A 57214-nucleotide genomic window follows, 5' to 3' on the forward strand; every position below is an offset into this window, starting at 1 on the left:
CATCAGCTAAAATGCCTGAATGGATTCCGTTATACTCTATTCCATCCCATTTCACGAAGTCAACCCAATCGATGATTGCTTGACCTCCTAATGGATTAGAGCGACAACCCACTAATAAGAATAGCAATAAGATAAACAATACTAAAAACTTATTTAATCGTCTCATCAGCTCCCCCTTACTCAATCAGTTCCATTTAGACTTCAGCTAGTACTACTATTTAACATACTATTCAATTTCGTTTTTGAAATACCTTCCTGCACTAATCTAGTCCATTCTTATTGAACTAACGCAGTCTTTAGTTCAATAAGATTATCTTTGAAAACTACCGATATTAATTAGGATTCCTTCCTTATCAAGCCTTTTATGGTTGTAAGGAACTTGGCTTAATTTATTATATTTCTCGTTCCAAATTATATCTATAAAACCGTATGTATCTTGAAGAAATCGATTAGGTGAAATGTTCTCATAGCGATAACATTCATTAGGACAAGCTTCATCGAATCCAAATAAAGAGATGACATCTTCCTCAATTGCCATTCCACCGATTTTAAATTCATAAACGAAATACAACTCTTTAAGAAAATTTGTAAACTCCGTAATTTCTTCATTTTCTATTCCAATCTGATCCCACTCCTTGGAATCAAAGTATGAACCATAAAACCAGAAGTTAACCATTATTGTATTTGAAGAGACCATTTCAATTTGTAGTGTTGCTTTTCGTTTCCTTGTTAAATAGACATATAATCTTAATCTTAGAGAATGCATGTAAATTGATTGTGTGTCTTCATCATCAAAAGGATAGCCTCTATCAAAAAAATCGATAATTTCTTCAATGTTATTATCATAGATCTCAATTCTATTTCTGACCTTTGATAAATTTAAGATTATTTCTTGTATAGTCTCTTTTTTGCTCTTTTTAAGTTCTAACAAGAAGCTAACCTCAAGGAAAGGACCTCCTTGTAACCATTGAGACCACTGCATGAATTATCCCTCCCAATTGTTGTATAACTATTGCGTTCGTTAGTTCAATAAGAAATATTTTATTAACCTTACATCCATTCTTCAGCAATCTTAATATCTTTTGATAACATTAGATTTGGATATTTCTTATCTAATTTCTTTAGACATTTAATATAATTAATACTACTAACTTTAGCTGAAACGTCTTCAAAAATTTCACTAATCCAATAAATTTCTCCTTCAGAACAACTATTAAGAAAGTTGATTGTTTCACTCACATTAATACTAAGTAATTCTGTTATTCTATCCCAATAGTCATATACTTTAGGATCATTTATATCAAGGTTAGAACGTTCTTCTATTAGTTTCCTAACTTGGTTAGTATCTAACATTATTTCCACCTTATTTCTTTTAATTTTGTTTTATTAAGCTATCGCTCTCATTAGTTGTATTAGAAGATTATTCTTTCTTTTCTAATTTTAACTCATCGATTCTTTGAATACTTAGTCCAGTAATTTTATTTATAATTTCATCAGATAAATTTTCATCGATTGCAGCAATAGCTATTTCTTCATTTCTTTCTTCTACTGCTATTAAACCTCGAATCCATGTATAATCCTCAAACTTATAGTGGTCATCCTCATCCTCGCCAGTTAGTGTAAACACACTAAAATAAGAACCTATGTATGAATCCTTCAAATAAACGCGTAATTCAGCTTTAATAAATTCAGAATAATTATTTATTATGGAAAGCGAGACACTATGGATTTCTAACCATATCCAGCTTTTATTTACACTATTAAAAATGTCATCAAGCTCAATATCATCATTAATTTTTGCATTATTTATATTTAGCCAAAATCCTTCTATCGTACGTTCCTTTATTTTATGTTTAACAATCAATTCTTTAATTCCATCTACTAGAATATTCTCCACCATTTTTCACCTACTTTTTTTATAATCTTAACATATATTTGCGTATTCTTATTTAACTAAACTGCCCGTTAGCACAATAAAAAGAGCCACAAAAGTGACTCGTGATCTTCAACTAATGCTCTCGTTAGTTGTATAAGGATTTAATTTTATCTGCTACTAATTTAGGTCTGACATCGAACGAAGAAAGCTGTTTTATATCCATCCAAATTAGTTTGTACGTTCCTCTATCTCTATCTATATCGGTATATTCTTCACCCTTACCAGTACCAACTTCACCTTCAACTATTTCAGATATGAAAAAATATTGTATCCCATTAAATTCAACCTTTTCTATACATTCTTTAACATTGATCATAACTCCTAATTCTTCAAATGCTTCTCTTTGGGTTGTTCAGGTGTTTCTCCTTCCTCGATACCTCCACCTGGAAATACATAATAAACACAATTGTTTCTATTTCTTTTAATCAAAACAACTTTTTGATTTTCAATTATTATTGCAGAACCTCTATTTCAAATTAGTTAGCTCATTTAGTTTAAAAATAAGTAATGAATCTTATCATATGTAAATATCGCTAGCGTTAGATTATACATTAATCCCATTCTATTATTGTCTTTCTAAACCCATAAAAACTTCTAAACTTATTGCTCTCATAGTAAGTTTGAGATGAACTTGTCGCTAGAAGGTCAATTCGAGTTTTAGGATATATTTTATGAACATGTTTTAACAATTTCGTACCAATTCCCAACCCTCGATAATTTTCATCTATTAATAATTCTGATACAAATAGGGTAATATTACCATCCGTTAATCCTCTGATATATCCAATAATCGATTCATTAAAACACGCCACATATTTAATATTCGAATTCTCCCAAGCTTTTTGTGTATCTTCACTTTTTTCAACGAGATTATTCCATTTTTCCTTTATGTTTAAATTATGAATATGAGAAAAGTCATCTTCAACATAAGGACGAACAGTGATATCCACTTTATTTTTTAAATCTTGTTTCATACTATTTCCTCCACGCAAAATACCTTTTTTCTAGGATTATATATTTCGACATTTTTCAAATAATTACCTTTATCCTTATTGCCAAATACCTAAATAAAAAAACAGCCAATGGCTGCTCTTGATCTTCAACTATCGAATCGTTAGGTTAATCTCATATTTCCATCATTTTATAAAAGCCTTCTAAATCTTAAGACCTTAATCTCATTTATTGGTTTGTTAATTTCAATTGACAACTCAGATTTAATAAGTTTATCCATTTCAGCTTCATTTTCTGTATGAGCAATTTCTATTATAGAGCTTCTATTATAGTTTTCTGCTATGTAGTTACGACCGTTCCAATTAAACAACCTATATTTGACTTCTAGTTTCATATCATCACCTCTTTAATCATTTCGACAAAGAGATATTTTAATCCTTTAATTAAAGAACCACAACTAACGCTCTCTTTAGTTGAAGAGTAGATTGTTTATATAAATAGTTGCATTTCATGATCTTTGTTGGTAAAACCCATTTTTTTATATAGTGGTGCGCCATCCTCGGAAGCGTGTAACCAAATTCGTTTAACACCACATTTTTTGCATTCATCGATACATTGTTCAAGCAATCTTCGTGCAAAACCTTTACCACGATATTTTGGAACTGTGTACATGTTTAGAATATAGGCTTCAATCCCTTGCAAATTCTCTAAATATGGCGGTCTTTTAAACAAAACCATACCACTAATACTTACGGGTAACCCATCCATTTCTACCATATAGGATATAAATTCATTTTTTGAAAGTGCTGTATTTAAATATTCTCTTGTAGAAGTTTCAATAAGATATACCTCTTCAGCAGACTTCAATTCACCCAATTCTTTTAAAAGTGCCAATCGCAAACTTATTATTTTATCAATATGTTCAAGAGAAACTTTAATAAAATTTAACAATACTAGACTTCCTTCCTTTTGGTTTTTTAATTATATTCCTTTTATCGACGACCTTTCCTTCTTTGACTTATCTGCCATATAGCGCAAAAAAATCGACTATACAGTCGATCATGTAGTTAAACTAAAGCGCTCGTTAGTTGAACAAATATGAATTTATATCTTTAATTATATCCCGAACCAACAACACTCCATCTCCCTTTTTTATTATCCCTAATTAGAGTCCAACTCCAGTTAGACTGAGTTGAATTTGGCTCGAAACTACCATCACCACCAGAAGAATTTACATTAAAATTAGATAGTAATACAATTACGTTGTCTTCCTTTATCCCTTTTTCATAACCTCCACCATTTTTCAAATATGCTTTGGTTAACGCCTCAGATTTTTTTTCAGAATACCATATATCTGTAAGCTCGCATCCCTGAAACTTGAAATTTTTTTTCACAATAGTTATTGCTGAATTTATTTCATCTTCAGTAAACTTGTTAGATTTTTCTATTTTTACCTGTACTTTATCCGTTTTATGGTTATATAGATTAATTGAAAATAAAACAACTAACAATGTACAAACATAAAAAAATATTTTCTTATTTTTCATAAAAAGGCTCCTATTTATAAGTGATCCATAATTAATTTAAATACACAATTTAATAGATTCTATTAATATTGATAAAACTCCTTTCTCAATATTACTGACGAATAAAAAGGAGTCGATCATTATCAACTCCTAAGTTTGTACAACTAACGCGCTCGTTAGTTTTATAACAATAAAATTTAATAAGTACATATATATTGTACATATAAATTTCGCTCAAAGTTAAATTGGCAATTTTGATTTTTTCGAAAATCTTTTATAAATAAAGAATGAAAAAACAAACCAAACTAATGGAACTCCTTCGAAATGTAAAAAAGTAGCCAGATTAGTAAAAAACGTCCTACCGTCTGTATCTTCTGTTGGCAAAGTACTAAATAAAAAAGATAATGGAAATAACAATAAGTTTACAATTGCACTTAAAATAAAAGGAAATTCTACAATCATTTTTTTAGAGATAAGGTATAACAAAGTATAAATCATTAATATTGTAATACCTGATATAATAGGAAATAATTCTATTAAGTATTCAAATATGAGCATCATCATTCAACTCCAAAGTTTGTTAAAGTACGTAATACACTAATTTTTAATACAGACCTATCAAATAGTCCACTTTCCTTCATAGTTGTCCATCCTTATTAATTATATATCGGTTTAACAAACCATTTTTTAAAATCTGGCAAGTTCAATTTAGATGGTTTCTTGTATAACTTTCAAATACAAAATAAAAAGACAGCCACCGGCTGCCTAAATATTCAACTAACGCGCTCGTTAGTGGAATAAGTCAGGTAAAACTTGTCCGAGAAGCATTCCGATTATTAATGCAGAGAACAGACCAGAAAGTAGAGATAAAAAGACTCTTACCGTTTTACTGATAAAGTTGAAACGTGTGAATACTTTAAAAATTAGTAAGAAAAAAGGTATCTGTAAAATACCGAGGACTATTCCTATTAAATCTTCTCTGCTAAATGGATTGCTAATATACTTATCAGTATAAAAATTTATATAAAATAGACAACTAATTAATATGAACTGAAAAAAAAAGAATTTGATATATTTCATGATGTATTTCCCTTTATTGATTTTTAGTTTGAACAAAAGGCTATTTAATTTTTTTCTCCTTTTCTCTCAAATATAAATATAGAAGAATACTTGACCAAAAGACTAAATCAATTAGATTAGTTAAAATTCTTAGGATTCGAGTATTGTTAAAATCAAATAAAACATGACATATCATGTACAAACCTGACAGAGCAATACTCCATCGAAGTAATATTTTCCTCATTAGCTATACTCCTTAAAGTTTTCCGTAATTCTACTTTGTTACCTTAATCATTTATGGAAAATTTTTCAAATCCAATTTTTTCTTGTTGAACTGAACTGCCATTTAGTTGAACAAAAAAGAGATGCCTAAGCAACTCATGTTGTGCAACTAACGCGCTTAGTTGCATAAGAAAATACTAATATTTTTATCATTCTGGAAGTGGGCATCCTTCAGTTATCCATTCATAAAAATCAGAAGAAAGTACTATTCCATTTGCAGGATTCATGTCACCAACATCAACAGTTATTAACTGACTCGACTCTTTTCCTTGTAACATAAGAAATACAGTTCCTCCACTGTCATCTCCTATTGCAACATACCCTGTAGCATATTCAGAAACCTCAAAGGTTAGATTGCGTTCTACAAGTTCTTCTGTGCCGTAAATAAGAACTCCTTCATCAGTTAAAAATCCATTCACATGTTGAAGTAAATTTGTATATACCACAGGTAAAGCACAATCCATCTCTTGTTCAACTTCGCAAACCTCTTTTTTACTCGCACCTTTGTTTATAATATCTATGTTTAAGTTTGAAAGATTCATGTTATCCTCCTAAAGCTAAATGTATTTCTATAATACAATTTTTTATTTAATCCGTCTTTCCTTATTGAACTATCCTGCCATTTTGTTCAATAAAAAATGACCGACAGATCGTCGATCATGTTGTTCAACTATTGCGTTCGTTAGTTCTATAAGAAAATCATTTAATTTTTGGATAAAGAGAGAAATCAAATCGACTTTTAATCCTCTACGACCCTTGCATGATACCAGTGATCTGATATTTTCTTTATCTTAAAGGTTCTTTTTGTATACGATTTAGTTAAATATTTAGGTTTATACCTATCTTTTCTGTATACCAATGAATATCGACCATTTTCGATTTCAAATTGCACTTGGTTCTTATAAACTCTTATTAAGGATAACCTCCTACCATCACTTTGACGAAAAGCATTTGCTACAATTTTCTCAAGAGATTCTTGCTCTTTTTGGCTCATCTTTACTTCAACGTAATCTTCAGTGTTCACATCTATATACTTTAAATAGACTGTTCCATCAGGATTCTCATTTACCTTTAAATAAGATTCCATCATTTGACCTTTGTTAAATTCACGATAAGCCACGTTCGCTACAGTCTGGAAATCATCTTTATAAGTATCAAAATCAGCTACTTTGTCCTCCCAAAGTGAAGTGTAGTACATAAAAGTCCCTGGTAAGAAGAGGGAAATTATCGATAATACACTAAATGAAAAGATGACTATCAATACTAATTTTAATGTTTTCACTCAATTTCATTTATCCTTTCTGTATCCAAATGTATAATTAATTCCAATCCCTGTTCAAACAACACGAAATTATACCAACACTTGAATTCCTAATAGTAACATCCTTATTAAATTATATATCGAGTTAATTGTTTTATTTTTTAATTTAAAACATAAAAAATTATCCAGTTTGCATAATAAAAAGGCTGCCTATGCAGCCTATCTGTTGTTGAACTAAAGCTTTCAATAGTTCAATAACGTAACGAGTAACGAATGCGACTCAAGCATAAATTCCCCATTCAAAAACAAAGTAATAGTCTTCAGATTGTCCAAAAAAGTAATCATAAATATATCCTTTTTTCACTTTTATTGTTTCAGCATATTTTAATCTATTTAAAAATTCTCTAATTGCTGTTTTTGGGGCATTAACCGCAACTAATTCATTTTTAAATCTATGTATAAAATCACCTTTGTTTATTGTCTCTATGCAAATAATTTCTTTCGGATAATATGTATTAATCCATAGATTTTTAAGTGTTGTTTTCCATTCTTTATCTGAAGGGCTTGGATCATCATTAATATTCCATTCCTCTGAGTCGAACAATTCTTTTTTAAATAATGCAGAAAATGCAGTTTGAACATTATCAAATTGACCTTTTTCTGTAAAGATTAAGTTTACTTGCATTGCGTTAATTTTAAATTCATATACATCAAACAATAAATTCGTTAAGCTTACATTTGCTATTTGTTCTGCGAATAAATTGAGATCATTAAACAATTCATGAATTTCTTTCTTCATAATTTCCAACCTTTTATTATTTGGTCATTTCTCTATTATTATTTAAATCTCTTTGTTCAAATACGCGCTCATTAGTTGAATAGTAACATGGATTAAATATTAATATGTAAAGTTCCATCTGAGTGAACTGTTACTAATGGATTATCTGGATCGCTTTCTACAGTGAGAATACTTTCCTTTCCAAGTACCTTTGATATTTTTTTCATAAAATCGAAAACTATTTCTACATCAGACACACCCTTAACTTCTTTTGGATCAATATCAAATTCAATTTCTGTGCTCGAAAAGAAATAGCAATTTATAAAAATACCTTTAATATTAATAGTCATCATAATACTGTGGTTCTCTTTTTCTTTAAATAACTTATAAATAGTTGTATCCTCATTCTCAGATTTCTGTCCATTTTTATATAAAATAATATCCCAAGTAGTACTCTGGATTAATTCATATAATCTTTGCCACTCCTCTAAATCTACGTTAAAAACATAAATATCTCTTAGACTTCCATCTACAAAAAATATTTGATTGATAACCTCATTGTTTATGTTTTTATCCATATGTCCATTCTCCATATAAGAATATTTTAATATCCTAATCAACTAACGCGCCAGTTAGTTGAATAAGAAATAATTAAATTTTATAAAGGTTTTCTATTACTGATCATACTTTTTATTTTAAGTATAATACCAATTACAATATAAATAATCCCATTTAACACAATTACCCATCCTAAAGCTGCTGTTGCTAGAGCTCCACCTACTCCGTCGCCTCCGGTACCCTTATCTAAGGCTACAAAAATTAGGCCAATTAAGATGGCAATTACTGGTGCAAGAATGCTAATTAATAAGCCTAATAACATTAAGTTACTCTTTTTCTTTCTATATTGTTTAATGGCTCTACTATTAATAATAAATAATAAGATTAAAAGTATAATATAAAATAAAGAATCTCCAGAATCTCCCATAAAAACCTCCTGTAAAATTTATCTTAATTTGAATATCCATCTTAGAATGTAAACTTTTCCAATATTTTACAATTCTCTGTTATTTTTTTATTCTATATAATAGCTGTTTTTCCTTTTTTCTTGTTCAACTACACAACCCAATAACGAAAAAAATAAGACTACCGAAGTAGTCATTTATTGTTCAACAAACGCTTTCGTTAGTTGCATAAGAAAATATAAATTAATATATTATTTTGTTTTTAATGGTAATTTGTCTTCAACATAGACCAACTCACCGTCAGTACTTATTAATTCGATATAAACTTTATTACTGTCTCCCAATTGCTTTTGATAATCGGACAACTTAAAACTAAATGGAATCGTTATTATTTCATCATTTGGTTGTGTTTTTTTAGAAAATAAATCAGCTATTTTAATAAGTCTTTCTGAAAAATCACCATTATTACCGGCTATTGCAAGGATTAAGCCTTGGTCAAGTGAAGTGTATTTCGCAATAGTTATTATTCCATTTATCTTTTCATCCCAGCTATATTTCGATTTTGTTAAAACGATATTTCTAGGATACGAAACCAAGTAGGATTTGATAAATTGATTTTTCAGTTTTTGACTAATATAAAATGTAGATTGTTTGCCATCATATGGGCTTGTATCGTGCTCGAATGTCCATCCATACTCCATAAAAGTTAGCTTTACTTTGTATGTATTCGGTTTTCTTTCTTCGTAAATTTCTTTCTTATTTTCCAGCAATAATCCTAACATCCATCCGTAATCTGCACTATTTAGATCAACGTGTTTTCCTAACTATTTGTCATTCACATTCACACGTAAAGATTCAATAAAAAAATCTGGATCATTTTCTATTACATACTTTAGATTCAGTCTTTTAATGGAAATTTGATCTCTTTCCCTATCCGGTATATTGCATTTGATAAGTAAAAAACAGGATAAAAGTAATAATGCTATTAATATAATGCTCTTCTTAAATTTTGCTTTCTTTTTCAATAAAAATATACCTCTACTCAATTATTTTACTTCTATTATATCATTCCTTATTTCACTAAACTGCCAATTGGAGCAATAAAAAAATAGACTACCAAAGTAGGCTATTTTGGTTCAACTAAAGCGCTCTTTAGTTGAATAAAAATTATTTTTGGCTAACCATATGTGGAAAAATAACTTTGAAGTACTTACCAACTTTCTCAACCTCAGATGTTATTCGATTAATACCTATTTCAGATAAATACCAATTTTCTTTTGTTATTCCAAACCTATCAATAACTGGCGAAACCATAATCTCAGTTTCTATTGGAAGCTCGGATTGATAACATAATAGTGCACGACGTGAGTGACCAGCTTTACAGACAATTATAACCTTTTTAGGCTTTATTCCTTTATCCTGTAGAACCTCAAATGAAAAACGTGCATTTTCCAAAGTATGTTGTGCTTTATCTTCTTTCAATATGGCATTTGCTGGTACTCCATTTTCAATTCCAATTTTACATAAATAATCCCACTCAGTGGTCCCAATACTATCTTTATATCCACCAGAAGGTAATATATAAGGAGCAAATCCTTGTTTATACAATAAACTGGCTTTTTCCATTAGTTGAGGATGATCAGAACCTGGAATAAGAATTACATCTGCCTTTTCAATCTCGTTTTCTACAAAAATAAAGTCTGTAATACAATCAAAAGGTTTATTCATTTGATTTTTACCGTCCTTCTATTAATTCTGTTAGCAATATAATAACATTTATTATTTATCTAAAAACGAGTGTAAAATAAAAAAAATCGACTAAAAAGTAAGTCGATCAAGTCGTTCAACTAATGCGCTCGTTAGTTGTATTAGAAAAGTATTTATAATGTCGCAGAGAATATATGAACTTCAGGATAGTTTATTAGTACTTCTCCAAATTAATGAAAAAATTAAGATTAATAAGCCCATTGAAAGACCTATAATTTGATCTAATAAAAGTTCTCCCGTTCTAAAATAACGAATAACGAAAGTACCTCCAAAAATAACTATTATCAAAATTGCTAATTGAATGAAGTAATTGTTTATTTTCTTAATGCTCATCTCCATTTACACTTAAATCTGCAAATTGTTCACCTTATAACATTACCATATTTATCCATTATTTAATATAAGTCTTATAAAATCATTATTCTACAATCCTGCCAGTTTGTTCAATAAAAAATGAGCCACACTTCTGTGACTCATGATCTTCAACTAACGCGCTCGATAGTTGAATAAGGAATTAAGAGTTTTTGACCAATGAATCTAAATTAGCTAATTATTCTTCATCAACCCACAAATCTATAATATTACTCCAAAAAGGTATTTTTTTTATATTTTCAAAATCTATATCATCATATTTCTTTATTTTAAATTCAACTAACAAATAAGAAAGTAAGTTTTCACCATAGTAGATAATATCTGTTTGATATACAGACATAATGGGATTTCCGTACTCGTATGGGGTTGAAGGAATGTATCTGTGCGAACATATTGGTATTAATTTTGGTGCTTTATTATAATGAAATGTAGCAATATCGACAGAATCTTTAAAAGTTGATGGCTTTTTACCCCAATCATTCAACCAAAATTCATTATGTTCAATATCAAAAATAATCCCCTCTAATGGCCATTGTAAACGATCAGTTATTTTATTAATATTTCCTTTACTTTTATCGTTCCAGTTTATAAACTCATCTGATATTGGTAATGCATACATAAGGAATTCTTTTAAGTCTGGCGGGAACTTTATTTTATATAACTCCTCTATTTCAACTACCTCTTTTTCCTTTAAACCTTCTGAAAATTTTACACCTTTTTCTTTTAATTTATCTACAATTTGAACAATATTCATTGGTTAGTTCTCCCTTGAAATTACTTTTAGTAATCCTATGATTTACTATAAACATCTACCATAAATAGTATATTAGATTATATAACCTTATTGAACTATCCTGCCATTTACTTAAATAAGAAAAAGACTGCCGGAGCAGCCTTAATGATCTTCAACTAACGCGTTCGTTAGTTGAATAAGAAACAAAACTTCTACCTTAAATAAACTAGTTACAGTCTATCTAAAGTTAAATGATAAATAAATCGCAAAATATGTTATTATTATCTTAAAAATCTGATAATTCGACATTTAATCATTGAATTACCTTAAAATAACATGAGACTGACTACTAGAGGGGATCTAAAAAATGAATAATTCAACTATATTGCTTGTGGATGATGAAAAGGAAATACGGGAGTTAATTAGTATTTACTTAAAAAAAGAAGGTTTTACTATCATTGAAGCTAGTAATGCGATAGAAGCTATAACAAAAGTTAAAAATTCTAATCCTCATCTTATTATTTTAGATGTTTTTTTACCAGATTTAGATGGTATCGAGTTATGTCGCCAAGTAAGAAATATGACGTCCTCCCCCATCCTTTTCCTTAGTTGTAAGGATTCTGAAATTGATAAAGTAACAGGTTTAAGTGTTGGAGCTGATGATTACATCGGAAAACCTTTTAGTATCCATGAATTAATTGCGAGGATTAAGGCGCATTTAAGAAGAAACCTATACTTATATGGGAATGCTCATGTACCAAAGGAAGATAAAGAATTACGTTCACAATCAATTTCTCTTAATATCGAAAAACATGAGTGCTATTTCGAAAGTAATTTAGTTTCATTAACTTCAAAAGAATTTCAACTACTAAGCTTTTTTATGTCTCACCCACAACAAGTGTTTAGCTCAGTACACCTATTAGAGAAAGTTTGGGGTTATGAATCCTTTGCAGATCTTAAAACCGTAATGGTACATATCGGAAAAATAAGGAAAAAACTCGGTGGCGAATCGAGAAATCCTCCAATCATCCAGACCATTCGAGGGGTAGGCTATAAGTTTAATGAAGAAATACAAAAATCCTACTAATCTTTTAAAGAAAATTCTTTCCACATTCAGAGGAAGAATGCTAATTACATTTTTATTAATAACTATTACTCCAATCATTATTATTTTTTATTTTGCGATGAATAGTTCTGAGAAAACACTCTCAAATACTGGTAATAAGATTGAAAATATACTTTTAAATTATTCTATATTTCTTCATCAAGAGAACTTAGTTAAACAAGCTGATATCATAAATGAACAATTACATTCCATTAAAAATCAGGTTCAAATCATTCAAACTGTAGCAGATGATTTGTTTTCAAATCCTATCATTCAAAAAAATTATAAGCTTTCCTTAACAAAAGAAAATGACGGGTATTATTGGGAACAAATAAAAGGCGATTATTCAAACGCAGGTGTAAGCGCTAACATAAATCTTTCTAAGAATGTAATAAATAATTTGATCGTATCCAAGTCACTTGAGGGTGTATTTAGAAGATTTTTAAACCAAGATTCAAGAGTTGCAAGTATCTATTATATTGGGCCGCAATCTTATTGGCGGGCATATCCAAATGCAAATGTGAAATCGGAAGTTAACAACAAGTACTTTAATCCAAAGATTGATATAACGAAATTACCTTTCTATCCTTCTAAAAATTCGAATTTTAAGGATGCAAAATGGACAAGACCATTAATTGATTTAACACATCGAAAAAAAGTATTTTCTCTTTCTTTACCAATCTATAAAAATAATAATGAATTTGCTGGAGCATTAGTTACTGATATTACAATTTCACAAGTAGTTAATCACTTTTTAAATTTTCACTTTAAAGAACCTACTGCTTATGCAATTTTACTTGATTCAAATTATGATTTAATTGCCAGCCAAAAAAAAGCTGATAATGATCTAAAATATCTTACAAATGATCTAAAACAGAAATTATATAACAGTGAAAAACCTATGTTTATTAATATTAATAATGAGAAAAAAATCGTTTTAGTATCTGGTGTAAAAGAGACAAATTGGAAAATTGCATACGTCATACCTAAAAATGAAATTATTAGTCATGTTAGATATGTAATGGAGAGTCAATTACAAGAATATATTAAATCATTTTCTCTTCAATTTATTGGATTAATTTGTCTAGTTATTTCCATATTAGTTTTTGTAACGATAGCAATTTGGAAACATTTTACAAAACCTATTCTTGAATTATTAAAAGGAATTAGCTCTATAAGTGATGAAAAATTTCAAGTTAAAATTAAGGATCAATCATTAGAAGAATTTCAATTACTCAGTCAATCATTTAACTTGATGGCAAATAAAATGAATGATTTAATTTCAAAATACCAAAGTTTAAATATACAACTCGAAGAAAAGGTTTTAGAAAGAACAAAACAATTAAGCATCGTAAATGGCTCTTTGCAAGAAACAAATGAGAAATTAAAATCAATGGAACAGGCAAGAAAAATTATGTTTTCTAACATTGCACATGACATAAAAACTCCCCTTACTATCGTATTAGGGTATATTGATGCGATTGAAGATCGAATGATTGATTCAGAGAAAATTGATGAATATCTTGCAAGAATTCAAAAACATTTACATTCGATTGATCAGCTTGTAAAAAGTGTATCTGAATTAAATAACGTCGAGTTGAATGAACAAGTATTTCATTATGAAATGGTTGATTCTAATGAATATTTCATACAAATTAGTGAGGTATTCGTACATGAAAAGACTATTCATTTTAAAATTGCTGATGATTTACCATTCATCTTTATGGATCATAAATATATTGAACGGGCAATTTTGAATTTGATTGAAAATGCGAAAAAGTATTCATACCAAAACAGTCCAATCGAAATCAATGTGTTTGAGGATAAAGAGTATGTTGTTGTATCTGTTCGGGATTATGGATGGGGTATTGCAGAAGATTATTTACCTTTCATATTTGATCGTTTTTATCGAGTTGATCACGCAAGGAATTCCTCTATTCAAGGAAACGGAGTAGGACTAGCAATTGTTAAAGAAATTGTTAATGCACACGGTGGCTTTATTGAAGTACAAAGTAAACTGAATGTAGGCTCGGAATTTATGATTTATTTACCTGTTAATAAGAATATTCAATTCAAAGAAGTTGTCTTATAAATTGAAAAAGCCGTTTAAAATAATAACGGCTTTTTTCTTATGATTATTTAAATAACATACGTATAATATTAAGAGCACCTCTAGTTGTATGGTAACGTACACTTAAATCAAATTTAGTTGTTTGAGAAAGAACACTTTTTTCATGGGTAAAACACTTAAATGAATGGATACCATGATATGATCCATGTCCACTTGAACCAACTCCTCCAAACGGTAAATGTGGAGTTGCTAAGTGAAACAATGTATCATTTATACTTCCACCACCAAATGGTATATTTTTAATGATCTTCTCTTTTACTGATTTATTTTCTGTAAATAAATAAAGTGCTAAAGGTTTCGGATTTTTATTTATTTCAGCAATTACCTCTTCTATTGAATCAAACGATAATACTGGAAGAATTGGACCAAATATTTCCTCCTTCATTACAGGATGGTCTTTTGAAACATTCGTCAATATCGTCGGCTCAAACGCTAACGTATTTTCGTCTGTTCTACCACCAAAATATACTGATGGTCCATTCAATAAACTTTTTAACCTTGAGAAATGTCTTACATTAATGATATGTGCATAGTCACTAAAATTTAGTGCATTATTTGTATATAATTTTATGATTTCATCTTTTAAAGTACTTAGAAACTCATTTTCAATTGATTTATGTACATATAGATAGTCTGGTGCAACACATGTTTGACCTGCATTAAAAAACTTGCCCCATGCAACCCTTCGAGCAGCTAGCTTTATATTCGCGCTAGAATCGATAATCGTCGGACTCTTTCCTCCAAGCTCTAGTGTAACTGGAGTTAAATTTTTACTTGCTGCTTCCATAACAATCTTTCCAACTGGAACACTACCTGTAAAAAATATGTGATCAAATTGCTTATTCAATAAGGCATTACTTACTTCAATTCCACCTTCGATACAAATAACATATTCATTTGAAAAAGTCTCTTTTATTAATCTAGCGATTAATGCCGAAGAATTTGGTGAAAGCTCTGAAGGCTTTACGACTGCAGTATTCCCCCCAGCAATCGCACCAATTAGTGGGATAAATGATAATTGAAATGGATAATTCCACGGGGAAATAATTAAGTTTACTCCATAAGGTTCGTGAAAAATTTTACAGCTACTTCCAAAGTGAGTAATTGGAGTACGTACAGCTTCTGGTTTCATCCATTTCGATAAATGTTTCTTCACAAATGATATTTCATGCAAAATTAGTGCAACATCTCCAAAAAAACCTTCAAATACACTTTTATTTAAATCTTTTTTAACAGCTTCTAAAATTAGTTTTTCATTTTCTGAGATTACCTTATATAATTTATCTAATTGCCTAATTCTAAACTGATAAGATTTTGTTGCACCACTTTGAAAGAATTTTCTTTGAGCTGAAATCTCAGAACTATAATCTGACTGTTTGATCTCTACATTTAGTAAATCTTCCAATTAACTTCTCTCCTTTGATTGGCAAAAATATTAAAATGTAAATAACTTTAAAGCGTTAGGCGTTCTATTAATTACTTTTTAAATACTTTACAAAATTGTGTTTGAGTTTCCAAACTATTAATTCCATTAGTTTCTAATATGTTACTAAAAGGATATAATCATTTAGTATAACAACATTAAATTTATAAAAAATAACTGTTGGATTATCAACAGTTATTTTTTTATTTATGAATTTATAATAGTGAATTAGATATTAATATTTTCTTCTGTTTTCTCACGTACTGGACGTCGTTTAGGTCTACTTGCTTTTCGAGCTGCTTCTTTTTCTCTTATTTTAGGTAGTACATAGATAGCATAAATTGCAGAAAGTGTAATAACGACGAGTAGGATTATTAATGGTAGTGGATTAATTTCTACACCAACAGTAACACTAGCTATCAAAGCTAAAGTAGAGAATATAATTATTCCATAAGGTGCTAATAAACGAGCTGCAAACATCTTAAACGTTCTTGTTTGACTTGGTTGCTTGCGTCGTAAGCGAATTACACAATAACAAGATACTGCATAAATCATTGCTTCTAAAACAGCACCTAACGCAACAATTACTTGCCAATTTCCCGTAATTCCAACGTAAACTGATATGACTAAAGACAATATTGAAAGTGTCCATACTGCAACATATGGAACAGCTCGATTATTTAGCTTTGAAAATGACGGTGGAAGGACTCCTTCACGTGCAATTGCATACATGAATCTAGACCCTGTAAGAAACCCACCATTAAAAGTGTTAATTGCAGTAAGTGACGTTACTGCAACCATAATGTAAACGCCTACTACACCAAGACATTTTTGTGCAAAATAGATTTGCGGATATGGAGTTTCTAATTGAGCAGGGCTTAGGAAATGTCCCATTCCAACAGTGATTGCTGTAAATACTATAAAACAGACTATGATCGTTAATAACATCCCATTGGGAATATAAGAGGGTTTTCGAACTTCTTCGGCATTTGTAGTTACCCATTCAAATCCTGCATAACCGAAAATCGCAAGCGCGATTGCCTGAAGTAATCCAACAGTACCGTGTTTTTCAAGCGGATTAAAAGGTTGATTTAATTCAAATCCATGTCTTGCAAAACCAATTATGACCACAATCAACGTGACTAGAAGAACGATATATGTACCTACGTCTTGCAAACTAGCAGCCATCTTTATACCTTTTAAGTTGGTATAAGTTGCAAGTCCAAGAATTAGCACGATAAACAAAATCGATAACCATAAACCGCCACCGAAAACAAAATCTAATGTAGTTCCAACAATAAAGGCATCTGCGGCTATAATTAATACAACAGCGAGCATGTAGGTAAACGTAATGGTTACAGAGACACGATCGCTCATCGACTTAGCCATAAATAATCGTATCGCTGCTGCTGTTGGATATAAACCGTTCAATTCACTAAAACTAGCCCAAGCAATTAGCATGATCATTCCAGTTATTAAAATCGGTATCCAAGCTGAATCACCTGAAACATAACCAGCTACTCCCGCAGCGACATTATATTCCAGTGCACAAAATACTAAACCTGCTCCAATACTGACAATTGAACGCAAACTGAGCATTCGTCGAAGTTCTTCTTTCATATCAAGCTCCTCCGAGTTCTAAATAAATAAACAACGCCATCGCATCAAGTCGAAGAACATCTTCCTGTGAGCCACGTGTTTGAATTGCACCCTGCATATAATTTGATACAGGGTTTTCATCTCCCCAGAAAATATTAGCTAAATCTTCACTGTCCCCTTTAACGATTAAGTCAGGTATTTCATGTAGGCCAATTTCAACTGAAATGAATTCACCATTTTTTATGATACAAGTAAAATCTGCAGTTATATCGTTAGCTTGAATATGGAGAACACAATTCCAATTTGCAAGAGTTCGTTTTACTCTTTCACTCGACCTAGAACGCTCAGTATAATCCTCAAGTGCCTCGAATAATTCCATTTGAGTAGCCATATAAAATATCTCCTTAACGTTTAAAAAGTTTTTAATAATTAATTACTTTTGACTTTCAAATACACTAATCACTTCAAGTACTTCACTAGCAGCGCGTTCTCCGGATTCAACGGCACCATCCATGTAACCATACCATTTCGTTGCAGTTTCAGTTCCTGCCCAATGAATACGCCCAACAGGTTGACGAATCACATCGCCAACAGATGTCCAAACTCCTGGAGGCATAAATGCTGCATAACATCCTCGAGAAAATTCCTCATCAGCCCAGTATTGTTCAATATAGTCGTTTGGTGTGAGTACTTCATTTCCAAAATAAACACTTAAACAATCTAAAACACCTTTTTGGCGTTCTTCAAGTGATTTTTCCCACCAAGTTCTAGCGTCTTCACCTTCAATAAAACCTATTAATACGCCAGTGTCTCCGTCTACAGGAGAATTATCAAATGTAATTTGAATTGGCCCTTTGTCACTAAGTACTTGACCCGACAATCCATTCTCTCTCCAAAACGGTTTTGAGAATGTTAGCTGTACTTTTATGACTGACCCCATTGGCATCCGACTCATAAGTTGATCTCTTTTGGCAGGTAATTTTGGTGAATACTGAATTCGATTTGCAAGTGTAGGTGGAATTGCAATAATCGCAGTTTTTGCTTTCACACACAAATGCTCACTTTTAACTACAATATCTTCATCACTTTGAATCACTTGTTGAACTGGTGAATTAAGAATTACTCTTTCACCTAGTTCAGCTGCAACTCGATTTGAAACTACTTGAGCTCCACCTACTAACCGACTTTCTTGAGCACCTTTTGCAACACTGATTATCTTATCTAAATTCCCACCCGAATGAATGTAAAATAAAAAATGTAACAATGAAATTTCTTTAGGTTCACAACATACAATACCGCGAACCATAAGTGTCATCCAATTTCGAACCGGTCCTGCTGGAACGTTTTGTTCTATCCAAGTAGCCGCTGTCATAGAATCCCAAATCTCCGCAAGTGGTGCCTTCCAAGGAGAATCTAATGGAACTTCCTCTGACATAATACTTAGTTTTAAAAGTATTTCGGTTATATCCATTGCAATCTCTTTATCAGCAGTTAGAAATGCACCCGAATATAGCGTAATCTTTCCAGAACGATATTCAAGATGATTTCCCTCGTTGTAAGTTTTAAATGTTTTAACGCCAACTTCATCAGCTAGTGCCATTATTCGATCCTGAGTTGGTCCAACCCATTGACCGCCAAGATCCACGTACGTACCGTCCGAAGTTTGTTTTGTAGATGTACGGCCCCCCACGCGATCTCTTGCTTCAAGTACTACTACATCAACACCTTGAGCTACAAGTTTTCTTGCCGCTGTTAGACCTGCTAGACCAGCGCCAACTATTACGACATCAACTTCTAATTCCTTCATACTAATTCCTCCATTCTAATCTATTAGTTTAGTTTTCGAGAATAATGAAAGTGCTTTCATAAATTAATTTTAGAATTGTTTGGTAAAATCCAATTCCAATTAAGGTAAACTTCAATTCCAATTAAGGTAAAATAAAGTTAAAATTTCAAAAATTCCTCCGCTACTATTTCTAAACAAAATAATTAAAGTAAAAATGTTAATTACCCTATAACGAAAAAAAGATCAACTTTTTAATGTTGATCTTTCATCTTTACGACGACGATAGAGTCGGATAAGGTGTGGAACTATCATTAATTCATCATTTCCACGGATATGAATGTTTCGTCTTTAAGTGCTCAAGTCGAAATCATATAGTCGTAGATACCGATACCGATTTATGTAAAAAAGAAACGTGCATAGAAGTACCCTGCATTTAAATCAGGTAGTCCACTCGGATCACTGTGTACTAATGCAATAATGTAAGCCATATTATGAACATTCACATTAAAATAGGCGGCCAAACCCGCTATATTTATAGCCACCAAATGGCACATCACTTCTTAGCATATGCCAGTCATTGATCCATACTGTGCCAGCTTTTAATTGATTAAAAATTTGAAGAGCTTTATTCACATCTTTAGACCAAACACCAGGAGCTAATCCTGCTCCAACTATAACCACATCAACTTCTATTTCCTTCACACTAATTCCTCCATTCCTACTTGAAACAAAATTAATTAGAACAAAAGTTTGTATCTAATTGGATTCAATAAATTCATGAAAATAAAATGATAATAAAAAGAAAATATAGCTTATCCAATCCCTATTATTAAAATGATCCTTATTAAATACATTTTAAAATTAAAAGTTAAATTCTAGTTCTAATTAAAGTAAAGAAAAGTTAAAATGTTTGGGATTTCCATTCATTAAATCAACTCTTAATAATCAATTCATTGCTCCGGACTGAGGGGCTTGGGTTCAATTAAACATTAGGTGGGATTTTCCAGTAAATTTGTAAAAGGAAATCAATATTGATTTATTAGCTATGCTGTATTGGAATAAATATTATTTTTTCAAAACTCTAATAAAAATGCACAAAAAAACCGCAAACTCTTTTCATAGTGAGATTGCGATTTTTCTAAATATGATTCCAACTTTATTTGAACCACACTATTGGCTAAATATACTATAACCCCAACGGACATAGTTCTCAGAAAACAATTAATATAACTAATCATTTTTAAAGGTGGAAGATACAATGAAATGGATTTTATTTAAATAAGCAATTGCATCAGAAGAAGATTTACTCGGCTCCGATTGGTCATATCGCAAACTAGACAAGGAACGAAACCTACTAATCAAAGGACAAGAATAAGAAATCGAGAGCCTAAAACTTAGGTAAGCACGATGGGAAAGAATTGAAACGAATTGAGTAGTTTGTTTAATGGCATGTATTAGGACTAAAAATTGAGGACCAAGGTTTTATATCATTTAGGTCAAAAATCTGAGTGTAAACACTTAAAATCACAGGTTAATCTTAAAGACATATTTGTACAATTAATTCCTGATATAAATAGCATGTATCATAGATTCCGAAGTAATCATTAATACAGGCTATCTATCTTATTAAATTAACGCATGTTAGTTGAACACATTTTTTAAGATTTTATCAAAAATAGCTACATCCTTACAGAAGTTATACCATTTTTCTTATATAAAATTTCAATAGACTGCACTATTATTATTTCTCCGAATATGGTTGTTTGTCTTATTTGAATATTAACTATGTCTTATTTGAATATTAACTATGTCTTATTGTGATGATTTATCTTTTTCATCATGAGGATATGTATTTGGACTATTGATTAATTTTCGTAAATCACCTCTAAAAAACACATCTTTGAATTCTTTGAAATGAAAAGGAATAATCGGAGCTAAATATGGTACACCTACTGAACGTAAACGAACCATATGGATTATTAGAATAAACAATCCGATACCTATTCCAACAATACCAAATACCCCCCCTAAAAATAAAAATATGTAACGTAAACTATTAATTGTAAAGGACATAGCAATGTTGGAAATCATTGTATTTGAAAGATATGCTATTCCAATTATTATTAGACTTAATGGATGTATTAGTTTTGCTTCAACCGCCGTCGTCCCAATTGTAATTGTTGATATTAATGAAACAAGAATTAACATCTCTTTTGACATTCTATAGGAACTCATACTTATTATTTGTAATAATAAAAGTAGTACGTATATTTCAAGCCAAAAAGGTAGAAACGTATCTGAATGGGTAAAGAAGTGCTTGATTACTTTTTTCGAAAACCAATTTTCATGAAAGTTGGTGATTGACACATATAATCCAGGTAACAAAAATGCTACAAAAAAACAAAAAAACGTGAGCAAACGGGACATACTTCTAAGTCTCGTGTAATAATCGCTTGGATGTTGCATGTATTGAACAAACAAATTCGGAATGATGGTTGCAGATGGCGTCCCATTCACGAAAACTGCAATTCTTCCTTCATATAACGCAGAAGTGACAGCATCAGGTAATTCAGTTTGAAAAGCCAATGGAAAAATGGTTTTTTGTTTCCCTTCAATCGCTTCTTCAATCACTCTTGACTCAAGCACGTAATCAACTTGCAATGTATCAATTCTAAGTCGAACTTCCTTTAAAGCACTTTGATCAACTCTATTATTTAGATATACAATCGCTACATCTGTTTTTTTTATTCTTCCGATTTGTTTTTTCTCAATCATTAAAGTAGGTGATAAAATCATATTATGTAGTAAATTTAAGTTACTTTTTAATTGTTCTGTAAAAGCAATCATCGGACCAAGAATATTACGTTGTCTCGAACTTTGCTCGATTGATCGTTGTTGCCATTCGGCTGTATCAACAATTATTCCACATTCGAACCCATCGATGATTACTAACGTTTTTCCTCTAACGATTTCATCAATTGTAGAAGAAATAGATGTAACTTCCTCAACTGACTCAGAACGAATATGATGTAAAGCTAAAGTGCTCATAAATGTATCTTCATCTATTTTTCTAATATTAAGTAATGGTTCAATAATACTTTCTCGTATTAATTCTGTATTCACAATTCCATTAATATATAAAAGTGCACCAGAATGTTTTCGATTAGTATCAAATTGGATATATCGTATAGATAATTCTGGAGAATTATATAAATGTTCTTTAATCATATTAATATTTTTATGTATATTCTTTGAAAAAAAAGACTCTTCATTGTGCATGAATAAGTATCCCCTAATTTTATTAATATTTAATACTAAAATTAGTATGTACTTTCAGTTTGATAAACATCCATAATACCCCTTACCTTATTTAACTATTCTGCCAGTTAGTACAAAAAAAGACCGAAAATATTGCCGATCGTGTTATTCAACTAAAGCATGCGTTAGTTGAAGTAGAATTTTATTCATCTTCATTTAATATTCCATAATAAAGTACTAATTTGTAATATCCTAAGACCACTACATAAGCAATTAAATAACTTAAGGCTGTCAAATATATCGTCCATCCATTTCGATAAATTACATGTCCTTCACTTAAAGCCCAAAACTCAATTAATGTAGTAGTTACTGTGAACAGAATAATGGCAATAAAAATATTTAACTTCTTAAAATAAATAGTACATATATATATACAGCCTAATATTGGATAAAGTCCAAGATTGAATGGAAATGCTGACAAGGCCAACTCATTAAATTTAACCTTTAAACTCCAATAATAATTAAATCCCCATGTATTTATGATGAAAGCAATTGCTACACAAATAGGTATAAAGACAACCATTATTTTTGGTACCTTTTTTAGTAAAATAAATCCAACAAGCCAAGGTAAAATTAACCCACTAAAAATGTATATAAGCACATGATCCCACCGTTAAATATATTTTAATTGTTATATTTTATCCTTGTTTTATTCATCTAAACCGCAAATTTGTCCTATAAAAAAAGCCGCAGCTGCGATTCGAGATCTTATTCAACTAACGCGCTCGTTAGTTGCAAAAGTTTCAAATTCTATTATAAATTCTCAAATGAAAAATCCTATATATTTACTTATTTTGTTTAACAATTTCTTTTAATTTTTTTGTTTGAGTATTATTTAAGTTAGCATAGCCTTCTTTTGAATCACTGCTAAAAATAGTAGCAGTACCAACTGATTTAATATAAACAGAGTATTTTACAGTTTTATCTTGATTCTTATATTTAACATTCAATGTTATATTCGGTAATCCAGTAATATTAGGTTTTTTATCTGTTTTCCATGATAATTCTTTTAGAAAATTTGATAGCTCATTTTTATTTGAAATCTTATAAACTTTGAATTCTTGGTTATTAGAGACTTTAATGCTCTTTATCGTTTTATTACAACCAAATAAACTAAAACAGATAATACATATTAATAGCATTTTTCCTATTCGGGTTAAAGTGTTCCTAATTCTCATTAGAATACTCCTCTCTTAATAAATAGTCATTCAAGAATATAATTCCAATCCTAATATTTTATTCGTCTCCAATTTAGATATTCCTTTAAACCTTATGCAATGTCAGTTTGCTCAATAAAAAAACCCGACAAATCGTCGATCATGTTGTTCAACTAAAGCGCCAGTTAGTTCAATAAGAATTCATACACTCTTCAATTTTATCTATAATTTCATTTTTTTCCTTTGAGATAAATTCTACTAAAGGCTTTTCCCAGTTAAGATTCTTTATTAGGTTTATTTTAAAAAATCCAGAATTCAAATTGCGCTCCCCATACCAACCTAAATCTAAAATTAGATTCTTATCAATGTTTTCAAGTTGCAATAAATCCTCATTAAATTCCCACCATTTTTCATCATCGTCATCAATTAATTCTTGTGGATCCAATTCCACGAAAGAGTTAAAGGTAACCTTCCACCCAGATTGAATCCGAAGAGGTTGTAATTTTTTCATTAAATCCTCCTAATTAACAAGATTCTCTGCACAATCTTACACAACTAAAGCGCTCTTTAGTTGACGGTTTATAGCGGTCATCGCCTGCTTTTTATTAGTTTTCGTTGATAGCAGTTGAATAAGGAACTCATAAACTTATCTTTTTATCGAGTCGAAAAATGATTGAAAAGATTTGACCAACTTCAATATCTACAATTAACTCTAAGTTGATCCAACAAGTTTTTTGAGTACTATCCATTCTAATCAATTCGCTTTTTTTGTATAAAATACTACATAAATAATCGTTTAATCTCAACAAAAAGAAAGAGGGATCTCATGAATGAAATCCTCCTTTGATGCGATCAATTTAGATGTAGTTTTTTTGTTCAACAAACGCAGTGAATTTGTTCTATAAGAATAAACATGTTCTTTATCAAGTTTGTTGTTTAAATGCTAATGAAAGTTCAAAAACGTTTACTTTTCCAAACGAATTATCATCTCTAAAAAATACCATTGCTTCAGAAGGGTTACCTAAATCATCTAAAATAAATGATTGAAGAACTACACTACGTTCTCTTAGTCTTTTTTCTTTTTCATTTTTATTTTTTAGAGTATACACACCTTGTTCTTTCAAACATATACTTTCACTTATAGAGTGGGTATCTCCTTCAATCTTATATTTTTTAACCTCTACAAATTCAACCTTATTAAAAGCGTCTATAACGTATTGTATATCTACATACTTTTTCATAAACTTTCTCCTTATGTGAAAACACATGTTGTAATATTGTACATTCTCTAATAAAAATTATTTAAACATTTTAAATTTAAGTTTAGTAATACCTAATACTTACTTTTTATAGCCGTCGCTCTATATTTCCATCTTGCTAATGATTAATAAAAAACTCCTTTATAGTGCTTTGGATTCTTATAATTGTACATTTATTCAAACTTTCCAAATAAGTTAAAAACCGCATTTCGATGATTCAAGTGAAAAAACAGTAGAAACATATTTCACGTAAAAAAAAAACTAAGACTCTTGCTTCATAGGTTCATTATTTGTAGCACATACATCAATTTGCCCTCTCTCTATCAGGTTCAGGAAAACATTTGCAATATAAGGATCAAATTGTTTCCCTCTTCCATTTCTTATTTCCTGTAAAGCATGCTCTATGGTATTTCTCTCTCGATATGTCCTTTGTGAAGTCATAGCATCAAAAGCATCTGAAACTGATATAATTCTTGCTACCAAAGGAATATTTTCCCCCTTTAATCCATAAGGATATCCTGTTCCGTCATATTTTTCATGATGGTATAAGACTATATCCAATATGCCATTTTTCTTAAAATATGAAATGTATTGTAGTATATCGTATCCAATCTGAGGATGCTGCTTTATTTGGTTAAACTCTCTTTCGGTTAATCGGGAAGGTTTGTTCAAAATTGATTCAGGTACACCTATTTTCCCTATATCATGTAAAAGACCACCAATATAAATATCATCACAGATTTTAGTGGTTTTATTCATAGCTCTCGCTATTTCACGTGAGTAATACGCTACATTACGAGAATGGAAGGCAGTGTATTGATCTCTTGCATCTAAAGAAACTGCTAAAGTAGAAGTCAAATTAATTAATGTTTCTTTTTCTTTTCTCAAATTGTCGATTAGAATTTTTATTACAAATGCAATAAGAAAATAAAATAACCACCTAGCTAACGAAACTTCTATTGTCCATTCTTCAGGAGAATTTATAAATAATAAAATAGTGGATACGAAAGAGAAAAGTATAATTGAAAGAGTTGATTGGAAAAACAAACCAACCGCAATCATCATCGGAATATAGGTTAAAATTAAAGTTCTATCTCTAAATATATAAAAATCTAATAGTACTCCTATAGGGATTAAAATTAAACTTAGACTTATGACTAAGGGGTTTTTTCGGGTATTAAAGAAAGAGACGTTAATATTTTTATTCACTATATTCATCCTTTCTATTAAAAAAACATTTTTCCAATTAGTTACCAATTTGATAGTAACATAATTAATTCTTAACATTGAAAATAATAAAAATTAAGAAATTTCGATAAATTTAATGTACTTTTTTGACTCATGATCTTATACAATGAACTAGCAAATGAGCAGTTATTCAAGAATAAAAAAAAGATACTCAAAATAATGAGTTTTCCTTAAAAAAAGTGATATTGGAAAAAGAAATGTGTACTATATAATATTTAAATTTATAATTATTTGTTTAAACCATTCGCCTTTTCAAAACGAAAGTTTGTTTATTTTATTTTTTTATTTACGTAAATCTCTATATGTAAAGTACTGGCTAATCCATGGCTAATATTTTCTCAAAAAAAACCCTTGCTTTTAGCAAGGGATATTTTAAAATTTCTTCTATGCTCCTGGAAACTCAATAGATGAAATTTTTCTGCACTCTACTATTACCAAACTTCCACCTACTCCAGAGAAATAAGCTAATCTAGTTCTAGAATCTAATGTAATAAAAAATTCAACATTTTCAGTTACTCCGTCTGCAACAAAATCACTAACTGGATACTTAGGGGGTAAGCTTGCTAACAACTCGCAGATACTTCTATGATGCTCATTTTTTGAACTCATTTAAAATCATCTCCTTTTAATTTCACTTCAATATATTATATTAAAATAATAAGTTTATGATTAGATTACTATCTCTATAATTATAAATATTTGTAATGATTAATAGTGACTACTTTACTCATGCATTGCTTTCAATAGAACATCCCAACTAAGTGCAGTTCCTTTGACTATATCTCTATTAACTATTTTTCCTAAGATTAATTCATAATATTTTGGTGCAAGCCCGTAACCTGGACGAACAATTTTGATATTATCTTTAGTTAATGCTTGACCAGCTTTAATATCCTCTGAAATATAAATGGATCTCCTAAACTGTAATGATTTTATCTCTTCCTCTGTGGGTCCGAATAATATGGATCCTAAGCTTCTCCATGCTGATTCAGTTTCTGTTACAAGATTTTTAAATTCATCTGGTTCCATCGAGAAAGCAGCATCTACCCCACCCTCTAAGCGATCTAATGTGAAATGTTTTTCAATTACTGTACAACCAAGTGCAATACTAGCTATAGCAACTCCACAGCCTAATGTATGATCAGATAACCCTACCTGACAGTGAAATAAGTCTTTTAAATATGGGATTGTTCGAATGTTTGAATTATCCGGAGTGGCAGGGTAGCTACTAGTACATTTTAATAAAATAAAGTCTTTACACCCTGCCTCACTTATTGTTTTTACAACTTCACTAATCTCTGCTAATGTAGCCATTCCAGTAGATATAATCATAGGCTTACCTTTGGAGGCAACTTTTTTTAAAAGTGGAATATCATTATTTTCAAATGACGCAATTTTATAACAAGGTACATCGAGCTTTTCCAAAAATTCTAGTGATTTTTCATCAAATGGTGTACTAAAAGGCACCATACCTAATTCTTTACATCTTTTAAAAATTGGCTCATGCCATTCCCAAGGTGTAAAAGCTTCTTCATATAATTCGTATAAGGACTTACCCTTCCATAGATCATTACCTCGATTTACCATAAATTCATTGCTACGAATGTTTAGTGTCATAGTATCAGGCATATAAGTTTGAATTTTAAACGCGTGTGCACCTGCTTTTGCAGCAGCTTCTACAATTTTTAATGCTCGTTCAAGTGATTTATTATGATTTCCTGACATTTCAGCAATAATAAAAGGTGGATTATTTTCTCCAATTTTTTTATTCCCTATTATTATCTCTTTCACTATCTCTAAAAACCTCCTTCTTTAATTGTTCACTTTGTTTATACCAAGTTTCTTTAAACAGACCCATTAAAACTAAATCTATAAAACTTTTGTTTTTTATATAATGTTTTAATAATCTTCCTTCTTCTATAAAGCCTAACTTCTTGTGGTAATTTATACTAATAATATTAAAATCAAGTATAAAGGCATTTAACTTTCTCATTTTTAGTTCTTTAAAAAGATAATCCAAGGCTAAAATACCCATTATTGTCCCTAAACCACGTTGAGTTGGATTTTCCCCTATATAAAAACCCCATTCACATGTTCTGTTTAGTTTATTTATATTCGTGAATTGTATAAAACCAACTGGGGCATTTTTATAAAGAAATAATTTTGCTATTTTCGTAGGATCATCCTTTAATGATTTAAACCATTGAGCATGTTGACTAGAAGTGATAATTTCATCGTTAATCATAACTGATCTTATACGCTCAGTATTTCTCCAAGATAACAATATATCTAAATCTTTCAATTCAATATCTTTAAGTTCAAAGTCTTCAATCCTGCTCAATTAAACATTCAACTACCCTCTCTATAAAATTATTTAGCTTATTTCCACCCATAAGTCCTAAAGCTTTTTGAGACATTTTTATTACCTTCATAGGATTTTGCATCAAAAAATTCAATTCTTGTTCAATTCTTTCTTTTGTAACTAAAGAGCTTTTACCTAAATTACATATTACTCCGATATCATTTGCTATATTTGTAATATCGTTTTGATTTTCAGCCGTTTCTATTGTTAAAGTTGGTAAACCTAAGTAACACCGTTCCCATGTAGTCGTTCCAGCAGCACCAATTGAAATGTCAGCAAGCCTCATTAATTTAGCTATATAGCTAATTTGACAATGAAAATAAAAATTTGGTACATTGTCACATAATGATTTAATTAATTCTTTATTTAAATTCGTATTTCCGACAACGATATCAATGTGTATGTCCGAGTACGCTGGTTTTTTTAAAATTTGAATTGTTTTAAGTGTTTCATTAGTAGGATCGCTTCCTCCAAAAAAAACAAGGATTCTTCGTATTTTACCGTCTCTTTCCTTTACCTTCTGTTTTTCTACATAAAATTCAGTGCGTAGTATTACATATTCAATGCCAATAAACTTAACACAATTTATTGGCACAAGGTCATCATATCTTTCTTTATTATTAGTAATATTTTGATCGAGAAGGATATTACAAAAATGACTACGATTTGCTAAATCGTCAATAACGATTATTTGTTTACCGGTATAACTATAAAATAGTTTTTCCCAGTTAGAATCAATCGCATAATGGTCAATTAGTAAGCAATAGTTCGTTGTTACCTTACTTATAATACCTACTGTTTGAATTACATCTGTCTTCCAATCTACATTCAACCAACCACCATAAGGGTTTTTGACAATTTTGGTCTCGCTAACTTTAGATGAACTAGGTAATATGTGTACTTCATACCCTAAGTCCATTATTAATTTAATTAAATTCCCAGGTAAATCTCGACAAATAAAGCTAATACTTATATCAAAATTAGTGAAAAGTTTGGCTAAAGTTAAGCAACGCATTACATGACCAGTCCCAATTTCATATGAAGCATCTACTCGAAAAAAAATATGTCTATTTATCATTTATATCCTCTATCTTTTTTTGTTTAATATGATTATTCATCAATAATAATGTAGGGTTTCTATCCAATAATTTGTAAATATCTTGCAGAGAAAAAAAGGGGTTATTCGGATAAATTTCTTCTATTATCCTACTAATTAAATTTAAATCCTGGGGAGTATCAACCGTAAGCCGTATATGACTTTTATTCGTTTCTTGAAGTACTTGTCTAATTCTATAATTACCTGATTTATAAATATATGGCGTAACATGTTCTCTATAAGATTGAGGAAGATCTAATCGATTAATAGAACCAATTAAAGCAAATGACATCACCTCTACGTCCATTCCAATAGGAAAGCTCCTCTGAACAGTATTTGAAACATAGTCAGCTCGACTCTGATTTTTAATAAAATCTTCGATTATAAGATCAATAATATCGGGGTCAATTAAGGGACAATCAGCAGTGATACGTACGACAATATCTGCTTGGTAAATAGAAGCTGCCTCATAATACCTAGATAATACATCCTCTTCAGAACCTCTATAGTAAGACAGCGACAATAATTCACAAAGATCCACTATTTTTTGATCTTTTTCTTTTGTAGTGGTCGCAATAATAATTTCGTTAATACATTTTGCCCGTTTTACACGCTCTATCTGATACTCTAATAAAGTCTTATTTAATACTTTTCGAAGTACCTTTCCAGGTAATCTCGTGGATTCCATTCGAGCTTGTATAATTGCTACAACTTTCATTTCTTCACTCCCTTATAAATAGAGTTATCAATGATTTGCATCATTAACGATTAGTTTTTGAATAAAAACTTAATACTTTTTTAATTGCTTTCACAACATCCTCAGAATCTTGATCACTCATTCCAACGTGTAATGGGAGAGTAATAAATTCTTCATAACATTTTTCTGCAATCGTGCAAAGACCATTCATATAGCCTAAACTCTGATAATAAGGATGATAGTATACTGGAATATAGTGTACATTTACACCTATATTTTCTTTTTGTATTGCTTCAAAAATTTCTTTTCGATTAGCCGTTAATTTAGAGAGTTGAAGTTTTACTATATATAAATGCCAACTTGAATCTCCATTGACATCTTGAAAAGGTAGTTTAATTTCATCTAATTCTTTTAGTTCTTTTGTATAAAAATTAGCAATTTGTTTGCGTCTTTCAATAAACGAATCTATTTTTTTTAATTGTGAAATTCCAAGAGCTGCTTGGATATCTGTTAGCCTATAATTATAGCCAAGTGAATGCATTTCATAGTACCAAGGACCATGATTAAAAAAATCTTTAGATCTACTAATACCGTGTGTTCTAAATTGTAATAATTTCTGATAATAGTCTTTATTATTAGTTGTAATGATCCCGCCTTCTCCAGTTGTAATATGCTTGACAGGATGAAAACTAAACATAGTCATATCACCAATTGAGCCAATTTTTTTATTCTTATATTTAGCTCCTAGGGCATGTGCTGCATCTTCAATAATAATCAGGTTATTTTCCTTTGCTATTTTCATAATACTGTCAAGATCAACTGGCTGACCTGTGAAATGTACAGGGATAATAGCTTTTGTATTTTTAGTTATCTTTTCCTTTATTAGAGCCGGGTTAATATTATACGTATTCGGATCAATATCAACAAATATCGGAATGCCTCCTTGATATAATACACAGTTAGAAGATGCTACGAATGTCATTGGAGAAGTAATAACTTCATCTCCCTCACCTATTCCAGCTGCGAAACAGGCTGCATGTAAAGCGGCAGTTCCGCTTGAAAAGGCCACCGCATATTTAGCTTCTGTATATTCAGCTATATTTCTTTCGAACTGTTCAATTGTCGGACCAGTTGTAATAAAATCACTACGTAATATTTCGATTACTGAACAAATATCCTCTTCATTTATAACTTGTTTTCCATAAGGTAAGATATTTCCTCGTACCGGTTGTCCACCGTGAATGGCTAATTTCTCTTTATTCATTTGTAGAATCGCTCTCTTGTGATAGCTTTCTTTTTATCCAATATTCAGTTCGCAATATTCCTTCTTCAATAGACACTTTAGGTGACCATCGCATAACATTTTCTGCTTTTTTAAAATTACATAATAATTTTGGGATTTCACTTTGAGGATGAATATGAGGAATATGATAAATAGGCACTTGTTTTTGAGATATTTTATTTGCTAATTCATTAATTGATATATCTTTTCCGTTACCTGCGTTAATGATCTCCCCATTTAAGAGATCATTATATCCAGCTTCTACTACAAAATCTGCGCAATCTTCAACATATAGTAAGTCTCTAGTTTGAGTCCCATCACCATAAATATTAATAGGTTTTCCATTTAATTTATTGTGAATAAAAATAGAAACTACGCCTCCTTCTCCACCGGTTTTCTGAAATGGTCCATAGGTATTAAAAGGTCTTAACACTACAGCTGGTAATCCATATGAAAAAAAGTAAGACAGCACCATATTTTCTGCAGCTAATTTTGAACCTGCATAAGGTGAAGCAGGCTTAGTTGCCGAACTCTCATTTATACCTTCATCATTGTTCGCTTTATCGTAAACCATACATGTACTCATAAAAACAATTTTCACTCGATATTTTTTACATTCCTCTAGTAAAAAAAAGGTAGCAATCGTATCATTCTGAAAAGTTGTTTCTGGATCATCAATACTGTCCTGTACATTTATACTTGCTCCTAAATGGTAACAAATATCAAATTTTATATTACTAAAAAGTTCTTGTATTGACTCTCTATCTTTTAGGTCCATAATCCTTAAACCTTTAAGGTTTTCATGAGCAATAAATTCCATTATATTTTCTATGTTTGAATTGGATAGATTATCGACAATCCATACATTTTGCCCATCTCTCAATAACCGTCCAACTACCCATCTACCAATAAAACCGGTACCACCGGTAACTAAAACATTCATATTATTCCTCCTTAGATAAGTTTTTCTTGTAAAATTATTTTTCTTACTTGATCTTTAGTTAAAGGAATCTCACCATCCGAGCTATAAGTTCCAGGCTTTGTCTTGTTTGCTCCATCATAAGATCTTTTCGGTGAAAAAAACGAAGGTATAATATATAAATCAGGCAATTCAAATGAGATTAGCGATTCCTCATATGTCATTAGTTCCTCATATTTTTTTTCTCCAGGCTTTAATCCGATTTCGGTAATTTTTATATTAGTTGGTTCAATTCCATATTTTATTGAAGTTTCTTCAATTACAGTTTCAGCAAGATCTTTTAAGTTAATGACCGGCATTTTTAAAATAAAAGTTTCCCCACCTTGAGCTATTTTAAGTGATTCAATTGTTAGTTTCGTAGCTTGTTCTAATGTCATCATGAATCTAGTCATTGATAAATCAGTTACAGTAACAAAGTTTTTCTCCTTTATTTGATTAACAAATAAAGGAATTACTGAACCTCTCGACCCTATTACATTTCCAAATCGAACACTTGAAAAAATAGTATTTTTAGATCCCTTAGAGTATTCCGCTGATGAGATAAGTTTCTCTGCGGTTAATTTAGTCGCTCCATAATTATTTGTAGGTGAAATAGCTTTATCTGTACTTGTAAAAACCACCTTTTTTACATGCTGATTTTTCGCCGCAGAAATTACATTATATGTGCCAATTACGTTAGTAAGGACAGCTTCAAATGGATTATACTCACAAAACTCAACGTGTTTCATAGCAGCAGTATGAAATACATAATCAATATCCTCCATTGCACTTAATACTCGTTCATAATTTCGAATATCGCCAATTAAAAATCTTAGTCTTTTATCATTACTAAGTTCATTTTTTAATTTAAATTGTTTATATTCATCTCTACTAAATATTCTTATTACTTCCGGTTCTTCTTTTAATAGATGTTTTACGATATTGCTTCCGATAGTGCCTGTACCACCTATAACCAAAATTTTTTTATTTTTAAAAAACAAAGTTTTTCACCTCTTGCTAATTCATTAACTAAATTAGAAAGCTCTTTTCCTGAATTCTTAACATTATAGGAATCAATTAAAAAATTGGTTTTAACTTCTTCATATTTAAGTTTTTCATCTGTGCTATAAAAGTAATAGGACATAATGTTTACTATTTCAGTCGGATCGCTTTGAATGTATTTTCCTAATCGATCAAAGTAATCATAATGGCGATTACTCTGTACAAAATAATATACAAAGGTTGGTTTATTAAATAAGCAACTTTCTAGTGCTACAGTAGACAACGATGCTACTACTAAGTCAGAATGTGATATTAATTCATGTGTTAGTACACTACGATCTGTTACTACATGGACTGATTTATATTGTCGCTTTAAATCCATATATAACTTAACTTGGTTCTTCGCTAATTCCCATGGATGTGGTTTAATTAAAATTTGGAATATTTTATTTCTAACTAATAAACTAACCATTTTTTTAAACTTATTTGAATCAGTATTTGGACCTGTTGCAATTAAAATAGTAATTTTGTTTTCTTCAAGTTTGTATTTTTTTAAAAATTCATTTTTACTGGATTTAGGATAATTAAAAATATCATCATAACGAGGGTGACCAATCGTTGCAATCCTTTCAGCTTGTACACCACGATGCATATACCATCTTTTTTCATATTCACCGTAAACAGCTATATGACTGGTAAATACTGGCATGAAAGCCTCTTCTCCCATAAGTATTCCATGTTGTAGGCATATACTTGGAATGCCTTTCATCAATCCGACTATACCAAGAGCTCGACTGACCATATCCTCTGAAGTACCAACTAAAACTGTAGCAATGACTATTTGCTCATATAAATTAAAAACTGTTTCTATTGTATCTACAATTAAAGGAATCCTTTGAATGAAAGTATTTTTAAAATATGAATTTCCGAGTGCAGGATGATCTTGATAATTATTTAATATTTCGTTTGCACTTTCAATTAACTTACTTGAATATTTAGTCGTATCAACTTTAAACTTTCCAATAAATAGATTAGGAATTTCTAAGTAAGTTTCATTTTTTGAACGAGATAAAATGACTGTCTTTTCTTTATTAAAGATTTCATTCATTTTTCTTCCAGATATTCTAATATAATCTAGATTAATAAGTGTTTTGCCCTTTTCTAGATTTTTAATAGGATTATTTAATGGTTTTAGCAAATCTTCAAAAAAAGATTGTATATCACTAGATGTAGTAAGATTTGCATGTTTTAATTGAAGATGAAAATCATTTTTCACCATAAGCTTTTTAAGATCCTCATCGATTTGTTGATAAAAATTTGTCATGATTGCTATAGGTATATCTCTATATTTTAGTTCTTTAAAAATATTTAAAAACTCACTATAAAGTAACCAGTAGTTCGAGAGATAAACACTCATATTATCCCCCCATTTTCTTTTGAGTTTTTTTCTTCAATCTTAAGTCCTCTCTTAACTCTTTACATGTTCTTTGTGGTGGTAACAATTGGATAAACTCGCTCTTTTCTTTTTGTGCCAACTGAAAGTGGATGGATTTTTCAGTAATAAAATTATCATCTAATATTTCTCTAATTGGGTAAAAGTCCCAAAAATGATTTATTCTCCAAAAAAATCGAGCATCACCAATTCTATAAAACGCCGGATCGATATCCCAGTAAGAACCGAACTTTTCTTTTATTACTGGTAATATAGACCTCCTATGCATTATAGAACAATGATCGATCTGACACGGCGCTATTGAAACAATCCCTTGAGTTGCTCTTAATTTTGTTTTAACTACCTCTTTATTTTCATTTAAAAAATTTACTAATGAAGCAGAATAAGTAACCATTACATTTGGATTTTCATCTAAAAAATGAACCATTTTTGCTATACGATCTTTTCTATAACAATTATCATCAGTCGCGTAGGATATATATTCACCTTGAGCTATATTTAGTGCTTGATTTATTAATTCAGCGTATCTAATTTTCTCAACTCTTTCTTCTATAGATTTCACATCACTTTGATAAAAACGTATTCGTTGATCGCTCAGAAATGGTTTTATTTTTAATAGAGTTTCTTCATTTGAATTATCATCCATTAAAATTAATTCAAAATCAGAATACGTTTGATTTAAAATTGATTGAATAGATTTTGTAATATAATCTGGCTTATTATAACTAGTCATAATTATTGAAACCTTTGTCAAATTTTTCACACCTTTTTCGAGATATTCTTAATATTGTATGTTTATTTACTTTATTTGTAATAGGAAAGAAATCTATTTTAAAAGTGTTTAATAAAAATTAGACGAAAAAAGAGTGATTCTATTTGCACATTGTGCAAATAGAATCACTCTTTTTTAAAATATATTGTGTCGTTATATTACCAAGACAATATATGCAATCCTCATATATTAAAACTTTACTAGTTAAATTCATCAATTTATATTCAACTATAACAAATGCACAGAAACTTTTTAAATTTTTCTCATATAGTAATGTTGAATTGAAAATTTAAAAAAGGGTGAATAATAAAATGAAAAGTTACGAACATTTATTAGAGAATCTAATTCCTGGACAAGTTATCATCATTACAACGGATTCAGGTGATACTATTGGACCAGCACAGTTTGTTGTATTTAATGAAGAGACAGGAATAGTTGTATTGAAAGAATTTAGTTCACTATCTCCTAGTGATGAAGTGGTTGTATTTTTAATAGCATCTAAAATTGAATCAATTAGATTTCAATAGAGAATGAATGTTTTGTACATTAATTCCGGTTACAAGGGAATCTATTCATATTTTGACCTGTGGATTAAAGAATTAACCTCAGAACAAATAAATATTATAGATATTCCAGTTAATATAAATTTAAATATATTAAAAAATATCCTGCTAACCATTGAACCTTCATTTGTACTAATCATGATTGGAAATAAAAATCCGAAACAACTTTTAAAAATTATTAAAGAGACTAATGTACAAATTATTACGTGGTTTACAGAAGATCCTTTTTATAATGATGTTAGTTTGGAAGTGCTACCATATTCAGATTATATTCTTTCAATAGATAAGTCATCGTGTGACTTCTATAGCAAACTTGGATATAAAAATATTCATTACTTTCCTTTAGCAACAAATGAAAATGTATTCAAACCTATCAATATTGAAAAAGATATAGATTTATTGCTAGTAGGTTATCCATATCCAAACCGAATCAAATTAATACAATCAATAATAAATTCCACAAATTTTTCAATTGTATTAATAGGAAAAAATTGGGAAAAGCATCTACGTATTCCCAACCATAAAAAAAGAAAAATCCAGTTTATTAATTACTGGATTCCTCCTAACGAAGTAAACATTTGGTACAATAAAGCAAAAATCATCTTAAATCCTCATAGAGAATCTACTTTTCATTGGAATAAAAATAGTGATAATGTGTTAAATCGTAGTGTAAATAATCGTTTTTTTGATATTGCATTAAGTGGAGGCTTCCAATTAATTAATAATGAAATAGATATTTTTATTGATGAAAAAATTGAAAAATTGATCCGTTATTCGGATGAGAATAGTTGCATCAATTTGATTAAAAAGTATCTTAACACCCCTTCATATAGGCAAAACATAATTAATGTATTACACCCTAAGATTAAAGGAAAAAATACATTTTCTAATAGAATTGATAATTTATTTAAAATAATAGAGGAAAAAACTAAATAAAAAACCTGTTCATTTACGAGAGATGTGTGCCTATTCAGAGAACACCTCTCTTTTTATATTTTTAAAGTACTTTAATCTTTTACATAAGTATAAAACCATATTTGATTACTTATAAAATTTAACAATAAATTTCTATCTTAGTTATTTATAATTTTTTTTGAAAAAATTAGGGGCTTGTACCAGCAAATTTTTCTTAATAACATACGATATATAGATACACCTCTTCTTAATAAAAAGGTAGCTGATTGTGGGCAGTTGCCTTTTTATTTATATATCTTCCTCTTGTGAAATTATCCACTTAAACAATTCTGCCATTATGTTGAAAAAGAAAAAGCCACCTGAATTGGCAGCTGGTATTCAACTCATGCGCCAGTTAGTTTAATAAGGGAAATTACATATTTCTTTATAATGTACCTAATATTTCTAGAGCTATTTCATCAAGTTCTTCTAATTGTTCATCTGGTGTTGGTGAATTTGCTAATTTCTCTAATTCATCTTTAAATAAAATCTTTGAGTCTATTGGCAATTTCTTAACTAATTCAGATAAGCACCAGTATTTCCAAATATAATCATCACTTTGTAGCACAATTTTTATATAAGGAACAATTTCACTTGGAAAATTTAAGAGTAATTTAGCAGTCTCCTTAGCAATTGGCCAATTCATATCCTGTATCCATTCAAGAAGATTCGGCAACACAGGAATAAGATCAGATTTATTTAATTGTTTTAGCTCATTTACCCTTTCAAAATCAAATTTATCTCTTGGTAATAGATTACTTATTTCATTCAAGTTTATTTCCACCTTAAAAACTAATTTTTATATTCGCTCATTTTCTTAAGTAACTATCGCGCCAGTTAGTTTAACAAGAATTTTAAAACCAAACCTTATGCATTCCTTTTAGAAACAGTTCTGTGATAGGGAACCCAGAACTTTCTCCAATAACAGAATCTATTCCACAATATGGACATATTGCAGTTTTTTCATTATCGCACCATTCCGTAATTTCTGAGGGACTATATATTTTAATGCAGTAAAAACAACCACATAAGTTGTCTTTTTTTAATTCATTTCTATGATGACTACTAAATCGATGTGCTTTTTCAAACTGTGAATCCATCGGAATTCTCCTTAAATATCATTTTTAACTACAATTAATTAATGAACTAAAGCGCTCATTAGTTGATTAACAATAATACTTATTTATGCATGAGATGTAATTGGAAAGTAAAAGTGTTTAGGCAATTCCTTTAAATAAGGTCGAATAAATAAGGTATCATCGCTTTGTTTTATAAGTTCTGTTTTAATACTATTATTATGCTCCGGTGTAAAATGAAAATGAACAGACTCTGTATCACTATTAACTATCTGATATAGAATTTCATTTATATTAATTTCATCCTTAGTTAAAAAATCAAATAAATGTAGTTCTTTTCCTTCGTGTTTATAAATTAAAATTGAATCTTTTTCTTCAATATAATAAATCGAATTATTAAATAAGTACATAATGTAGACCATCATTAATGGCTGAAAATCTACTACGCCTAATATTGATGATATTGATTTTCTTTCGGTGGCTAATCTTTTCAAAATAGTAAAATCATCCTTATTAGTAGGATTTAATGAACGTATTGAAAATAATGAACTAGACGAGTTTTTGAAATCAGAAACGTTCATATAATAACTGCTTTCTTCCACTTTGGTAAAGCCAAATTTTGGATAAAAATCCATAACAGTTTTATTTGCGAATAAATATAAAAAATCATATTCTGATTCATATTTCTCGATTATATGGTTCATCAATTTAGCTGATAATCCTTGATTACGATAATCTGGATGTGTCATAACAGTGCCAACTTGAATAGCTTTATATTCCTGATCATTAATAATAACCTTCATCGTGTTAATCGAAGCATTTGCTATCACTGAATCATCTTTAATATATGAATAACAAATATATTTATTTGTCCAAAACCCATTGTTATACCAATGGCTAAAATCAATTCCGAATGTTTGTTTAGCTAGTTTGTTGAAACTTTCTCTATACTTGTTTATATGTTTATAGTCGCTAATTAATTGATATTCACTCATACTATTACCCCAACAATTCCTCAAATTTGTTTTTTGTAATAATACTAGTGCTTAATAAGTTTCATCATAAAATACAACCTCTTTTTCTGAAAATTAGAAATAAACAACTCTTATCATAACAAATTTTCTCTATAAGAAATAGATATTAATTACCTGTTTCATTCTAAAAAAGTAAACTCTTCTTACAACGATTCAGTCATATAGCACAAAAAAGACCGACAATATCGCCGATCATGTTGTTCAACTAAAGCTCTCTTTAGTTCAATAAGCTATTTTTATTTTTCTAATTAACTTTGCCCCTTTTACTGAATATATCAAGTATAGTTAGGTCAGCTTTTCCACTTGGTAATCTAAGTAAAAAAAGCAAATGAAAATATACATAAACAAATAAAAACAAACCTACTCCAATACAAATAGGTACGATAGAGTATAGAAACAATTGAATTAAGTAGGTGTAAAGTAATCTCTGACTACTTATTTTCCTTTCAATTAAGTCAATGACTAATGTAACTGGAATACCTATCACAACATAGACTAGAAACATTATAGATGATACAAATAGGACACCCATCCCATGTGCATATGCTAAATTTTCTTCACTATAATTCTCTGGACCCATATAAAATGGCACTACATATATCAATAAAATGGAAACAAAAATGGCTAATAAAATCTTTTTCACTATACTACCTCTATTAATATTGAATTAGAACACACAGATTAAAATATTCTAATGTGATTTTATCATTTTTGAATTATTAGTGAGTTGATTTTTTATAATTATTTATTATTCCTTATTAAACTAATTTGTCAGTTTAAAAAATAAAAAAGACCACGTAGCAGTCTTTATGTTATCGAACTAACGCACTCATTAGTTCAACAATGTCGATAAAGTAAATGAAGATATTAATAGTACAATAAAGGATAGGAATTGCAGAAAAATGTTTCCTGCTTTCCTATCCTTCTTATGCTTTAAAGAAAAATTCCTCGAAAAGTTTGCGGCATTTTTCTTGAAGTATGTGTTTTTCAAAAAAATCTGTTTACTACCTATTTGTCATTAATGGTAGTTCGTACTGTTCATAATCAAGAGTGCCATCACTACTTTTTATATCAAGATAAACATTACTACTATTTTTTAATACCTTACGATAGTCTGATAATCTAAAAGTAAATGAAATAAATTTTTTCACATCCATTGTAGGAGTGTTTTTAGGAATTAAATCAATTACTTTAATTGGAATATATTCATTATTGCCCTCTATTAATAGAATTAACCCTTGGTCGACAGGAGTATACTCTCTTATAGATATAAATCCATATATTTCGTCATCCCAGTTATATTTTGTCTTTTCTAATACTATATTAATAGGATAAAATGACAAGTACTGCTCTATAAATTGGTTTCTCAATTTTTTACTTATATAAAATGTAGACTGTTTCCCGTCATACTTGCTTGTATCATGTTCAAATGTCCAACCATATTCAGCAAAGATTAATTTTACTTTGAACGTATTTGGTTTTTTTATTTCATATATTTCCTTATTGTTTTCACCTTCCATTAATAAATCTAGTGCCCACTGGTAATCAGTATTATTTAAATTTACTTTCTGGCCAATATTTTCGTCATTAATATTCACACTTAAAGAATCAATAAAAAAATCTGGATCTTTTTCTTTCACATACTTTAGATTCAATCTTTTAATTGAAATTTGCTCTCTTTCCTTATCCGGTTTATTGCAGTTGACAAATATAAAACAGGATAAAAGTAATAATGCAATTAATACTATGCTCATCTTGAATTTTGCTATCTTTTTCAATTAAAATATACCTCTACTCTATTATTTTACTTCAATTATATCACTCCTTATTTCACTAAACTGCCAAATACTAAAACAAAAAGCAGCCAATGGCTGCTCTTAATATTCAACTAATGCAATCGTTAGTTGAATAAGGAAAACTATATTATTAATAAATAGTATAGTTATATCTTGGTACTTAAAAATATTAAATGAACCTTGAATCGATTTTTTTCTTAATTTTTTGTGGTTTTTTGTAAAATACAGATTGTTGTTTCAACATCCCTTAATAAATAAAATTTATTTAGAGCAAACAAAGTTGGCGGATAAATGTATTGGGTGAAAAATACTTATGGAAAAGTTGTTTTACCAACAAATGATTTATTGGAAGCTGTCAAAATAAGCCTATTGTAAAGGAATGCTATTTGAAGGTAAGGATCGTCTTTTTGCAGAAGGACAAGAAATTATCTTAAAGAACATTTTAATTTAGTTCTAAGTACACAACAAGGAAGTTGGATGAATGGGTGAATTTATCTACCAATGACTGTATTTATTTCTTTAGTTTTAAAATCTTTTGTTTCAGCTCTCTTTATCTTGATTATAAAAAGACTGCCGGTAAATTCAATAATTTCGAATCTTGTCGACAGTCTGAGTAATATTACCAATTTGGAACTAATATCATCTATCTGGAATATACGTTGTAATAACACCAGTTTGGTGTTCATAAGAAAATGAAGTATGGAAGGTATGGCTGGTTTTTATAGCTAGACTCCCAGAAGTATTGCTTACTCGCAGTCCAGGCCTTGTTACAAATGGATCCTGCATATAATCCCATGTATGTGTCCATATCCATCTTCCATATTTATCAGCAATCGATGATACATTATCTGTATATACTGAACCTACATTAAAACTCCAAGCATTACCTGTAGTAATACCTGAAAGATTTACAGATACATCAAAGCCTGCGTCATCATATGGACCATATGATAGGATTTTTTGAGAAGAATAATTTACATCCATACGTGACTTTTGGATATTTATTCTATAATATGTTGCTTCGAATTGGTTAAATGCTTTAATATCCCATACAGAACCTGTCACTCCGTCAATATTGGCAGAAGATGATTTTCTGTCAAAATGTAAAGTTGAAGTAAAAGTTCCAGTTTTAAGCCCAGTGAAGGGATTAGTATAGTCCCATGAATAAGTTTTATAATAACCTCCGGATGGTTCGGCTACAACCGAAAGGATAGAGGCTGTACCAGAATACACCTTGATATAACTTGGAAGTTCCATAATTCATTCCTGTATTTGACAATTATCCGTCCAAAATGAGGTTGAAAAAGGGGACTGGGGAAAGCCCTAACAAGCGCGTTGGGTTACCTTACGTAAAGCATAGAGATATTTCGCACCTGAAGATATTAAACATTTTTTTGAAATATCTTCCTATAAAGCTAGGTTGTATTTTTACGAGATACTCGGTTTCAAGAATTGCTTTATGATTATGAGGAGATGAAACATGTCCTTCAAGAACAATTTCGTCTAATGCAATTAGAGGATGAGGCAGTAAGTGGATTGATAAGTATAGTGTTTTTAATTAATAAAACACTTAATAAAGGCAAAAAAATAAGGAATGGAAGCAGAAAATATTCTTCTGTAATTCCATCCTTTTATTTGTATCATCCAAAAATATCTTCATTTACTTAACAACATAGTATACCTATACGGACCAAAAAAAATTTTTATTAGTTGATATTGGTAAAATTGCTAATAGAATCAGTCTGTCTTTGTTTTTATCTTCATAAATCATTTTCGGTACGTATGTAAATTTAGTTTCGTTTCCACAAATAAAGAATGAGTGTGATTTAACAAGATTGTTCAAATCACACTCTTAATAAATTCAAATAGAATATTCGGGTTTAAATTTACTATAATAAAAAAAGAACAGCCTTTGGCTGCTCATGAACTTCAACTAATGCTCTCGTTAGTTAATTACCAATTTTATTGCACCCGAGAAAATAGTTATCCCCTTACTGCCGGATATTTCCACTTCAAAATGGTGTTCATCCCAAACCTCTAATATCGTTCCAATTTGTCCCTTAGTAATACCTTTAGAAGAGGAGTCCTTTGTAATTCTAACTACATCAAATTGTTTCATGTCATCTACCTCACTCAGTAAATAAGTTTTGTTCAACTAAAGCTCTCGATAGTTCATTAAGTAGATTTAATTTCGATATTCACACAGGTAATCTGGCAATCCATCATTGGTATTACCATTGAACACTTATAAAGGTTTATACCGTTAATTTCTATGTCCTCTATCTCTATATCATGAAAAAAGAAGTCTCTCTCACCTGGTTTTTGAGGAACAGTTCCTTTCATTCCTTCTAGCCAAGTATTTATATTTACCGAAAAACAGTCTTTGAAAATAACCGTACAATCACTATCCACGTTTTTGTATTCTCCATATTTCATAATTACTGTATGAGATAAATGGTCATACGATAAGTCTTTTAAATGTGCATCAATATAGGTTGTATCAAGCTGTTTCATAAGATTTTCAGAACTTAATCTCAAAATGAGTCCTCCTAATAACATCAAAATATTTTCTTTATTTATTTTAAATTCACTTTAATTATATCATCACTTATTCAACTAAACTGCCAGTTAGCACAATAAAAAGAGCCACAAAAGTGACTCTTAATCTTCAACTAACGCTCTCGTTAGTTGAAGAAGGTACTTATTTTGGCTTTTATAACAGTTTAATAATTAACTCCAGGTTTCACCATTTCCTTCTGTTAGGTTTCGAATACAAAAATGTTCTAAATTATGTTGGTTCTAATTCATTTCTTTAATTTCCTTAACGTAATAGCTATATACACTAAAGCAATAGTATTGACCAACTCTAAAAGTGGTCTCAATTTAAACACTATAAAAGATAAATAACTCATTTTTTTCATCCTTTTTATTTAAGTTATTATTTCAAGTACTAAGAATTATGACACGTATTTATATATTCCATTTAATTCCAATATTACCTTTATGTAATTTCAATAATAAAAGCTGCATTATGCAGCTCATGATGTTCAACTAAAGCGCTCGTTAGTTGAATTAGAAAATTACATTTTAATAAAATAAAATCCAGTTATAAACAAAATAACTTAATGGAATTAATACTAAATGTGCTATAAATATCGACAAAGAATATTTATTATTCTTACTAGCAAATCCAAATAAATATTTCAATATAATTGAACCAAAAATGGCTATGAACGCAAGAAATCCAAAAAAGATAAGATTTACTGTTTGTTCAGACTCTAAACTATCAGTCATAAATCCACTTATTAAATAAACTGGTATGCTAAACGGGAAAACAACAATAAAAGATAATAGATAAAGTATATATCTTAATTTTAATTTCATTTTAAATAACTCCGATTCCTAATCAAATAATGTATATCATTAATTATAACAGCATTAGTTAATATATTTTTTCTTCTTCCACATTCCTCCAATAAACTACAATAAAAAAGGAGTCGCAGATAGCAACTCTTGATTTTGTTGAGCTAATGCGCTCGTTAGTTGAATTAGATCTTTAACTTTTTCGTATTACAAAAACTGTAATCAATGTTTATGAAAAATTGAATTCATCATCTTTTATTATCTTATGTAATCTTATAAATTTATCTGAAATAGACATGAAATGGTTACTTTCTCCATTAGCTAAACCTCTTGTTATGCCATCGATTCTCCCTATCATTTCATATTTTTCCTTCCCAATTTCCCAACAATAAAGCTTGCCTTTCGAATCATAGCCACCACAAAAATATGCATACTTACCTCTTATGCTTATAGCATGTGAACCACGAAATTTTACTGGGACTTTATAAATTTTTATTTCTCTTGATTCAGGGTATAGTTGTAACAATGGAAATTCAGAATATGGAAATACCCATATAGACGAACCCTTTCCTTTAGAAATTGCATAACAATCATCTATAATCGGACATTTTAACAAGTCAGAGTGATACCTAAAAATAATTTTACCTTCTAAGCTGAATAACACTAAACCCTCTGTAGAAATTCCACTTCCAAAAACCCCTTCATCAAAATAACTAATCCAAATACCTTCCTTACCTACTTCGACATCTTCTACACCATCTCCACAATTAAAGGAATCTACTATCTTACCATCTATATTTAAAATAAAAACATTATCCTTTTTTAACTCTTCCCGAGAATCGACAATAACAATTGTCTCCCCATCTACCCATCTTACAATTGGAAAATCTACCTTAAGATTAATTGAAAGAAAATTTTCATCATTAAAGAAGAGAATATACTTCTTTTTTTCCTTAAGAAGTACTATTAGTCCATATTCATCTTTCCAATCTGCATCTATTATTTCGTACTTCTCAAAATTAGATTCTACTTTTGAAAATACAAGAGTATCAAAAATTAAATCATTCAAATTATTCCCTCCAAACAAGTTTAAAGACTGATACTCATCCCTTTAAAATTAAAAAATAACAGTCGTTAATTGTATGAATATCAAAGAATTAACATTTATCCTTGATAAATTTCACGAGATTTCTCCATTCTTCTTCAGTTACAAATAAAGTTTGCGTTGCACAATACTCGTTTCCAAGTTCATCTCTAAATCGAACCATCCAAGAAGTATGATCCTGTGAAAAGACACTGTTGGGATCTTTAAAAGCATCGACAAAATAAACTTTCTGTCCAATCGAAAAATCAATAAAGCCAATTTCATCATCATCATTTTCAAAAATAGGTAAACTGAAATCTATTACAATAAATAGTATATCTTCTTTTTCACTTGTATTTATAACTGACAATATTCATTCTCCTAACTTCTAGTTTCAGCATATGTACCTCGGCACTATAATTTTAGCATCATTTCTTTCGCAACTATACTGCTAAATACATAAATAAAAAGCAGCCAATGGCTACTTTTTATCTTCAACTAACGCATCCGTTAGTTCAATAAAGAATATAAAATTGAAAGGGGGATCATTCCCATTTTTAATTTGATTAAACTCCAGTCCAACCTCCATATTTATTAGTAAATGTATATTGTCTTTTAACAAACTGTTTTGAAGAATCTCTTGTTACTACAATAAAAGTGTATTTTCGTTCTTCAATACCTGACATATCTCCTTCATCCCAAGATCCTTTTCTACTTATTGCCTTATTTTTTTAATTTCCCCTTCAAGTCCAGTATCCATTTTAAATTGTTTTAAAAACGTTTCTCTAATTCTATTGTTGTTTGTTCGTTAAAGTAGAGTTTTTTCTCAATAGGTTTATATAATTTCTCAACACCTACAATAATCCCAATAAAGCCTATCATCGTAAAAACAAAGGCAATAATGGCTCCCTTTTTAGAGATTTTATTGAGTTTTGAAAGAATAAAAAAATACAAAGCATATGGTGGGCAAAAAACTGCGACAGGAATAAAAAACGTAAAAATTGCTATAAGCAAATATCCATAAAATAGATCAAGTGACTTTAATATGTCGAATCCAAAGGCCGCAATAACAGTTAAAATAAATGGTAAACAATAAAAAATTGTTGCTTTAAATGATATTTTCATTTGAATACACTCCAGAAGTTTAATAATTCTACTTTAATTTAAATCCTAATATTAAGAGATTTCAAGACATATCGTAATAAACACACCACATGAAGTGGTGTGCCAATTGAATCTTATCAACTTAAATATGAAAAAAGAGCTGCTTTCGCAACTCGATGTAATTGAACTAACGCAATCGTTAGTTCTATTATTTCAACTCAAAAGATTCTACATTATGGTCCCACTTTATTGTTACTTTAAAAACATCTGAATCCTTAGTGACAGAGCAACCTGAACAAGTAGTTTTCATTGTAATGACTGGTTCATCACTTTCACTTGCTGTTCGGCTACTGTCTCCTGTACGTCCTTCGATATTAATTTCTAAATTTTTTTTCATTTTTACTCCATCTTTGAAACGAAATTCAAATTGACCATCTTCCCTAGTCCCAGCAATATTTGCTGTATTTATGCCTTTCCAATGCTCGCTTTCACCTTTGAAATGAAGGGATTCATTGGTACAACCAACTAACACTAACACAGTAACCAAAATTAATAAGTAAATTTTTCTCATTTCTCATCCCCTCTATACCATAATATGTTAATTCTTGCTATTAAATGATATTCTCTTCTCTAAGTATTAATGAAGTTATTCTGTTTAACCAAACTTATATCGAAAAAGAGGAAGATCGATTTATGATCATCCAATTTTTTTCATTTTTGTTCAACTAAAGCGCTCGTGAGTTCAATAAGAAAAGAGTAGAAAAACAGATATTTATATCTGTTTTTCTACTCTTTTACAAACTTCTATTATTTATTGTTGTTTTGTTTCATGATGAAGTGGTGGTGGAACTAGCCACCCCTTATCTTTCATAATTTGTAATAATGCTGCACCATCTTTTGCTTTTTTCGCACCCATTTGCCCATACAATAAAGCAACATCTTCACGAATTGATTGACTCATTCCTTGGCTGCTTGCCACAACACCTGCTGCAATATCTGCAGCTACCATATAAGCTATTTGAGCATCTTGCAGTCTTGCTCCTACTGGTATTTGTTCTAAGTCAGCTTCAGGTCGTTCAGCTGGAGTAGGAGGAACCACAATATCATTATTTAATAATAGTTCTTCGATTTCTTTAATTGAAGGTTTGATTGATGATTCAATCACTTGTTTTAAAAAAGATTTTAACTCCTGATCACCAGTATGGTTTATATATACTTGATGCCCATCAAGTGCTGCTTTTGCAACAGATAAAGCGCTCCATAATCCGTATACTTCTCCATAATGTAAAGGTTCATTTATTGGATTATCACTTAAAATGCCCATTATAATCTGACTTCCCTTCATTATTAGATTCATTCTATTCTCCTTCCAAAAGAACAGTCACAAGGTATATTATTTATTTAAAAGGAAACTTTATTCATATCAAGTTTTGTTTTTAACTATATTTACCATGAGAATGTTTAAGGCCAATTATGCATAATATTAATGTTCTCTTGAACCTCAACTGATAATCTAATAATAAAGTTGGTGATCGGGTATAATCCAATATCTAACCCTGCAGATTAAATGGTGAAATATCAATTCCAACTTTGACTTAGATTATTAGGAAAAATTACAAAGCCTGATTTCATATTTTTGTTCTGTCTTTAGAGTAACATTTCTTTAAAAAAAGTTAGATTTAAATCAATCACCAAATCTAAAACACTTTGTAATTTTTCATTAGAAATATAAAAAGAACTTCTATTGAAGTTCTTTTTATATGATATCATTTTTATTTCAATTCGAAGATTTAGAATCGTTACACTCGATTGAGTTACTGTTGAAATCTCAAGTAAAAATTTCACTCGTATTATTTAATTGCAATAACATCTTATTTCATTTTATGGAACATGTATGGATTTAATATGACTAAGCCTTAAGTAATTGATTTCTCCACTGGCTTGTACCAATTCAATCAAACTATTATCTACTTTGTTAAGCAAACCTATTTTCATTGAATCACTTCCACCATCAATTACTATTATTTTCCCTTCTATTTTTTTTAGTTGAGACTCGAGAGAATGTGACATAGGTCCATTCATCAGATCATCAGGAAAGCTTTCTTTAGTTAAATTATATGGATTTCTATTTTGATTGTAGAGCCTTAGCCATTTTAAATGAGCTAAAGACAAATACATAGTTTTGAAAACAGGGGAATAAAAAACTAAATAATCACTTAAGATATTCAAAATATATCCATGAAAAGTAAGATTACTTTTCACACTAATTTCAACAAAATTTCTTTTTACATTTGTTAATATATTTCGATATGATATAACATTCATTTCTTTCATAATTGAATCTTCAATCGAATTCACTATTTTGTCTCCTGTCACATTACTTATGCTTATAATATGAATTAAAGGAATATAATAATACTCTTGTCCATTGTATAAAACTAAAATGTTCTGCCCTTCATCAGTAAGGATTCCCTCAAAAGACTTATCTCCAGCTAATTTTACATTAACTTGTTTTCCAATTAAGTTTGTTAAAATACTCATTATTACCACCTCATAATGATTTAAAAGCAGCCTGGCCAAATATATATCTATTCTTAAATGTAAATTTTGCTGACTACATATGCCTATTTAAACAGATTTTTTTATTTGAATTTCTAACCATAATTGTCAAATATCAATCCAGGACTATTTTTTAAGCTGTAATTTAAACAACAGAAAAAGACCACAAAGATGTGGTCTTAGGAATCTTTATTAACTAACGCGCTCGTTATTTCAATAAGTAATAATAATGATTACTTGTAGCTCTCACTCCAATTTATTACCTCTGCATCTAATACACTTACTTCTCCTAAACTTAAAATGTGAGGAATAAATGGAAACATCCCAAACTTATTGCCTTTCTTATTTTCTTCCTCATAGTAATTTCGGGTATCTATTGGAAGCTCATACATTTCTTCATATTCCTCTATATCTATAAAATGAACATCTTCGCTATTTATTTTCTCAGCAGGTCCTAAATATTTTTCTTTACTGTATAAATAAACCACATTCTTATTATTTACTAAGTTTTTAGTCGGGATCTTATAAAACATTAAATCCGTTTTCATTTTAACACCAACAGTTCTTAGGGCATCATAAACAAGATGCGGATGTAAGGGTAATAAATGAATAACATCATTCCACAGGCAATTCAATTTTGGAATTTCTTTTTCCAAAAGTTTTGGTCGTTCAGGGTGGTCATAGTATTTGCTTGCATACTGTTTATATAGTTCTGAATCCAAAAGCTTTATTTTATTTAAGGACATGAGTGTTTCTCCACTCATATTTTTTGGAACCATATGATAAACGAGTTTAATAAAATCTCCCCCTTTTTTCGTACTTTTTCATATTTCTATTTTCATTTAGTTTAGTCCTTCTTATTGAACCATATTGCCAGCACAATAAAAAAAAGACCAACTTAATAGTCGATCATGTTGTTTAACTAACGCGCTCTTTAGTTGAATTACTATGTAATAGTTTCAAATTAATTTCGATGACTTTTTAAGCTGTTTAGCCAATCATTATAGAAATTTCGTTGTTCAAGAATGCTAACAAAATTTAAAGTATTATCGCAATCAAAAATATCAACTAAATCCTTTAATAAGGCTTGTTTGCCAAAACTTAATTTATATGCTAAACGTCCGCTACCCATTGATAGTGCCATTGGATATGGATACACATTTAATGCAGATCCATTACAGATAATTTGAATATTCTCTTCTTCTAAATCCTGTCTCAGTTTTTCTAGTGCCTCAAAAAAGTTATCACCAATATATCTTCTTTCTTTTTGTTCTAATTTAATTTTCAGCATAACCATATCTTCATCTTCTGGTGCTTCTTCATATAATTCTATTAGTACTTCTATTAGTTTGTCTCCTTGGAAAATTAACTTGATAATTTTTTCCTCTTTTAACAATTAGAACACCTCATTTATTTTCGCTAAAACCTGTATATCTATAAGTCTAATTATATCATTCCTTATTGAAAATCCTGTCAGTTTGCACAATAAAAAGAGCCACAAAAGTGACTCTAGATCTTAAACTAACGCGCCAGTTAGTTCAACAACACTATATTTATGGAAGTGGCTTTTCTGGCCGATTCGGACAATAATAACATGTAGGATCTCCACATTTATCTTCTGTCCATATATTACACTTAGGACAGAAATACGCATCAAAATCTTCATAGTAAATAAAACTACTCTTACATTTAGAGCAGTGTTGTGTCTTATCAATAAAACCTTCTACTTCAAATCCATCTATTATTACAAAGTCATCTTTTTCTTCGATTCTCATTATAAGCTCCGTTCTATATCTAATAGCTATTTATATAAATGTTCTTCAACTAAAGCGCTCGTTAGTTGCATAAGGTTGGAGAAAAAACTTAATTATTCGTTTTAGTTAACTTACTATTAATTGAAAGTAAGATACCAATAATTACACCCAATAATATACTAATTAAACCATAGGGAGTTATGTCAGTGTCTCCATTGCCGGCAGCAAATATAAAATACAAAATATAAAAAATAAAGCTTGATAAAGTGCTAACTGCTATATAACTAAATAAATTCATGATGAATAATATCTCCCTAATTTTTTCTTAATTATAACTAAATTATTGTACTTTCCATAGAGTTTCAAACTATTCTAATCGATCCAACCCGATAAAAAAATCGACTAAACTGTCGATAAAGTTGTACAACTAACGCGCTCGTTAGTTACATAAAATCACTTATCTGTACCATTCATCAGTCTCAAATTTTTCAGGAATATTTTGTTCAAATGGGTTATTTAAACCTAAACTTTCAAGTGTTTCCCACCACATATCCCTTTTTGATTGTGGAAGTTTATTTCCACACCAAGGACAATGTTTGATCATAATAAATGAGTTTCCACCATCTTGAATTGGAATACCGTACTCATCAAATTTTTTGTTATGAATTATGACTACATCAGGATTTTCATAAGGGTCCTTGTCTAAACCTTTAGAAAGATGGTAAGCCATTTCAGTGCAACAATATTTGTTAACATCCATGCCTTTCTCAATTGCTTTCTGTTCCATATCCCAAATTCCGCATAATTCACAATCATAATAATGCTCTTGATATTGTTTATATTCTTCCGTATCCCAAACCGATTGGTCTAATGGAAACTTATTATATCTTTTGTAATTATCTCTATATTTTTTACAATCCATTTTTTACTCCTATTTGTAGTTAAGTATTCTTAAGTATTCAGTTTCAAAGTTTATGTAACTAACGCGCCAGTTAGTTGAATAAGAGAATAATAAAGAATGGTTCACTGTTTTATCAGTAGGTAAGGTTTTCAGTACTTTTAACGTATCCATAAATGTAAATTGAATTATTTTTATCAAGATAAGGAATCTTAAATTCCTTGAATATCGCTATTAATTCTTTTTTTATATCAATGATTTTAGGTTCAAGTAGTCCCCCTCGTTCTTCAATGTAACTCGGTCTAACTCTAATCCATTCTATTAAATAGAACGGGCGTAATCCTTGTTTCCAATCTCCCCATGTCCATAAATCTTCAAAGTTTTCAGGAAAAAGCGTATCTTCAGTAACGTACTTAACTTGATAAGCAGGTGGGAGTGGTAAGGATTCCAAAATAGCATTGTATAATTTTTCCCATTTAGTGTTATTCATTACTGAAGATAATTGTTTTGAAGTAATTATTGTTTGAACTTTTTGTTTATCTTCCATCATTACCTCCAGAAAATTCATAGTAATAAGTTACATCATAAACTTATCAACTTAATATATCTTGTTGAACTAACGCGCTCGTTAGTTGCATAAGAATTATATACTTATACATAAATACCTATTTCTTAGTAGAGGAATTCTTTCTAAATATACCATAAATAAAAAGTGCGACTCCCCCTCCAAAAGCGCCAGCAAAATGAGTACTTCTTAAAGTATCATTCATAAGAAACGCTGTTACTAAAAAAGCTAGTACAAACGAAATACTCAATAAAAAATTTGTTAAAAAATATTTTCTTGAAAGCATGATTTACTCCAATCTTTTTATTATCTCTAATATAAGTTCCATATATTTACAGCAAATCCTTCTTCAACTAAACTGCCATTTAGTTTAAGTGTAATCCTTCACAATCTAAGAATAAATTTTACTAATCTAAAAGGCCAGGCATAATAAAAACCACTAACGCAATTCAAATAATAGCATTAGTGGTTAGAACGATTTAGTTACCAGTATATTACATTCCATAAAGTACTTTTTTATCTAAGAAACAACTCTTTCGTCAAGTAAAGAAAACTTTCAAAAATCCTATTCTTCATACATCATTTTTCTTGTCATTCCACCATCTATGATAATATTTTGACCGTTTATGAAATTATTATCGGGGTGTGCTAAGTAAAGACAGGCTTTTGCAATATCCTCTGGTTTTCCAACTCTGTTTGACCAATGTTGTAGATGGTCTGTTTCCTTTAATCCTTCATAATTTTCCGTTTGGATCCATCCTGGACTAATGCAGTTAACTGTAATCCCTTTTGGTTGAAGTGAAGAAGCGAGTGAGTGTGTAATCGATACAATCCCACCTTTCGATGCAGCATATGCTTCTGAGTTGGGCTCGGACATTAATGCCCTTGTTGATGCTATGTTTATGATTCTTCCACCATGTTCCATCACTTTAGCAGCTTCTCTAGAAGCAATAAAAACACTACGTAAATTTGTATTCAAAATTTTATCCCATTCGTCTACTGATAAATCAAATAATGGTTTAAATACTGATATTCCAGCATTATTAATTAAAATATCTAATCTACCTAACTTTTCTATGACAGTCTGAATCAGATTAATAATGTCTTCCTCTTTACTGACATCTGTTTTATGAAAAATAGCTTTTCCACCATTTTTTTCAATTTTTTGAATGACATTTTTCCCTTTATTCTCATCAAGATCAGCTATGAAGATATTTGCACCTAATTTTCCAAATAACAATGCAATACCCTCGCCAATTCCATTTGCAGCTCCTGTAATAATTATTGATTTTCCTTTAAAATTTTTATCCATCATATTATATACCTCTTTTTTTAGTATTACTTATATATTTTCCAACTAAAAAAATAAATGTCATCAGCTTTTTAAAAAAAAAGTTACCATCCGGCAACTTTTAATCCTATCATTTCGAATTAAGAATTCTCAACTTTGAAGTTGATTATTTGGTAATCCAACCTTTTTTAATAAATAAATTAACATTTCTTTTTCTACAGGATTTATTTCCGAGAATAAATTATTGATCATTTCTTCATGTATTGGAAAAATTAAACTAACTACCTTTCTGCCTTCATCTGTTAAGGCCGCATAAATAACTCTGCGATCTTTGGGACAATTAATTCGCTTAATATACCTTCGTGACTCCAATTTATCTAGGACATACGTCATATTGCCACTTGAAATTAAGATTTTCTTTCCAATTTGTTGGATCGGTTGGTCTCCTTTATGGAAAAGTAATTCTAATACAGCAAACTCTGTTAAATTTAGTCCAAAACATTTTATATTATTTATAGAAGCATCAGTTAAAAATCGATTTGCATTACTGATTTCGGTGTATAATTGGAGCGAATTAGTTGAAATTTGTTTACTAGTCATTTCATTTCAACACCTTTCAAAATATCTCTCGAATTAAAGATAATTTTAAAGTATTTTAACGGAGTAGTCAATCTGTGATTGGGATCAGTTTTTAGAGTTAAGTAAATAGCTTCAATTTCTAGTTTACATAACAATATTATTAACCCCTTTCATTTTTACGATTAAATTCAATTCCAGCTAATTCTCTACCAAACGATACTACCCGATTCACTATCACCATAAGTATCTTCACTACTAATTTATCCGAAATACTCTAATTCTTTTATAACAATCTAAGCATTAAAAATTACTAATTTTAATAAATTATTTTGACTATTCATTAAAATGACATATAATAAGTAAGTGTCTATTTTACCATAATATTCCAATTTATTTTTAGTAAAGAAAGAGGTTTGCACATGAATAAAAGCATTAAGTTTAAAATGCTATTTGTTTTTACAACATTAATTTTAATTTCTGCACTTTTGTTAAGTATTACTTCCTACCTTACCTCATCTAAGTTAGTCATTCAGTCAGTAAGTAATCAAGCCAAAACGATTGCATTAAATGCTGTTGAACAAGTAGACATCCCAAAATACAAAGAAATCATTTCAACATCAAGTCAAACTGACTATTATCAAGAACTGAGAACTAAATTAAATGAAATTCGTGAAACGAATGGCCTTTTGTATCTTTATACGATGAATCGAACTGAAACAAATAATGGTTATGAATATCGTTATGTTGTTGATGGTATGCCGATGGACAAAAAGGACGCTAATTCATTAGGTGATAAAGAAGATGTGAGTGAATTTCCCCAATTAGCAAATTCATTTAAAACAGGTAAAATTACTGTTGGTGAACTGAGTTATTCAAAAAAATACGGGGCTGTACTTTCTACATATGTACCGATAAAAGATAATTCGGGTAAAGTATTAGGAATTTTAGGTGCTGATTTTGACGCTACAAAAATTTATCAAACAATGCAACATAATAAAATTAGAATGTTCATTATTACTGGATTAATCTTACTAATTAGTCTACTTTCTATTTACTTATTCACTCATTATTTAGTAAGCCCTATTACAAAGTTAACGAAATTCCTTGAACAAGTTGGCCAAGGTAATCTCTCTAATTCTTTTAGTATTCATCGAAAAGATGAGATTGGTAGATTAGCAACTTCAGTAAACCAAATGATTACTGATTTAAGATCAGTAATTTTGGCAATTAATACTAATACATTAGAAGTTCACCAAATTACTTCTGATTTATTAGAGCAAACGAATGAGACTAAAGCTGCAAGTAAGTTGATTGCTTCAACGATGGATTCTCTATCGAATGATTCAACAATGCAATTCAAAAGTTTAGAAGAAAATGTGTTTGTAATGGAAAATATGACCGAGGGTGTTAATCAAATCGCTCAATCAGCTTCTAAAGTTGCCGAGTTCTCGAATTTCACTTTAGAAGAAGCAGAAAATGGAAATAAGAAGCTAATAAATGTAATCGAACAAATGAAAAAGATTAGTAGTTCAGTTAAGAATTCATCTGATAGTATTAAAGTATTAGAAAAGCAATCCAGTGAGATCGCCTCTATTTTAACAATTATCCGAGAAATCTCTGCTCAAACAAATTTACTAGCATTAAATACTGCAATTGAAGCAGCTAGGGCTGGTGAAAATGGAAAAGGATTTGCAATCGTCGCAGATGAGGTTCGAAAACTAGCAGAGCAATCTGAGTACGCTACAGAAAACATCCAATTATTAATTGAAAAAATAATAAGTGATACAAATAGAACTGTAAACAACATGAACACCGTTTCAGAAGATGTTGAAAAAGGAATTGATTTTGTCGAAGATACGAATACCGCATTTGATAAAATTTTACATGCAATTGAAGGCGTTGTAAGTCAAATGCAAGATGTTTCAGCTTCATCCGAAGAAATGTCGTCATCCACTGAAGAAATTACCGCAGCAAATATTGAAATTGCAAATATCGCCAAAAATACAGTTGCAAGCACAACTGATACTGTAACCGTAACAACTAACCAAGATCATTTAGTATCAAACATGAGTTTATCAATTGAAAAACTAGCTGAAATGTCTAACCAACTAAAATCATTAACACATCGATTTAAAATTTAATGATTTGCAATTAACGTAAAAAATTGAAAAAGACAAATGTTTATTCATTGAAATGACTTTATTAAAATTTATGTTTATACTTCAATTAAAACATTGATCGACTGAGTGAAGCACTTTTATTCATGGAGTAGAATGGAACGAAAGGATGCCCGAATCCTATGGGAAATGCGGAAAGGCT

The 57214-nt window shown here is 29.9% G+C and carries 64 protein-coding genes and 2 pseudogenes; 5 read left to right on the plus strand and 61 right to left on the minus strand.

What is annotated here, in order from left to right; all coding sequences use genetic code 11:
* Nucleotides 1–310: 310 nt before the first annotated feature.
* The 17 genes and pseudogenes from B7R67_RS15570 to B7R67_RS15665 form a co-directional block, all read right to left on the minus strand.
* Nucleotides 311–982, minus strand: a complete 672-nt coding sequence (locus B7R67_RS15570) for a hypothetical protein (protein ID WP_088071911.1) — start codon at nucleotides 980–982, stop codon at nucleotides 311–313.
* A gap of 68 nt (nucleotides 983–1050) precedes the next feature.
* Nucleotides 1051–1353, minus strand: coding sequence for a hypothetical protein (locus B7R67_RS15575; protein WP_088071912.1), 303 nt, complete (start codon nucleotides 1351–1353; stop codon nucleotides 1051–1053).
* 67 nt (nucleotides 1354–1420) lie between these two features.
* Nucleotides 1421–1900, minus strand: coding sequence for a hypothetical protein (locus B7R67_RS15580; protein WP_142289576.1), 480 nt, complete (start codon nucleotides 1898–1900; stop codon nucleotides 1421–1423).
* Between the two features lie 121 nt (nucleotides 1901–2021).
* Nucleotides 2022–2392 (minus strand): annotated as a pseudogene (locus B7R67_RS15585) (NUDIX hydrolase).
* A gap of 95 nt (nucleotides 2393–2487) precedes the next feature.
* Entirely contained in the window at nucleotides 2488–2910 is a 423-nt protein-coding gene (locus B7R67_RS15590; RefSeq protein ID WP_088071914.1) for a GNAT family N-acetyltransferase, read from the minus strand.
* A 167-nt stretch (nucleotides 2911–3077) separates the two neighbouring features.
* Entirely contained in the window at nucleotides 3078–3281 is a 204-nt protein-coding gene (locus tag B7R67_RS15595) for a hypothetical protein (protein WP_088071915.1), read from the minus strand.
* Between the two features lie 95 nt (nucleotides 3282–3376).
* Nucleotides 3377–3838 carry a GNAT family N-acetyltransferase gene (locus B7R67_RS15600; protein WP_235822184.1) on the minus strand — a complete coding sequence of 154 codons (462 nt, stop codon included), beginning with the start codon at nucleotides 3836–3838 and terminating at the stop codon, nucleotides 3377–3379.
* 161 nt (nucleotides 3839–3999) lie between these two features.
* The gene (locus tag B7R67_RS22395; RefSeq protein ID WP_208615660.1) at nucleotides 4000–4434 is read right to left on the minus strand and encodes a hypothetical protein; all 435 of its coding nucleotides are present in this window, start codon (nucleotides 4432–4434) and stop codon (nucleotides 4000–4002) included.
* A gap of 219 nt (nucleotides 4435–4653) precedes the next feature.
* Entirely contained in the window at nucleotides 4654–4974 is a 321-nt protein-coding gene (locus B7R67_RS15610) for a hypothetical protein (protein ID WP_088071916.1), read from the minus strand.
* 929 nt (nucleotides 4975–5903) lie between these two features.
* On the minus strand, nucleotides 5904–6296 hold the full coding sequence (locus B7R67_RS15620) for an SMI1/KNR4 family protein (protein WP_088071918.1): 393 nt from the start codon (nucleotides 6294–6296) through the stop codon (nucleotides 5904–5906).
* Between the two features lie 197 nt (nucleotides 6297–6493).
* Entirely contained in the window at nucleotides 6494–6952 is a 459-nt protein-coding gene (locus tag B7R67_RS15625) for a hypothetical protein (RefSeq protein WP_088071919.1), read from the minus strand.
* 343 nt (nucleotides 6953–7295) lie between these two features.
* Nucleotides 7296–7814, minus strand: a complete 519-nt coding sequence (locus B7R67_RS15630) for a hypothetical protein (RefSeq protein WP_167374917.1) — start codon at nucleotides 7812–7814, stop codon at nucleotides 7296–7298.
* Between the two features lie 92 nt (nucleotides 7815–7906).
* Nucleotides 7907–8371, minus strand: coding sequence for a hypothetical protein (locus tag B7R67_RS15635; protein WP_088071920.1), 465 nt, complete (start codon nucleotides 8369–8371; stop codon nucleotides 7907–7909).
* A gap of 80 nt (nucleotides 8372–8451) precedes the next feature.
* On the minus strand, nucleotides 8452–8778 hold the full coding sequence (locus B7R67_RS15640; protein WP_088071921.1) for an ABC transporter permease: 327 nt from the start codon (nucleotides 8776–8778) through the stop codon (nucleotides 8452–8454).
* Nucleotides 8779–9006: 228 nt separating this feature from the next.
* Entirely contained in the window at nucleotides 9007–9525 is a 519-nt protein-coding gene (locus B7R67_RS15645; protein WP_088071922.1) for a hypothetical protein, read from the minus strand.
* A gap of 397 nt (nucleotides 9526–9922) precedes the next feature.
* The gene (locus tag B7R67_RS15655) at nucleotides 9923–10483 is read right to left on the minus strand and encodes a YdcF family protein (protein WP_088071924.1); all 561 of its coding nucleotides are present in this window, start codon (nucleotides 10481–10483) and stop codon (nucleotides 9923–9925) included.
* 589 nt (nucleotides 10484–11072) lie between these two features.
* Nucleotides 11073–11648, minus strand: a complete 576-nt coding sequence (locus B7R67_RS15665; protein ID WP_088071925.1) for a hypothetical protein — start codon at nucleotides 11646–11648, stop codon at nucleotides 11073–11075.
* Nucleotides 11649–11994: 346 nt separating this feature from the next.
* Here B7R67_RS15665 and B7R67_RS15670 point away from each other — a divergent pair, with 346 nt between their 5' ends.
* Nucleotides 11995–12714, plus strand: coding sequence for a response regulator transcription factor (locus B7R67_RS15670; RefSeq protein ID WP_088071926.1), 720 nt, complete (start codon nucleotides 11995–11997; stop codon nucleotides 12712–12714).
* A 37-nt stretch (nucleotides 12715–12751) separates the two neighbouring features.
* Complete coding sequence (locus B7R67_RS15675) at nucleotides 12752–14824, plus strand: sensor histidine kinase (RefSeq protein ID WP_158095129.1); 2073 nt, start codon at nucleotides 12752–12754, stop codon at nucleotides 14822–14824.
* A 43-nt stretch (nucleotides 14825–14867) separates the two neighbouring features.
* On the opposite strand, the gene B7R67_RS15680 is transcribed toward B7R67_RS15675, so the two are convergent.
* The 21 genes and pseudogenes from B7R67_RS15680 to B7R67_RS15780 all read right to left on the minus strand — a co-directional run bounded on the left by B7R67_RS15680 (nucleotide 14868) and on the right by B7R67_RS15780 (nucleotide 36257).
* Nucleotides 14868–16268 carry an aldehyde dehydrogenase gene (locus B7R67_RS15680; RefSeq protein ID WP_235822185.1) on the minus strand — a complete coding sequence of 467 codons (1401 nt, stop codon included), beginning with the start codon at nucleotides 16266–16268 and terminating at the stop codon, nucleotides 14868–14870.
* Between the two features lie 246 nt (nucleotides 16269–16514).
* Complete coding sequence (locus tag B7R67_RS15685; RefSeq protein ID WP_088071928.1) at nucleotides 16515–17906, minus strand: APC family permease; 1392 nt, start codon at nucleotides 17904–17906, stop codon at nucleotides 16515–16517.
* Nucleotide 17907: 1 nt separating this feature from the next.
* Complete coding sequence (locus B7R67_RS15690; protein ID WP_088071929.1) at nucleotides 17908–18276, minus strand: SCP2 sterol-binding domain-containing protein; 369 nt, start codon at nucleotides 18274–18276, stop codon at nucleotides 17908–17910.
* 42 nt (nucleotides 18277–18318) lie between these two features.
* Entirely contained in the window at nucleotides 18319–19692 is a 1374-nt protein-coding gene (locus B7R67_RS15695) for a flavin monoamine oxidase family protein (protein WP_088071930.1), read from the minus strand.
* A 492-nt stretch (nucleotides 19693–20184) separates the two neighbouring features.
* Nucleotides 20185–20334: pseudogene (locus tag B7R67_RS22525) on the minus strand (aldehyde dehydrogenase family protein); the annotation flags it as partial.
* A 1149-nt stretch (nucleotides 20335–21483) separates the two neighbouring features.
* Entirely contained in the window at nucleotides 21484–22950 is a 1467-nt protein-coding gene (locus B7R67_RS15705; RefSeq protein WP_088071932.1) for a spore germination protein, read from the minus strand.
* Between the two features lie 181 nt (nucleotides 22951–23131).
* On the minus strand, nucleotides 23132–23590 hold the full coding sequence (locus B7R67_RS15710; protein WP_088071933.1) for a hypothetical protein: 459 nt from the start codon (nucleotides 23588–23590) through the stop codon (nucleotides 23132–23134).
* Between the two features lie 184 nt (nucleotides 23591–23774).
* Nucleotides 23775–24167: a hypothetical protein gene (locus tag B7R67_RS15715; RefSeq protein ID WP_088071934.1), complete on the minus strand. Its 393-nt coding sequence runs from the start codon at nucleotides 24165–24167 to the stop codon at nucleotides 23775–23777.
* A gap of 169 nt (nucleotides 24168–24336) precedes the next feature.
* Complete coding sequence (locus B7R67_RS15720; RefSeq protein ID WP_088071935.1) at nucleotides 24337–24657, minus strand: hypothetical protein; 321 nt, start codon at nucleotides 24655–24657, stop codon at nucleotides 24337–24339.
* A 412-nt stretch (nucleotides 24658–25069) separates the two neighbouring features.
* A complete protein-coding gene (locus tag B7R67_RS15725) occupies nucleotides 25070–25387 on the minus strand; it encodes a hypothetical protein (RefSeq protein ID WP_088071936.1) in 318 nt (105 codons plus the stop codon).
* 279 nt (nucleotides 25388–25666) lie between these two features.
* Entirely contained in the window at nucleotides 25667–26614 is a 948-nt protein-coding gene (locus tag B7R67_RS15730; protein ID WP_158095130.1) for an HD-GYP domain-containing protein, read from the minus strand.
* Nucleotides 26615–27037: 423 nt separating this feature from the next.
* A complete protein-coding gene (locus tag B7R67_RS15735) occupies nucleotides 27038–27262 on the minus strand; it encodes a hypothetical protein (protein WP_088071938.1) in 225 nt (74 codons plus the stop codon).
* A gap of 114 nt (nucleotides 27263–27376) precedes the next feature.
* Nucleotides 27377–28444, minus strand: coding sequence for a pseudaminic acid synthase (gene pseI, locus B7R67_RS15740; RefSeq protein WP_088071939.1), 1068 nt, complete (start codon nucleotides 28442–28444; stop codon nucleotides 27377–27379).
* Nucleotides 28419–28994: a UDP-4-amino-4,6-dideoxy-N-acetyl-beta-L-altrosamine N-acetyltransferase gene (gene pseH, locus B7R67_RS15745; RefSeq protein WP_088071940.1), complete on the minus strand. Its 576-nt coding sequence runs from the start codon at nucleotides 28992–28994 to the stop codon at nucleotides 28419–28421. Before pseH ends, pseI begins: the two co-directional genes overlap by 26 nt.
* A complete protein-coding gene (pseG, locus tag B7R67_RS15750; protein ID WP_088071941.1) occupies nucleotides 28981–30093 on the minus strand; it encodes a UDP-2,4-diacetamido-2,4,6-trideoxy-beta-L-altropyranose hydrolase in 1113 nt (370 codons plus the stop codon). Before pseG ends, pseH begins: the two co-directional genes overlap by 14 nt.
* A complete protein-coding gene (locus tag B7R67_RS15755; protein WP_088071942.1) occupies nucleotides 30083–30829 on the minus strand; it encodes a cytidylyltransferase domain-containing protein in 747 nt (248 codons plus the stop codon). The genes pseG and B7R67_RS15755 overlap by 11 nt, the downstream gene beginning before the upstream one ends.
* Nucleotides 30830–30872: 43 nt before the next feature.
* On the minus strand, nucleotides 30873–32072 hold the full coding sequence (pseC, locus tag B7R67_RS15760) for a UDP-4-amino-4,6-dideoxy-N-acetyl-beta-L-altrosamine transaminase (RefSeq protein ID WP_088071943.1): 1200 nt from the start codon (nucleotides 32070–32072) through the stop codon (nucleotides 30873–30875).
* Nucleotides 32065–33033 carry an NAD-dependent epimerase/dehydratase family protein gene (locus tag B7R67_RS15765; RefSeq protein WP_088071944.1) on the minus strand — a complete coding sequence of 323 codons (969 nt, stop codon included), beginning with the start codon at nucleotides 33031–33033 and terminating at the stop codon, nucleotides 32065–32067. Before B7R67_RS15765 ends, pseC begins: the two co-directional genes overlap by 8 nt.
* A gap of 11 nt (nucleotides 33034–33044) precedes the next feature.
* On the minus strand, nucleotides 33045–34049 hold the full coding sequence (locus tag B7R67_RS15770; RefSeq protein ID WP_088071945.1) for an SDR family NAD(P)-dependent oxidoreductase: 1005 nt from the start codon (nucleotides 34047–34049) through the stop codon (nucleotides 33045–33047).
* Nucleotides 34016–35467 (minus strand): CDP-glycerol glycerophosphotransferase family protein, encoded by a 1452-nt coding sequence (locus tag B7R67_RS15775; protein WP_088071946.1) that lies wholly within the window; start codon nucleotides 35465–35467, stop codon nucleotides 34016–34018. The genes B7R67_RS15770 and B7R67_RS15775 overlap by 34 nt, the downstream gene beginning before the upstream one ends.
* Before the next feature lies 1 nt (nucleotide 35468).
* Entirely contained in the window at nucleotides 35469–36257 is a 789-nt protein-coding gene (locus B7R67_RS15780; protein ID WP_088071947.1) for a glycosyltransferase family 2 protein, read from the minus strand.
* Nucleotides 36258–36586: 329 nt separating this feature from the next.
* On the opposite strand from B7R67_RS15780, the gene B7R67_RS15785 reads away from it, so the two are divergent.
* Together B7R67_RS15785 and B7R67_RS15790 are read left to right on the plus strand one after the other, a co-directional pair.
* Nucleotides 36587–36802, plus strand: a complete 216-nt coding sequence (locus B7R67_RS15785; protein ID WP_088071948.1) for a hypothetical protein — start codon at nucleotides 36587–36589, stop codon at nucleotides 36800–36802.
* A gap of 12 nt (nucleotides 36803–36814) precedes the next feature.
* Nucleotides 36815–37774 carry a CgeB family protein gene (locus B7R67_RS15790; RefSeq protein ID WP_158095131.1) on the plus strand — a complete coding sequence of 320 codons (960 nt, stop codon included), beginning with the start codon at nucleotides 36815–36817 and terminating at the stop codon, nucleotides 37772–37774.
* A gap of 403 nt (nucleotides 37775–38177) precedes the next feature.
* Here B7R67_RS15790 and B7R67_RS15795 read toward each other — a convergent pair whose 3' ends face one another.
* From B7R67_RS15795 to B7R67_RS15905, 23 genes are all read right to left on the minus strand, one after another.
* Nucleotides 38178–38564 carry a DUF5071 domain-containing protein gene (locus tag B7R67_RS15795; protein ID WP_088071950.1) on the minus strand — a complete coding sequence of 129 codons (387 nt, stop codon included), beginning with the start codon at nucleotides 38562–38564 and terminating at the stop codon, nucleotides 38178–38180.
* Nucleotides 38565–38646: 82 nt separating this feature from the next.
* Nucleotides 38647–38892, minus strand: a complete 246-nt coding sequence (locus B7R67_RS15800) for a cytoplasmic protein (RefSeq protein WP_088071951.1) — start codon at nucleotides 38890–38892, stop codon at nucleotides 38647–38649.
* An 83-nt stretch (nucleotides 38893–38975) separates the two neighbouring features.
* On the minus strand, nucleotides 38976–39863 hold the full coding sequence (locus tag B7R67_RS15805; protein WP_088071952.1) for a GNAT family N-acetyltransferase: 888 nt from the start codon (nucleotides 39861–39863) through the stop codon (nucleotides 38976–38978).
* Nucleotides 39864–40146: 283 nt separating this feature from the next.
* Nucleotides 40147–40545, minus strand: a complete 399-nt coding sequence (locus B7R67_RS15810; RefSeq protein WP_088071953.1) for a hypothetical protein — start codon at nucleotides 40543–40545, stop codon at nucleotides 40147–40149.
* Between the two features lie 361 nt (nucleotides 40546–40906).
* Complete coding sequence (locus B7R67_RS15815; RefSeq protein ID WP_088071954.1) at nucleotides 40907–41680, minus strand: hypothetical protein; 774 nt, start codon at nucleotides 41678–41680, stop codon at nucleotides 40907–40909.
* 657 nt (nucleotides 41681–42337) lie between these two features.
* A complete protein-coding gene (locus B7R67_RS15820; RefSeq protein ID WP_088071955.1) occupies nucleotides 42338–42955 on the minus strand; it encodes a hypothetical protein in 618 nt (205 codons plus the stop codon).
* Between the two features lie 688 nt (nucleotides 42956–43643).
* Nucleotides 43644–43817 carry a DUF4926 domain-containing protein gene (locus B7R67_RS15825; RefSeq protein ID WP_088071956.1) on the minus strand — a complete coding sequence of 58 codons (174 nt, stop codon included), beginning with the start codon at nucleotides 43815–43817 and terminating at the stop codon, nucleotides 43644–43646.
* A 56-nt stretch (nucleotides 43818–43873) separates the two neighbouring features.
* Nucleotides 43874–44236, minus strand: coding sequence for a hypothetical protein (locus B7R67_RS15830; RefSeq protein WP_088071957.1), 363 nt, complete (start codon nucleotides 44234–44236; stop codon nucleotides 43874–43876).
* A gap of 549 nt (nucleotides 44237–44785) precedes the next feature.
* Nucleotides 44786–45082: a hypothetical protein gene (locus B7R67_RS15835; protein WP_088071958.1), complete on the minus strand. Its 297-nt coding sequence runs from the start codon at nucleotides 45080–45082 to the stop codon at nucleotides 44786–44788.
* Between the two features lie 208 nt (nucleotides 45083–45290).
* Nucleotides 45291–46130 carry a TetR family transcriptional regulator gene (locus B7R67_RS15840; RefSeq protein ID WP_088071959.1) on the minus strand — a complete coding sequence of 280 codons (840 nt, stop codon included), beginning with the start codon at nucleotides 46128–46130 and terminating at the stop codon, nucleotides 45291–45293.
* An 88-nt stretch (nucleotides 46131–46218) separates the two neighbouring features.
* Nucleotides 46219–46515 (minus strand): hypothetical protein, encoded by a 297-nt coding sequence (locus B7R67_RS15845; protein ID WP_088071960.1) that lies wholly within the window; start codon nucleotides 46513–46515, stop codon nucleotides 46219–46221.
* Between the two features lie 401 nt (nucleotides 46516–46916).
* Nucleotides 46917–47270 (minus strand): hypothetical protein, encoded by a 354-nt coding sequence (locus B7R67_RS15850; protein WP_088071961.1) that lies wholly within the window; start codon nucleotides 47268–47270, stop codon nucleotides 46917–46919.
* 187 nt (nucleotides 47271–47457) lie between these two features.
* Nucleotides 47458–47820: a hypothetical protein gene (locus B7R67_RS15855; protein WP_088071962.1), complete on the minus strand. Its 363-nt coding sequence runs from the start codon at nucleotides 47818–47820 to the stop codon at nucleotides 47458–47460.
* Between the two features lie 240 nt (nucleotides 47821–48060).
* Complete coding sequence (locus B7R67_RS15860; protein WP_208615663.1) at nucleotides 48061–48573, minus strand: DUF3231 family protein; 513 nt, start codon at nucleotides 48571–48573, stop codon at nucleotides 48061–48063.
* Nucleotides 48574–49130: 557 nt separating this feature from the next.
* The gene (locus tag B7R67_RS15865; protein WP_088071964.1) at nucleotides 49131–49790 is read right to left on the minus strand and encodes a DUF6897 domain-containing protein; all 660 of its coding nucleotides are present in this window, start codon (nucleotides 49788–49790) and stop codon (nucleotides 49131–49133) included.
* Between the two features lie 251 nt (nucleotides 49791–50041).
* Nucleotides 50042–50554 carry a group-specific protein gene (locus B7R67_RS15870; protein ID WP_235822186.1) on the minus strand — a complete coding sequence of 171 codons (513 nt, stop codon included), beginning with the start codon at nucleotides 50552–50554 and terminating at the stop codon, nucleotides 50042–50044.
* Nucleotides 50555–50772: 218 nt separating this feature from the next.
* Nucleotides 50773–51204 (minus strand): hypothetical protein, encoded by a 432-nt coding sequence (locus B7R67_RS22400; RefSeq protein ID WP_208615661.1) that lies wholly within the window; start codon nucleotides 51202–51204, stop codon nucleotides 50773–50775.
* Between the two features lie 157 nt (nucleotides 51205–51361).
* Complete coding sequence (locus tag B7R67_RS15880; RefSeq protein WP_088071966.1) at nucleotides 51362–51583, minus strand: hypothetical protein; 222 nt, start codon at nucleotides 51581–51583, stop codon at nucleotides 51362–51364.
* Between the two features lie 436 nt (nucleotides 51584–52019).
* Entirely contained in the window at nucleotides 52020–52484 is a 465-nt protein-coding gene (locus B7R67_RS15885; RefSeq protein ID WP_208615662.1) for a DUF6980 family protein, read from the minus strand.
* Between the two features lie 112 nt (nucleotides 52485–52596).
* Complete coding sequence (locus B7R67_RS15890) at nucleotides 52597–53007, minus strand: DUF6678 family protein (RefSeq protein ID WP_088071967.1); 411 nt, start codon at nucleotides 53005–53007, stop codon at nucleotides 52597–52599.
* A 118-nt stretch (nucleotides 53008–53125) separates the two neighbouring features.
* Nucleotides 53126–53311 (minus strand): hypothetical protein, encoded by a 186-nt coding sequence (locus B7R67_RS22405; RefSeq protein WP_088071968.1) that lies wholly within the window; start codon nucleotides 53309–53311, stop codon nucleotides 53126–53128.
* A gap of 279 nt (nucleotides 53312–53590) precedes the next feature.
* Nucleotides 53591–54340 carry an SDR family NAD(P)-dependent oxidoreductase gene (locus tag B7R67_RS15900; RefSeq protein WP_407920404.1) on the minus strand — a complete coding sequence of 250 codons (750 nt, stop codon included), beginning with the start codon at nucleotides 54338–54340 and terminating at the stop codon, nucleotides 53591–53593.
* A 126-nt stretch (nucleotides 54341–54466) separates the two neighbouring features.
* A complete protein-coding gene (locus B7R67_RS15905) occupies nucleotides 54467–54916 on the minus strand; it encodes a MarR family winged helix-turn-helix transcriptional regulator (protein ID WP_088071969.1) in 450 nt (149 codons plus the stop codon).
* A 398-nt stretch (nucleotides 54917–55314) separates the two neighbouring features.
* Here B7R67_RS15905 and B7R67_RS15910 point away from each other — a divergent pair, with 398 nt between their 5' ends.
* Nucleotides 55315–57036, plus strand: a complete 1722-nt coding sequence (locus B7R67_RS15910; RefSeq protein ID WP_088071970.1) for a methyl-accepting chemotaxis protein — start codon at nucleotides 55315–55317, stop codon at nucleotides 57034–57036.
* Nucleotides 57037–57214: the final 178 nt, after the last annotated feature.

The sequence above is a fragment of the Gottfriedia luciferensis genome (genome assembly GCF_002156865.1).
Classification (GTDB): domain Bacteria; phylum Bacillota; class Bacilli; order Bacillales; family Bacillaceae_G; genus Gottfriedia; species Gottfriedia luciferensis.

Coding starts and splice junctions, on each gene's coding strand:
- B7R67_RS15570 (WP_088071911.1), bottom strand. CDS start 982: ATGCAGTGGTCTCAATGGTTACAAGGAGGTCCTTTCCTTGAGGTTAGC.
- B7R67_RS15575 (WP_088071912.1), bottom strand. CDS start 1,353: ATGTTAGATACTAACCAAGTTAGGAAACTAATAGAAGAACGTTCTAAC.
- B7R67_RS15580 (WP_142289576.1), bottom strand. CDS start 1,900: ATGGTGGAGAATATTCTAGTAGATGGAATTAAAGAATTGATTGTTAAA.
- B7R67_RS15590 (WP_088071914.1), bottom strand. CDS start 2,910: ATGAAACAAGATTTAAAAAATAAAGTGGATATCACTGTTCGTCCTTAT.
- B7R67_RS15595 (WP_088071915.1), bottom strand. CDS start 3,281: ATGAAACTAGAAGTCAAATATAGGTTGTTTAATTGGAACGGTCGTAAC.
- B7R67_RS22395 (WP_208615660.1), bottom strand. CDS start 4,434: ATGAAAAATAAGAAAATATTTTTTTATGTTTGTACATTGTTAGTTGTT.
- B7R67_RS15610 (WP_088071916.1), bottom strand. CDS start 4,974: ATGATGCTCATATTTGAATACTTAATAGAATTATTTCCTATTATATCA.
- B7R67_RS15620 (WP_088071918.1), bottom strand. CDS start 6,296: ATGAATCTTTCAAACTTAAACATAGATATTATAAACAAAGGTGCGAGT.
- B7R67_RS15625 (WP_088071919.1), bottom strand. CDS start 6,952: ATGTACTACACTTCACTTTGGGAGGACAAAGTAGCTGATTTTGATACT.
- B7R67_RS15630 (WP_167374917.1), bottom strand. CDS start 7,814: ATGAAGAAAGAAATTCATGAATTGTTTAATGATCTCAATTTATTCGCA.
- B7R67_RS15635 (WP_088071920.1), bottom strand. CDS start 8,371: ATGGATAAAAACATAAACAATGAGGTTATCAATCAAATATTTTTTGTA.
- B7R67_RS15640 (WP_088071921.1), bottom strand. CDS start 8,778: ATGGGAGATTCTGGAGATTCTTTATTTTATATTATACTTTTAATCTTA.
- B7R67_RS15655 (WP_088071924.1), bottom strand. CDS start 10,483: ATGAATAAACCTTTTGATTGTATTACAGACTTTATTTTTGTAGAAAAC.
- B7R67_RS15665 (WP_088071925.1), bottom strand. CDS start 11,648: ATGAATATTGTTCAAATTGTAGATAAATTAAAAGAAAAAGGTGTAAAA.
- B7R67_RS15670 (WP_088071926.1), top strand. CDS start 11,995: ATGAATAATTCAACTATATTGCTTGTGGATGATGAAAAGGAAATACGG.
- B7R67_RS15675 (WP_158095129.1), top strand. CDS start 12,752: ATGCTAATTACATTTTTATTAATAACTATTACTCCAATCATTATTATT.
- B7R67_RS15685 (WP_088071928.1), bottom strand. CDS start 17,906: ATGAAAGAAGAACTTCGACGAATGCTCAGTTTGCGTTCAATTGTCAGT.
- B7R67_RS15690 (WP_088071929.1), bottom strand. CDS start 18,276: ATGGCTACTCAAATGGAATTATTCGAGGCACTTGAGGATTATACTGAG.
- B7R67_RS15695 (WP_088071930.1), bottom strand. CDS start 19,692: ATGAAGGAATTAGAAGTTGATGTCGTAATAGTTGGCGCTGGTCTAGCA.
- B7R67_RS15705 (WP_088071932.1), bottom strand. CDS start 22,950: ATGCACAATGAAGAGTCTTTTTTTTCAAAGAATATACATAAAAATATT.
- B7R67_RS15715 (WP_088071934.1), bottom strand. CDS start 24,167: ATGAGAATTAGGAACACTTTAACCCGAATAGGAAAAATGCTATTAATA.
- B7R67_RS15720 (WP_088071935.1), bottom strand. CDS start 24,657: ATGAAAAAATTACAACCTCTTCGGATTCAATCTGGGTGGAAGGTTACC.
- B7R67_RS15725 (WP_088071936.1), bottom strand. CDS start 25,387: ATGAAAAAGTATGTAGATATACAATACGTTATAGACGCTTTTAATAAG.
- B7R67_RS15735 (WP_088071938.1), bottom strand. CDS start 27,262: ATGAGTTCAAAAAATGAGCATCATAGAAGTATCTGCGAGTTGTTAGCA.
- pseG (WP_088071941.1), bottom strand. CDS start 30,093: ATGATAAATAGACATATTTTTTTTCGAGTAGATGCTTCATATGAAATT.
- B7R67_RS15755 (WP_088071942.1), bottom strand. CDS start 30,829: ATGAAAGTTGTAGCAATTATACAAGCTCGAATGGAATCCACGAGATTA.
- pseC (WP_088071943.1), bottom strand. CDS start 32,072: ATGAATAAAGAGAAATTAGCCATTCACGGTGGACAACCGGTACGAGGA.
- B7R67_RS15765 (WP_088071944.1), bottom strand. CDS start 33,033: ATGAATGTTTTAGTTACCGGTGGTACCGGTTTTATTGGTAGATGGGTA.
- B7R67_RS15775 (WP_088071946.1), bottom strand. CDS start 35,467: ATGAGTGTTTATCTCTCGAACTACTGGTTACTTTATAGTGAGTTTTTA.
- B7R67_RS15785 (WP_088071948.1), top strand. CDS start 36,587: ATGAAAAGTTACGAACATTTATTAGAGAATCTAATTCCTGGACAAGTT.
- B7R67_RS15800 (WP_088071951.1), bottom strand. CDS start 38,892: ATGGATTCACAGTTTGAAAAAGCACATCGATTTAGTAGTCATCATAGA.
- B7R67_RS15805 (WP_088071952.1), bottom strand. CDS start 39,863: ATGAGTGAATATCAATTAATTAGCGACTATAAACATATAAACAAGTAT.
- B7R67_RS15820 (WP_088071955.1), bottom strand. CDS start 42,955: ATGGAACTTCCAAGTTATATCAAGGTGTATTCTGGTACAGCCTCTATC.
- B7R67_RS15825 (WP_088071956.1), bottom strand. CDS start 43,817: ATGAAACAATTTGATGTAGTTAGAATTACAAAGGACTCCTCTTCTAAA.
- B7R67_RS15835 (WP_088071958.1), bottom strand. CDS start 45,082: ATGAAATTAAAATTAAGATATATACTTTATCTATTATCTTTTATTGTT.
- B7R67_RS15850 (WP_088071961.1), bottom strand. CDS start 47,270: ATGAAAATATCATTTAAAGCAACAATTTTTTATTGTTTACCATTTATT.
- B7R67_RS15855 (WP_088071962.1), bottom strand. CDS start 47,820: ATGAGAAAAATTTACTTATTAATTTTGGTTACTGTGTTAGTGTTAGTT.
- B7R67_RS15860 (WP_208615663.1), bottom strand. CDS start 48,573: ATGGGCATTTTAAGTGATAATCCAATAAATGAACCTTTACATTATGGA.
- B7R67_RS15865 (WP_088071964.1), bottom strand. CDS start 49,790: ATGAGTATTTTAACAAACTTAATTGGAAAACAAGTTAATGTAAAATTA.
- B7R67_RS15870 (WP_235822186.1), bottom strand. CDS start 50,554: ATGTCCTTAAATAAAATAAAGCTTTTGGATTCAGAACTATATAAACAG.
- B7R67_RS15880 (WP_088071966.1), bottom strand. CDS start 51,583: ATGAGAATCGAAGAAAAAGATGACTTTGTAATAATAGATGGATTTGAA.
- B7R67_RS15885 (WP_208615662.1), bottom strand. CDS start 52,484: ATGGATTGTAAAAAATATAGAGATAATTACAAAAGATATAATAAGTTT.
- B7R67_RS15890 (WP_088071967.1), bottom strand. CDS start 53,007: ATGGAAGATAAACAAAAAGTTCAAACAATAATTACTTCAAAACAATTA.
- B7R67_RS22405 (WP_088071968.1), bottom strand. CDS start 53,311: ATGCTTTCAAGAAAATATTTTTTAACAAATTTTTTATTGAGTATTTCG.
- B7R67_RS15900 (WP_407920404.1), bottom strand. CDS start 54,340: ATGATGGATAAAAATTTTAAAGGAAAATCAATAATTATTACAGGAGCT.
- B7R67_RS15905 (WP_088071969.1), bottom strand. CDS start 54,916: ATGACTAGTAAACAAATTTCAACTAATTCGCTCCAATTATACACCGAA.
- B7R67_RS15910 (WP_088071970.1), top strand. CDS start 55,315: ATGAATAAAAGCATTAAGTTTAAAATGCTATTTGTTTTTACAACATTA.